The sequence below is a fragment of the Enterococcus sp. ZJ1622 genome (assembly GCF_011038845.1).
GTDB lineage: Bacteria > Bacillota > Bacilli > Lactobacillales > Enterococcaceae > Enterococcus_B.
Genome location: NZ_JAAKDW010000017.1, coordinates 1 through 52,581 on the forward strand (window position 1 = coordinate 1; position 52,581 = coordinate 52,581).

A 52,581-nucleotide genomic window follows, 5' to 3' on the forward strand; every position below is an offset into this window, starting at 1 on the left:
AAATACCTATGGAAAATACCTATGGAAAATACCTATGGAAAATACCTATGGAAAATACCTATGGAAAATACCTATGGAAAATACCTATGGAAAATACCTATGGAAAATACCTATGGAAAATACCTATGGAAAAATTATTCTTGTTAAAACTTGAATATATTGATTAAAATAATATTACGGGGAAAGGAAAATAAATGATGAATCACTTTGAAGCTATTCAACAAAAAGTTGTTACGAAAAAGCAAGAAACAGCCAAAAACATTGTTCAACCGTCTAATGTTATAAAAAAAATGGCGAACCAAGAAAAAGAACGAAAAGAAGATTTTATGTTTTCTTTGTATCCTTCTGATCGTGAGAAATTAAATGAACTAGCAATACAAGCTGGTTACGTCACTCAACAAGGTCGTCCAAACGCTTCCGCATTTTTAACAGCGTTGATTCGGCAGTTATGACAGATAAGAGAAGTTTTTTGTATCTGTGTATGGAACAGATGGTAGTATACCAAAGAATCGAGGTAGAAAGTAAACAAGCGTGTGACAAATGAAATATTTTTAAAACATATCAACGAAGTTTTGACACAGTCTGAGTTGTCTCAAATCGAGCGCAAACAATTAGAATACCTATTGAAAACACTACTTATGAACCATACACCAGAAGAACTCGCGCAATTATTACTTAGAATCATTGAAACAATGCACAAAAAATAATGCCAGATTTATTTTACCTGGCACGTACATAATCAACGAAAATAGAAAGGATAAGAACGACAACATGTTTGCTGCTTTTTTGCCAGACTTACAAAATATATTTTTTTCAGAAACAGATTTTATTGTAAAGGAGAAGCAATTATTGCAACTTAGTTCAAGGTTAATGAATTATCTATTTAATCGATATATCAAAATGTATGAATCTGAACTGCTTCGAAAATATCAAGCAAAAGGATATGAACTTGGAAAATGTTCTGAACGCAGTGTTTACTTTTTATTTGGGGAACTTACTTACACACGTACACCAGTTGAGAGAAATGGCCATATTGTTTATCCTATCGACGAGTTATTAGGGATTGAACGCTATACAAGATACTCAGTGGGAACAAAATATTCACTTATAGAGTTAAGTATGGCAACTTCTTACCGAAAATCTTCAGAATTGATTGAAACTTTAACGAATATAACTGCCTCAAAAGATACTGTAATGAAAGTAGTTCATGAATACGGGAAGAAATACAAAGAGCATGAAAGATATCTTGAAGAATATGGGACAGAAGGTACTCATAAAGTTGACTACCTCTATATTGAAGGAGATGGTGTATTTGTTGGTGGCAAAGATGGAAAAAACAAAGAACTGGCGCATTTCATTGTTCATGAAGGAATAGAAACTAATGGACAACGAAAAAAGACCAGGAATTTGAAACAATTTGTTGGCTTAGGACATAAGAAAACAATGGATAATTTAGAAAACTATTTGTATCGTACTTATAATTTGAAAAACACCGTCATTGTAACTAATTCAGATGGCGGAAAAGGTTATAGCCAAAAGACGTTTAAAAGTCTTTTGCCTGTGGTGAAAAGGCATGAACACTTTTTGGATCGTTACCATATTTCGTTAAAGCTGGAACAACGTGTCTTTGTTCCAGAACTAATTCCTGTATTTCAAAAAGCAATTAATAATTATTCTACTAAAGATTTGCAATGTGCATTAGATACATTAGAATCACATGCAGAGACAGAAGAACAAGAAACTCATGTCAAAAAGTTAAGAGCGTATTTACGAAGGAATTGGAAAATTATTAAGCCATATCATATTCGAGAGCTATCTGGAGAAAAACAAGGAATTGGAATTATGGAGAGTCTTCATCGGATCTTAACTTTCCGGATGAAACGAAATAGTAAATACTGGGGAAGAGGGCTAGAAGCAATGGCATGGTTATTGACCACGAAGCGAAATGGAACATTGAAAGAAATCTTTTTGGAAAAGTGGAAAGAAGCATTTGCCTTAGATGATCAATTAGTAGCAGAGCTAGGAAATCGTCCTAATCACTTTTTTGATGATGAAGGGGAAAAAGTAGACAGTGTAAAAAACTATACAATTAATTATTCAAAACCTTCCAATCTCACTAAACAGCGATTGGACTGGTGTAAAGGCAAATAAAAAAAGCCTCTTTGTAAAGAACACAAAGAGCTAGATAGACTAATTGTGTACTGTGATTAGTCTAAAACTTATTTTAATTTTATCAAAATAAGTTTACCCTGTTTTTTTATTTTTTACAAGAATTAATGGAGAGTATTTTCATATTAAAATAAACAATTTACGAAAAATTTTTTGTAACTTAATTCTTGAAAAAATAGCTAGATGTGTTAAAGTAAGGGGGAAGAAAACAACAAAAACGATACAAAAAATAAATAAAATAACATTTAACACAAAGCGCATGCGCGGAGGTGTTTTAATCTTATTTTAATTTTATCAAGAGAAAAGAGCTTCTGGGAAAATTACAGACACATACAAATAAAATTATGATTGACGAATCAGCGAAATTCTATTACACTAAACGTAATTATTAAGGAAAGGGTGATCCACAATGAACTTATCGACATTCTCAGCAGGAAGTAAAAAAAATTGGCGCAGCTGGCGTAGATAAGTTGTATTGATGGCGAACTTTCCCCATAGATACAACTTTTTAGAGTACAAATCTAAAATTTGTATCTATGCTAGACAAGGACATTTGACTACCGCATAGATCAACTCTATGCGGTTTTTTGTGTGTAAAAGACAATTGCCGCGTGCAATTGTCTTTTTTTCTTGAGTTCGTTCTGATAGATAGCCGAAAACTGAACAGCTGACCATGAATTTACTAATCTACCAACCTACTAGGAGGAAAATATGAAAAATAAACGATTGATCACCGTAGTTGCCTTGTTATTTATTTATCTGGCAGGTACATTCATCTATGAAAAAACAACCGAAAAATCTGCGGATCCAAACGAGAAAGGAGCAAGCCAGACGACAGTCATCGGTGTCTTGCAATACGTCAGTCATCCTGCGTTAGATGAAATCTATCGAGGGATCAAAGCCGGACTGAAAGAAGAAGGGCTGGAAGAAGGGAAAAATCTGGAAATCAAATTCCAAAATGGGCAAGCAGACCAAAGCAAGCTAGCAACCATGAGCCAGCAGCTCGTCCAAGCTAATCCCGATGCTCTGATAGGGATCGCTACACCTGCTGCACAATCTCTTGCGAATTCGACAACATCGATTCCTATCGTACTAGGCGCCGTGACTGATCCAGTCGGTGCGGGCTTAGTTGCTTCTCTAGATAAACCAGGCGGGAATATTACTGGTGTTTCAGATCAACCGCCAGTGGCTGCACAGATCCATTTAGCTACCCAACTGCTGCCAAATGCGAAAAAAGCAGGGATCTTATATGCTTCATCGGAAGATAATTCCAAATATCAAGTCAGTCAGGCAGAAGAAGCAGCGAAAAAAGAAGGACTTTCTTCAGCGAAATATGCAGTCCCTTCAACGAATGAGATCGCACAGACTGTACAAGTGATGAGCCAAGATGTCGATTTTATTTATATCCCTCTAGACAACACGATCGCCAATGCCATGCAGACAGTAGTGAAAGAAGCGAATAAAGCAGGGATTCCCGTTATTCCTTCGGTCGATACGATGGTCGAACAGGGTGGATTGGCAACGATCGGGATCAATCAATACCAACTAGGTGTGCAAAGCGGGAAAATGGCTGCCTCCATTGCATCGGGAAAAGAGAAACCAGAAACGACACCTGTATTTACTTTTGATCAGGGTGACACGATCATCAATCAGAAGCAGGCGGATCTTCTGGGGATCACTGTTCCTGAAACACTCAAGGATAAAGCAAAGATCCTTACAGATGAAACAACGAAAGAATCGACAAAGGAGGAAAGCAAATGATTGTATCAGCGATTTCACAAGGGATGCTTTGGGCCATTCTGGGTCTAGGGATCTTTATGACTTATCGAATCCTGGATTTCCCTGACATGACCACAGAAGGCTCCTTTCCATTAGGAGCTGCGGTATGCGTAACCGCAATTACACACGGGATCGCACCGATCCTTGCCACGATATTAGGGGTTTTAGCTGGGATGGTCGCGGGTTTGGTGACTGGTCTTCTTTATACGAAAGGAAAGATCCCAGTGATCCTTGCCGGTATTCTCGTCATGTCTGGATTGAACTCAGTGATCCTTTTTGTTATGAAAACGCCAAATCTGTCGTTATTGAATGCACCGATTCTGCAAGATAGCTTCAGTAAACTTGGACTGCCTGATTATTTTGATACCGTGCTTTTGGGATTGATCGCGTTAGGGATTCTGATTGCCGTCTTACTGTTTTTCTTCAATACAGAATTAGGGCAAGGCTATATCGCGACAGGCGACAATGAAACGATGGCACGTTCATTAGGAATCAAGACTGACCGAATGAAAATACTAGGGCTGACTTTATCAAATGGCGTCATTGCTTTATCGGGTGCGCTGATTGCTCAAAACGATGGTTACGCTGACGTCAATAAAGGGATAGGTGTGATCGTCATCGGGTTAGCTTCGATCATTATCGGAGAAGTTATTTTCCAAGAATTGACTTTACCAGAGCGTCTTATCGCGATCGTTGTCGGCAGCATCATTTATCAGCTGCTGATTCTAGTTGTCATCAAATTAGGATTTGACACCACTTACCTGAAGCTTTTCTCAGCCATCATTCTTGCGATCTGTCTGATGATCCCTCAGGTAAAACAAGCATTGAAATTAAAAACCGGATTTGAAAAGGAGGCGTGACAAATGACCACAATAATCACGATCAAAAACGGCAGAAAAGTCGTGAATAACGGAATGAATGAAGAAAAGGTCTTGCTAGATCAAATCAATCTCACGATCAATCAAGGAGACTTCATTACCGTTCTTGGGGGGAATGGTGCTGGGAAAAGCACGCTATTCAATACTATCGCAGGGACACTTCAGCTCACATCAGGCTCCGTATATTTTAAAGATCAGCCGATCACAAAAGATTCAGAAGAAAAGAGAGCGGCTTTTCTTTCCCGGGTCTTCCAAGATCCTAAAATGGGGACGGCACCAAGAATGACTGTTGCTGAAAATCTGCTGCTCGCACAAAAGCGAGGACAAAAACGCCCTCTTCGCTTACGCAATCTGAAAAAGCAGCGAGAACAGTTCTATCACTTATGTAAAGAAGTCGGGAATGGTCTGGAACAGCACTTGGATACTCCTGCTGGCGAATTGTCAGGTGGTCAGCGACAAGCACTTAGCTTATTGATGGCAACGATCAAAGCGCCGGAACTGCTTTTATTGGATGAACATACTGCGGCATTAGACCCTAAAACGGCTAAATCACTGATGCAGTTGACGAACCAGCGTATCACTGAACAAAACCTGACTTGTCTGATGATCACCCACCGAATGGAAGATGCATTGAATTACGGAAATCGGCTGATCGTTTTACAAAAGGGGAAGATTGTCCAGGATTTGTCGAACGAAGAAAAACATCGACTTTCTATGACAGATCTTCTGCAGTTTTTTGAAGAAATCGTTGACTGATCCAAAAGTTTGCTACAAAGTACACATTGTTTCCAAAAATAAATTGACAACTTCCTTTGATTCGTCCTATACTTAGGTCAATCTAAAATAGTTTGGGCGTTTTTTCAAATGATAAAGTCAGTTATTTCACAATCGAATCTAAATTCTTTCGCTCTTTGGCTGCCCGTGCAGTTTATGAGAAGTGGCGGAAGGATGGATTATTTTGCCACGTAGATGTTTCATACTTTTTTGTATGTTGACACTAAGTGGTTTTTTCTGTTTATGAAGGAGGCTCCACAATGATTACTGGAAAAACAAGATTAGCAGGATTATTCGCATCGCCTGCTAGACATAGCTTATCACCGCTTATGCACAACACCGCATTTGATGCATGTGGCATCGACGCCGCCTACTTAGCTTTTGAAGTGGATCAGACGAATTTGAAGCAAGCGATCGAAAGCATTCGTTTGTTAGAGATGATCGGTGTCAATCTTTCGATGCCGAACAAGACCGCTGTTTTACCTTATCTTGATGCAGTCAGCCGAGAAGCTGAGCTGATCGGTGCAGTGAATACAGTCGTGAACAAAGAGAACAAACTAATTGGTTACAATACAGATGGCATGGGCTTTATGCGCTTTTTGAAGGAAAAAGGCTTTACAATCGAACGGCAGAAAGTAGTTCTGTTAGGAGCTGGAGGCGCGGCAAAAGCAATAGCGGTCCAAGCAGCTTTGGATGGTGCAGCAAAAATCACTGTCTATAAGCGAAAGAACGAAACTTTTGCAGCTGCCAAAGCTTTTTTTGCCTCTATTCAAAGACAGACGAAATGTGAAATTGTTGTCTATGATTATGCAGATGAGGACAAAATGGCAGCATCTATCGACGAAAGTGATCTACTAGTGAACGCCACAGATATCGGGATGGGGAAGAAGACGGGGCAATCACCACTGCCGGCTTCCGTGCCCTTAAACGAAAACTTGGTAGTCGTAGATCTCATCTATTCACCAAGAGAAACACGATTGCTGGCTGAAGCAAAGCAAGCAGGAGCAGTCGCTTATAATGGCCTCGGCATGCTTGTTTATCAAGGAGCGATCGCTTTTGAATTGTGGACGCAAGAAGAAATGCCGATTGCGCTCATCCAAAGATTATTCGAATAAAAGGGGAAAAACAATGATTATTATAATGGAACAACAAGCAACACCGGAGCAAATCGCACAAGTCGTCACCCGTGCAGAAGAAGAAGGGCTTGCGGTACAGATGAACAAAGGCGGAAACAACCAGCCAATCGTCGGTCTAGTCGGAGACACACATAAAATCCAGGATGTCGCTTTCCAGCGGTATGCAGGAGTAGAAGAAGTGGTGCGCATCACGAATACCTATAAATTAACGTCTCGCGAGTTTCACCCACAAGATACAATAGTCGATGTCAACGGCGTCAAGATCGGCGATGGGAATTTCGTCACTATGGCAGGTCCCTGTTCGATCGAAGGACTAGATCAGATCCGCGAGACAGCACGTATAGCAAAAGCTGGAGGGGCAAAAATCTTGCGTGGTGGGGCCTTCAAACCAAGAACATCACCCTATGCCTTTCAAGGTTTGGAAGAAGAAGGGTTGAAATATATCCGGCAAGCAGCGGATGAACTGGATATGCAAGTGATTACAGAAGTGATGGACGAAGCACATATCGACATGGTGGCGCATTATAGTGATATTTTACAAATCGGTGCGCGGAATATGCAGAATTTCCGTTTGTTAGAAGCAGTCGGAAAAACAGGGATGCCAATTGGATTGAAGAGAGGGATCGCAGGGACGATCAATGAATGGCTGAATGCTGCCGAATACATCGCCGTGCAAAACAACGATAAAATCATTTTCATCGAACGTGGTATCCGCACATATGAGACAGCGACTCGAAATACATTCGATCTGAGTGCAGTGCCGATCATCAAGAAGTTAAGCCATTTTCCAATTATTGTAGACCCTAGCCATGGTACAGGTGTCTGGGATCTTGTGCCGCCTATGGCACGAGCAGGCGTTGCAGCAGGAGCGGACGGCATGATCGTTGAGATTCACCCTGACCCGGTCAACGCATGGTCGGACGGACCACAGTCATTAAACGAGAAAACATACATGAAGATGATGGAAGAAGTTCATCTTTTAGAAAAAACAATGAAAGAAATCCGTCAGTTGAATCACTGATCCTGTGGCAGATGAAGCGAAATAGAAAGGAGGAAGTAAAATGAGTATATATGTGGAATTGCCTCATCATTCGTACGAAATCATCGTGAAGAAAGGGGCCTTGGCAACGGTTGGACAATGGGTTGCCGGCTTATGGACGCCACAGCAGGTTTGTGTAGTGACAGATGACACAGTCGATGGATTGTATGGAAACATGGTCGTGGATCAGTTGGAAGCACAGGGGTTTATTGTGATAAAAGCAGTCATTGAGGCCGGAGAAGCCAGTAAATCTTTAGAAAACGCAGAAAAAATCTATCAATTGCTTACCGCAAATCAATTTACCCGAAGTGACGGTATACTTGCTCTTGGAGGAGGTGTTGTTGGGGATCTGGCTGGTTTTGTCGCTGCAACTTTCATGCGAGGCATCCATTTTCTGCAGATTCCGACGACACTCCTTGCCCAAGTAGACAGTAGTATAGGCGGGAAAACAGCAGTGAACACGAATTATGCTAAAAATATCATTGGAGCTTTTTGGCAACCGGATGGGGTCTTGATCGATCCTGATACGCTAGGGACTTTGGAGGACCGACGTGTGAGCGAAGGAATCGCAGAAGTAATCAAATATGCAGCCATCGCGGACAAACAGCTCTGGGATCTTTTGACCACACTACCGAACAAAGAAGCGGTGAGAAAAGAAGCAGAAAAGGTCATCCATGCTTGTTTGGCTATCAAGAAGGCAGTGGTCGAAGCAGATGAATTCGATCATGGCCAACGTCTGATCTTGAATTTTGGTCATACGATTGGTCATGCGGTAGAAAAAACAGCTGGCTATGGAGTAGTGACCCATGGTGAAGCAGTTTCGATCGGGATGATCCAAATCAGCAGGATCGCTGAAAATAAAGGATTGTCACCAAAAGGGATCACACAAGCGTTAGATGAAATGGTCAGAAAATTCGACTTGCCTGTCGAGACGACATATTGGCCGGAAGATGTGCTTTTCGAAGCGATCACGCACGATAAAAAAGCACGGGGAAAGAAAATCAACCTTGTTTTATTGAAACAAATCGGAGAAGCTTTTCTTTCTCCTACACCAGTCACGAAACTGCATGACTATCTTAAGAAGGAGGAAAAATGAGATGCGATTTTTAACAGCAGGCGAATCACATGGTCCTGAATTAACGGCGATCATCGAGGGACTGCCAGCAGGACTTTCTTTATCCGCTGAAGAGATCAATCTGGAGCTAGCTAAACGTCAAATCGGTTATGGCCGTGGCGGCCGAATGAAAATCGAGAAGGACCAAATCAGAATCACTTCTGGTGTGCGTCACGGGTATACGTTAGGTTCTCCTGTGACACTGATCATCGAAAACCGTGATTGGAAAAACTGGCAGACTGTGATGTCTCCTCAAAGAACTGACAAGAAAAACGAAACATTGCGTCAAGTGACTCGTCCGAGACCGGGACATGCAGATTTAGTCGGCGGAATGAAATATGGACATGATGATCTTCGAAATGTCTTGGAACGCTCTTCTGCTAGAGAGACAGCGATACGCGTAGCAATCGGAGCGATTTCGAAAAAAATACTGAAAGAACTTGATGTAACGATCGTGGGCCATGTCTTAGGGTTAGGTGGAGTGAACTGCCAGTTACCTGAGGAGATGCCGATCCGAAAAATCCAAGAAGCGGCAGACGCGTCTGATTTGCGTGTAGCAGACCGGGAAATAGACCGGGAAATGAAGACTCGGATCGACGAAGCAAAAGCCGCTGGAGATACGCTAGGCGGAATCGTAGAGGTCTTAGTCGCAAATGTTCCGGCAGGGTTAGGGAGTTACGTCCAATGGGATCGAAAGCTTGATGGAAATATCGCACAGGCAGTGATGAGCATCAATGCGTTCAAAGGTGTACAGTTCGGTCTCGGATTTGAGATGGCGAATCTTCCTGGCTCCAAAGTGATGGATGAGATCCTATGGGAGAAGAATAAAGGTTATACAAGACGCTCGGATAACTTGGGCGGTTTTGAAGGTGGGATGACTAACGGCGAGACACTGATCATCCAAGGTGTCATGAAGCCGATACCTACGCTATACAAACCACTGCAAAGTGTCGACATCCGGACAAAAGAAGTCTATCGTGCAAGCGTCGAACGTTCCGACACTACCGCAGTTCCAGCTGCAAGCGTGATCTGTGAAAGTGTGGTTGCTACAGAGTTGGCAAAAGCTTTTCTAGATCAATTCTACAGCGATACGATGGACGGCTTAAAAGAAGCTGTAGCCGCCTATCGAAAACGATTGATCAGTTATTGATGGATGAACAGGCTTGTTTTTAATAGAAAATGGAGGAGACAAATGCAATTAAAGACAAATCAACAGGCGCTTTATGGCGTTCTACAGGTTCCGTCAGACAAATCGATCTCTCATAGAAGTCTGATGTTCGGAGCAATCAGTCATGGGACGACGACCATTCGACATTTCCTCCGCGCTCAGGACTGTCTGTCTACCTTACAGCTATTTCGTCAGCTAGGTGTAGCGATCGAAGAGAAAACAGAAGATGCACTCATCGTACATGGCAAAGGAATCGAAGGTCTACACGTGTCAGATCGACCTTTAGACGCGGAAAATTCGGGAACGACTGTGCGCTTGATTTCTGGGATATTAGCAGGCGCTTCATTTGAGACAACGTTGATCGGCGACCGTTCATTGAGTCGCAGACCGATGGATAGGATCATCACTCCTTTACGAAAGATGAACGCGGATATCTCTGGAAAAGGCAGTCAAGGCCTACTTCCTCTTGTGATCAAACCGGTCAAAGCGCTGAAAGCGATCGACTACGAGATGCCTGTTGCTAGTGCACAAGTAAAGTCGGCTATTCTATTTGCCGCACTCCAAGCAAAGGGAACGACAACGATCATCGAAAAAACTCCTTCGAGGAATCACACGGAGCAGATGATCCGACAATTTGGCGGACAAATCGAGCAAGCAGGAAAGAGAATCTCCTTATCAGGTGGACAACGACTAAAAGGAAGCGAAGTCAATGTCCCTGGAGATATTTCTTCTGCTGCATTCTTCATCGCCGCGGCGCTCTTATGCGAAAAAAGTGAGATCATCTTGTCGAACGTGGGGATCAATCCCACTCGTACTGGACTGCTAGATGTGGTCCATCAGATGAATGGACGAATCAGTCAGCTGGATGTAGATGAAGAGAACCAGTCTGCGACCTTGCAGATAAAAGCCTCTGAGTTAGTCGGTACAGAGATTGGCGGAGTGATTATCCCTCGTTTGATAGACGAATTGCCAATCATCGCTCTGCTAGCTACGCAAGCAGAAGGGACGACTCGAATTTTCGATGCGGAAGAATTGAAGGTGAAGGAAACAAATCGGATCGATGCAGTAGCAGAAGAATTAAGTAAGCTAGGTGCGGATATCCAGCCTACTGCTGATGGTCTGATCATCCACGGCCCTACTCCGCTTAGAGCTGATACCCCAACACAAGTCTCTAGCCACGGTGACCACCGTATCGGAATGATGCTGGCGATTGCTGCTTTGCTTGTGAAAGACGGGACAGTGATTCTTGATGAGGCAGACGCGATTGCGATTTCTTATCCTAACTTCTTCAAGGATCTGGCAAAGCTGACAGGAGAGAATGGAAATGAGTGAGATAAAAATAGATCAGTCGATCGTGCTGATCGGTTTTATGGGAACAGGGAAAACAACTGTCGGAAATCTATTAGCAAAAAAGACAGGTATGCAGGCAATTGATTTAGATCATCATTTTGAAGAGCAGTACCAAACGACTGTAGGGAACTACTTCAATGATTATGGTGAAGAATGCTTCCGAGAAAAAGAGACAGAATTATTAGCCCAAGTACTAACTGATCCCTCTCCAAAAATCATCGCGACAGGCGGAGGGATCATCACACGGAAGGAAAATCGAAGAATACTGGCCGAGGAGAAACAGGTCGTGTTTTTAGAAACCGCGATGGAAGAAACTTATCGTCGATTGCTTGCTGATCAAAAAACAGTTCGACCTCTTGCTACCGAACAAACTATCGATTCACTTGCTTCGTTGTACCAGAGACGTTATCCACTTTATCAGGAAGTAGCTTCTTATAGGCTAGTGACGGATGGGAAAACGCCTGAAAAGATCACGGAAGAAATCATTCGGCTCCTCACGTCGCCTCTGATCGGTAAATAGGGATATATTTCGTTATTTTTTATTAAATTATGGATAATTTCGATGTATTTGGCAAAGAGTTATCGTATCCTTTACTTATCAGTATAAATGGAGGAGGAACCAAGATGAGTCGGATGGATCGTTATAAGGACATCCATAAAAAGGCGAAGCCTCTAAAACGCGCTCCTAGCAGTTTCTTCGCAAGGCGGGAACGCCAAGAACGCAAGGAAGAGCAGTTGCGACGAGAAGACGCCACGCGGATTTATCAAAATCATCAGCAAACTTCAGATGATTTCCATGATGAAGGACAATGGTCAGATGATCAGCAAAGAGCCTATGCGAATAGACCACTAGAAGATATACAAACAAGAAAAAAGGGATTTTTCAGGAAAAGAGCACCAAAGATCAAGCAACCAAGAAAGAGGCGTTCTTGGAAGAGGATCATTTTCGGCATCTTGTTCTTCCTGATAGCCTATTCAGCGATTTCTTTTTTCGTCGGGAAATTTGTGGCAGAGCATGATTCGAGTTTGACACCGGCAACAGTTGAAACATTCAATGGTGTCAAAGCATCAAATGGTGCGCACAATGTATTGATTTTAGGGAGTGATACCCGAGGAGAAGATGCAGGACGTGCAGATACGATCATGGTCTTGCAGCTGGACGGTCCCTCGCACAAGCCTAAGCTGATCTCTTTCATGAGAGATAGTTTTGTGACGATTCCTGGTGTCGGTCAAAACAAGATCAATTCTGCTTATGCTTATGGAGGAGCCGATCTGGTACGGCAAACATTATCGGAAAACTTCGGAATCGACTGTCAGTATTATGCGAAAGTAGATTTCCATTCTTTTGAAAAAGTGATCGATGCCTTGTTTATGAACGGAGTGAAGATCGATGCAGAGAAAGATCTGAACCTCGATGGTGTCGATATCAAGAAAGGCACGCAAAGAATGGACGGACATGTTCTTTTGCAATATGCACGTTTTCGAATGGACGAAGAAGGTGACTTTGGTCGTGTCAGACGGCAGCAGCAAGTGATGAACGCGATTTTCAGCCAGCTCAAGAATCCGCTGAACTTGATCCGCGCACCGTATGCTGCAGGGAAAGCCCTTGGGTATACGTCAACTGACGTCACTTCGCTTTTCCTAGCTAAAAATCTTTTCTCTATTGCCAGAGGCGCAGCAGGTATCGATCGATTGAGCGTGCCGGTAGAAGGATCGTGGAACTACGGACAAAGCGATTATGCTGGAAGCATACTTTCGATCGACAATCAGATGAACCAATCGGCGATCGATGAATTTTTGAATAAGTAAGCAAAAGCCAAGAGACGATCTGTCTGGTCCTATCTCTTGGCTTTTTTGTGTAATGAAAGAATTCTTGTGCTTTCAAATCGATATAATAGTAAATAGCGCTTTCTTATGGTAGCTTGTATACAAGAAAGGAGCTGTTTCGGTTGGATATTTATTTGAATTTCAAATCTGAGGCACGGTCAGCTATCGCTTTTTATGAAGAAGTTTTCGAAACAAAGGCAACGGAGATCTCTACCTATGGCGAAATGCCGGGTATGGAAGAAATGAACTTGACGGATGAGGTAAGACAGATGATCATCAATGCACGGATGACGATTTACGGAACGCGTGTCATGTTTGCGGATAATCCTGAAGGTGTCGCTCCTGAATTGATCGTTGGGAATAACGTCTCTCTAGTGATACAGACAGATACAGAAGAAACGACGCGACTATTTAAGAAACTCTCTGAGAATGGGACGATCAACATGGATCTAGATGCTGTTCCGTGGGCCAAACTTTATGGAATGGTGACAGACCAATTTGGTGTGAACTGGCAACTTAACTGCGCGTGAAGACGAAATGAACGAATGTATGAAAAAAACATCAAGTCATGAATGGGAAACCAGATGGATGGCTCGATGTTTTTTTGTATTTTGCTGAGAATAGCTGCTATCATAGAGATCATTTTCGACCGGCCCTTCTCGAGCGATTTTTTATTGCCAGATGCGAAAATATGTTCCATAATAGAGAAGTCTGCAAAAAACGTTCACGGAGGAAAAGAAATGAAGACAGTCATCTTAGCTGAAAAACCTTCTCAGGCAAAAGCCTATGCTGAGACATTCCAGCATCGAAAACGCCATGAAGGCTATTATGAAATCAGCGATCCGTTATTCACAGGTGAAGTAACGATCACTTACGGATTTGGCCATTTAGTGGATATGGTTCCTCCAGGGGTCTATGACGAACGTTGGGGCAAATGGTCTTTAGAAAATTTGCCGATTTTCCCGGAGACGTTCCGCTATGAGGTGCCAGCAGAAAAACGTGCGCAGTTTTCGATCGTCAAAAGAGAGTTGCAGTCAGCAAACACGATCATCATTGCAACGGATGGCGACAGAGAAGGAGAGGCGATCGCTTGGTCGATCATCAAACAAGCGAAAGCTTTCTCGAAAAACAAGAACTATCAGCGGTTATGGATCAATTCTTTAGAAAAAGAAGCAATCTATCAAGGATTCAAAAATCTTCGGCCGGGCGAAAGCTATTTTCCAAAGTACAAAGAAGCGCAAGCCAGACAAAACGCAGATTGGTTGATCGGAATGAATGGCAGTCCACTGTACAGTTTATTGCTGCAGAAAAAAGGCATTGATGGCAGTTTTTCTCTTGGACGTGTCCAAACGCCGACATTATATATGATCTATCGGCTCCAAGAAGAGATTCGAAATTTCAAAAAAGAACCTTATTTCGATGGAGAAGGGTTGATCATTAGTGAGAAGGGACAGTTCACAGGTAAGCTAGATCCGAAAAGATCATTTAAAACAGCCGAAGAACTGACGACAGAAATCGAAAAGCTTGGGGCGCATTTAGGAAAACAAGAAGGACGTATCCTTGAAGTGTCAAAAAAAGAGAAGCAGTTACGCAGTCCGCGTTTATTTTCGCTATCAGGTTTGCAGTCAAAAATGAACCAGCTGATGAAAGCAAGTGCGAAAGCGACTCTAGATGCAGTACAAGGATTATATGAAAGCAAATTCTTGAGTTACCCGCGTACTGACACGACATATATCACGGAAAACGAGCACCAGTATCTAGTGAAAAACCTGCAGAAATATAAAAATTTTTTAGGCATTGATACAGTCGAAACACCAGAGACATATGCTAAGAAACGCTATGTAGATGCGTCTAAAGTACAAGAACATCATGCGATCATTCCAACTAAAACGATTCCGACTAAAGAGCGATTCGCAAAGCTTTCAAGACTGCAGCAGGCCATTTACCTGCAAGTAGTACGGACGACGATCGCTATGTTTGCTTCGAATTACGTATACGAAGAAACTACTGTCCTCACAGGCGTCGAACAACTGCGCCTGAAAAGCATCGGGAAGATCCCTGTCAAACAAGGCTGGCAGGCAATACTAGTCACAAAAAACAAGAAAAAAGAAAGCCAAGAACTTCCAGAAATCAATGCGAACGAGCCGGTTGAAGTCGATTTGAAATGCGTAGCGAAGGAAACACAGCCGCCTAAACCCTATAATGAAGGGACATTGATCACTGCGATGAAAACAGCAGGAAAAACACTGGATGATGATGAAGCACAAGAGATCCTGAAAGAAGTGGAAGGGATCGGCACGGAAGCGACACGGGCGAATATCATCGAGAATCTCAAACAAAAGCATTATATCGAAGTAAAGAAAAATGAGATCGCAGTGACGCCTAAAGGAATCACGCTATGTAAAGCTGTCGCTGGAGAACCTTTATTGACGAGTGCGGAAATGACAGCACGTTGGGAAGGGTACTTGAAGAAAATCGGAAACCAAGAGGGGACACCGGAAGTTTTCTTAGAGAACATCAAGAAGTTCATACGGCACTTACTTGATTCCGTACCAGAACAAATCGCGAAAGCTGATCTATCAGCAGAAATCAGCGGTACACGGCAGATAAAGGCGATGGAAAAGAAAAACGATCAGCTCGGGCAGTGTCCTAAATGCAAGAAGGGGATAGTCATGCTATATCCTAAAGTGGCAACTTGCACGAACCCTGCGTGTGATTTTAAACTTTGGCCGACTGTGGCAAAGAAAAAGCTGACAAAAACCAATCTCAGAGAGCTGTTGTCCAAAGGAAAAACAAGCAAAGTGGTGAAAGGATTCACCGGGAAAAAGGGCAAGTTCGATGCTGTGCTTGTTTTGAAAGAAGATTTAACGATCGGATTTTATTTTCCGTGGATGGATAAACCAGCAGCTGAGAAAGCTGAGAACAAACCAGAAACACCGGAGAATGAAAATCGAGAAAAATAAATAGAATATCAGATTATTTATTCCGAAAAGTTAAAATAATAATCACAAAAAAACAATAAACTAGTCTTTAAAAGAGGTAGCAAGCCGTATACTTTTTCCAGCTAATAAGCTGGACATTTTGACAAGCAGCAAGGAGTTTTATAGTTGAAGAAAGTTCATTCATTTTTAAATTATCTCATGGGCGCGATCACGATCGTTGCACTGTATCAGGCGTTTTTAAAATATCCAGATTATGGAACAAAACTGTTGTCTCTGACGCATGATCCGACAGCATATTCGCCTACGCTAGTTTTATCTACATTGACAGCTGGCGCCAAAAGCGCGACTTATTTTTTCCATAAGACAACTAGTATCTTGAAACGAAAAAAACAACGAAAACAACTGATTATGGTCATCGCTGCTATGGTCATCATTTACTTTTTACCAGTGATCACCCAAACATTCCACCAATACTTTGGTTAAATATAGATAACATGTTTAAAAAGCGGGATTTGCTTCCCGCTTTTTATTATGGTCAAGCGATCTATCCGACCGATTCCCATAGCAATCCTCAGATTTCTTCAGCAATTTGTCTTCACAGAATGCATTTCGGACAAATCAATCACAAAATCGATCTGGATAGCCGCTACAATATGACAAACGGATCAATCGCTGCAAATAATCAATGCTTAAGCATAAACAAATGACTAAAAGTACGCAAAGTATCAAAAATGTTGCAAAATCTATTTTGATACCGTTTAAAAGAGGTGGAATAGGGCTATGGATCATTTATTTGATCATCGGTTTATTTTTTATATAGTTTAGTTTACATAATATATATTATACAAAGTAGATTCAAAGAGAACCAGAATACTATCAAACCACAATCAAACTGAATTTCACTCCAATTTTTGCTTTTTTCGACTCGTGCAAAATTTTAAAATTATTTTGCAGGTTTCTCTGCAATTTTTGACGTAGATTTCACTTCGTGTTGTAAAATTTATGCTTATTTGCCAGATTTCTTTTTATAAGGACTCTGTGGGATTTCTTGAAAAATGATGTAAATCGTATCCTAGAATGAATTTTTAGTCTATAGTCCATATTTAGATTGCTATATTGATCGCTATCGAATTTCATACAAAAACAGCTCAAAACGTGCCTAAAAACGTTTTGAGCTGTTGCTGACTTGCTTCCATTTATAATGGTTTATAATACAGTATTTAAAACATTTCTCAATTCACTTACTGAACGTTCGAACATTTCTTTTTCTGGTTCGTTGATAGATAATTCAACAACTTCGCGTACGCCATTTTCGTCAACGATTGACGGTACACCAGTAAATATATCCTCTTCACCGTATTCACCCGTTAAGTAAGCGGAAACAGGCAATACGGCTTGTTCGTTGTTCAAGATTGCTTTTACGATACGAGCTGTACTCATACCGATACCATAATAAGTCGCTTTTTTGCGATCGATGATTTCATATGCAGCATTACGTACTTTATCTGCAATGACATCTAATTCGTCTTGTGCGATTCGGTGATCTTTTTCTACGATCTCAAGGATTGGTTTTCCGCCGACTGTTGTGTGTGACCATGCAGCGACTTCTGAATCCCCATGTTCTCCTAGAATATACCCGTGGACGCTTCGTGGATCGACTTTCAGTTTCAAAGCGATTTCTTTACGGAATCTTGTTGTATCTAATGTTGTTCCAGTTCCGATCACGCGAGAAGTTGGTAATCCAGATTCATTCCAAGCGATATACGTTAAAATATCTACAGGGTTTGATGCTACGACTATAACTCCGTCAAAACCGGAACCCATGATTTCTTTGACGATTTGGCGCATGATTGACGCATTTGTTTTAACGAGATCCAAGCGAGATTGTCCTGGTTTCTGGTTGATCCCAGCAGTAATCACTACTAGATCTGCATCTTTACATTCTTCATAACCACCAGACCAGACAGCGACATTCTCATCGCCCCAAGCCATACCATCTAGAAGGTCTAATGCTTCTCCTTCTGCTTTTTCCTGATTCACATCGATCAAAACTAATTCATTAGAAATCCCTTGGTTGATCATTGCGTACGCGATACTTGTTCCGACGAAGCCAGTTCCGACGATGACAACTTTACGACTTGTTTTTTTCATGAATAAACAGCTCCTTTTCATCGTTTATTGTTATTTTCATGAAAATTATATCGCCCTACTTGTCATTCATCAATATAATAATAGTTATAGTTACTATTATATTTTTTTATAGATAATTTTCTTTCTTAAAAGCGCAAGACAGCTATGTTATAAATGATCAATCCCATGTAAGCAGCTAAAATCAGAAGGAAAATCAATGCTAAAACCAGTGGCCAAATACTTGCTGTCTTCTTTTTATCGAAACTATATACAGGTTTCGGTCGCTTGATCAATGAGTATAAAATTAAACAAAAGATCAGTATCCATAATAAGAAACCGATTGCCCCCAACCCTAAGATATCTTCATTTACGATGGCGATTCCCATGCGACAACGATCACCCTTTCTCCTTGTGTACTGCACAAAAATCTTGAGACAGGATCATAGAGCATCTTGCCATCTTTATGGACGAAATAAAGAAAAAGTGCTTCATCGAACAAGTCAAAAAAGCAGAGATTGACAGAAAATAATTCTTCTATACTGTGGAACGGGATCAATGCTATGCACCTCGCAGCAATTTTTATTTCGTTTTAGTGTAGACATTTTTCTTTAATTCATCTGTATCCGTAATCCCTTTTTCATAATTCTCTCTGATTGTCTCCTGCTGTTTTTTATACGAGGCAGATAATTGCTTTTTGAATCTTCGTCTATTGCGTCGGTGACCGCCTCCCGATAAGTACTCGATCAAGCGTTTCACGATAACAACGAACAAATAGATAGCAAAAAAGATTGAAAGCCCATAACGAAGCAAGTACATAATAATAAAATGAAAGAAATATAAATTGGCATCGATTTGGGCAACTAAACGACTGTTCAAAAAGGCAGAAACAATTTCTACATACATTCATTTACACCTCATATTGAATTTGATAAAACGTCTCGTGATACTCTTCATACGAATTATTTATAGCGTTTATATTGACTTTGTTTACTTTGATTCTTGGACACAGGTCTCTTTGCGCTTGGATTTGTCGTCATTTTTTTCCCTAGCATCAAGGCAAGTATGACAATAATGAATATCCCTGCTAAAATGACGATCATATGTTTCGATAAGTATTCAGAGAACAATGCAAGAAGATCTGTTTGTCCGACTACACGATCAGTTAGAAGTCTTACCCAAATTTGTCCCACCGTCTTCCCCTCCTCTCTTTCTAGTTGGGAAGTGAATATTATGAAGAATAAGTCCAGTGGTTCATCTTGGATAAACTATGTCTTTTTGACTGTACTCTATTTTTTTCTGCCACGTGTCCAATTGACAATGGATTCCCACCTATGGACGCTAATCTTCCAAATTAGAAAGATCAGCGTATCTATCATCACTGTATGCTTACTAGTGAGTATTTATCAAATGAAGAGAAGTCACAAATGGAAACGGCCATTACTAAAACATCTATTTATAGCAACTTATCTCCTATATTGTGCCATGAACTTTTTTCTTCTTCTCTTGATTGAGTTTAGTTAAAAGGCAAGATCGTGATTACTTCCGATCGATCAGGTGGAACAGTGATGATGAACGGCAGAATCTACCCTCTTCTAGAAAAACAAGCGCTTATCTTAGAAAGCAAATCAAAAACAAACGTATAGATATAGAAGAAAAACTGCTTGTGGCATTAGGTTGTGAAAATTCCGATTAGTTTCGAGTATTAAGAAAAAACTTGTGAAAATTTCTTCTTATTTATTGAAACTGACCACTTCTGTCACAACCTTATTGTCCAAGCAGTTTTTTATCTTAAAGCTCGCTTAATTCTGTTCTTTAGGAACTACGTTTGTGCTTTTATCGGTAAAAAAGAAGCTAGATAACACAACAAGCAAAAAGAATCCGATGATCCCGACTACAAGTGCTAGCTGTCCGTATTCCCCTAATTTTCCTAATAGCAGACCAGGGACCAGATAATCTGTATCTGCAAAGGTAGAAGAAGCAATCTGCAAATCACCGAGCACTGGTAAAATGAATAACGGTAGCCAGCTGATCAGCAAGCCATTGAATGCTGAACCTAAGATCGCCCCTCTTCGTCCGCCAGTCGAATTGCCGAAAACCCCGGAGGCCGCTCCGCAAAAGAAATGTCCGACTACACCTGGAATGATCACTGTCGTTTTCAATCCGATCATCGCAAGCATCGATAGCGTCCCTACTAGAAAGCTGACAAAAAAGCCGATCAATACAGCATTTGGCGCATATGGAAAGACGATCGGAACGTCTAACGCTGGTTTTGAATTTGGCACTAGCTTCTTCGCGATCCCTTGGAAGGCAGGGACAATCTCGGCTAATACCATTCGTACGCCTTGAAGGACGATGACGAATCCAGCGGTAAATGTTCCAGCCTGGATCAAAGCAAAAATCACTGCGTTATCGCCATTGCTCAATTCACTTTCAACAAATCCAGGTCCTGCTAGCAAGGCTAAGGCGACATAGACGATCGACATCAATAGCATGATGGAAACTGTTGAATCTCGCAAAAAACTAAAGCTTTTCGGGATACGGATCGTTTCTGTCGAATGCTCTTTATTGCCGAAAAACTTTCCGATCCATCCGCTTGAAGCATACCCGATATTTCCTGTATGCCCTAGCGCGACTTGGTCATTCCCAGTGATATTTTTCATAAATGGCTGACAAAGTGCTGGAGTGATGGTCAGCAATGTTCCTTCGAAGATCCCGCCTAACAAAATCATCCAAAGATCAGGCTCAAATCCGGCACTTACAAGGATCACAGCTGTTAGACATGAGACGTAAAGCATTGCCTGCCCTGTTAAAAAAATGAATTTATAGCGGGTAAAACGAGCAAGCAAGATGTTCACGATCATCCCAACTAGCATGATCAGCGCAGTGGGCGTACCGAATTTTTGCAAAGCGATCGCGACCACTGCTTCATTGCTCGGTACGACTCCTTGTGTATGGAGCGCCGTTTGGAACATAGATGCAAAAGGGGTCAGTGAGTTGCTGATCAATACTGCCCCGCCGATCAGTACGAGGAAACCGACAAATGTCTTGATTGTTCCTTGGATGACTTCAGAAAGCTTTTTCTTTTGCAAAACCAACCCTAATAGCGCAATCAGCGAAACGAGAATGGAGGGCTGGCTGACGATCGAAACAAATAAATTGAGTAACTTATCCATTGAGATTCCTCCTTGAGTGATTAGTTTTCAGCAATGATCTGTTCTACTTTCTCTTTGACTTCTTCACTATCGATGATCGACTGAAGCAAAATGAGTTTTTCTTCAGGTATCGCAGTCAACGTGTCTTTTAAGGAATGTTCGATGAAAAAGTAATCGGCCATGTCACTTGAGACACTTCCTACATCCGTATGGCTGACTTCGAATCGTTCTAGATCTGCTCCTGTATCGGCTAATGCCTGTTTGATATTCATTTCCACCATAAAACTTGTTCCTAGTCCACTTTGACATACTGCTAAGATTTTCATGTTATTCGTCTCCTTTTTTGATGATTTCTAGAATCTCCTGTTTGTTCTGTGCAGCTAATAAAGCTTGAAGGTTTTCTTTACGAGAAAGCAATCTGGTCAGATTGGCTAAGGCACGCAAATGCGCTTCATTATCGATAGCCGCCAAACAAATGAACAAGCTGATCGGGTGTTTTGGATCATCGGCTAGATCGACGGGCTCATTCAATTTCAATAATGACATCCCGACTTCCTTTACGCCATCTTCCGGCCGAGCATGAGGCAAGGCGATATGGTCGCCAATATGGATAAAAGCACCATACTGTTTGACTCGTTCGATCATTGCTTGGACATAGGATTCTTCGATTTTATAGGTAAGAAGCAATGGCTGTGCCGCTTTTGTAATGGCTTCTTCCCAGTTAGGCAGATGATCGGTCAGTTGGATCATTTCTTCAGATAATAATTCAGATAACATAGGGCGACAGTCCTCCTTTTTTTCGAGTAATTTGTTCATTTTGCGATTCAATACTTGGTAGAGCTTTTGTTCATCGACGCCTTCTTTGAATTCGATATATGGCAGTAAAGCCTTTACTAATTCATTGGCTGGAGGGAGTGAGAATCCGGGGATCAGCCAATCTCTCTGGACTTGATTGATCAATCGGTTCTTTTCCAAGTCACTCATGATCGGTCGCAAAAGATAAAGAGACTTTCTTTGATCGCTAAGGGTGATCGGAACGGTCGAGAAGATGATATCATAGCTGGTTTCTTCGATTTCATGCAGTCGGTCCACAGAGTTGGTTTCTGTAAAGAGGATCGTCGGGAACAACTGCTGCAGTTCATTTTTTAAAATCACTGAAGAACTGACCCCACTTGGACAGACGATGATGGCTTTGACCTTTTTTTGCGTGGTCTGACTTTGGGCTTTACGGATTTCTCCGCCAAATAAAATCGTGAAATAACCGACTTCTTCTTCTGGGATACTCTTTCCTATACATTCTTCTAGAGGAAGCAACGCTTTTTTAGTCAATTCAAAGATCGAAGCATACTGCTGTTTGATCTGTGTGATCATCACATTAGGTAAATCAAATGAATAAGAGATCCTGAAATACGCGGGAACTAGATGATAAAAGAAATTTGTCAATAATTCTCGAAAAGATTCGAATTCCACTGCCATCAGCGATTCCATTCGATGGATCACTTCTGAAGAACGATCAAGTAAAAAGTCCAGAGAACTGTCCCGTATATCCCCTTGGACCACCGTCGCTAGACATAGAGCGAAAAAGAGGATCTCTGTCTCAGATAGTTTTTCTTCCATCAGAGGAGTTAAAACAGATCTGCTGAGCGCTGAGACATTCAATGAAGCGAGCAATGCCGGATTTTCTATTTCTTCCAAGGGAATCGTTGCGATCCGCTTCTTGGTCATTGCCAGGAAATAAGCCAGTTCATCTACTCGGTTTGGTGCAAATTGCAGATCGGAACCATCAAGTGCCAAGCCGAGAATCTCTCTTGTTTCTGCGTAGCAATCCAGAGCGATCGTCGCTGTCCAAAATGCTAATCCGAATCTTCCATTACGTGTCTGCATCAGATGAGCCACTAGATTTTTTGCTTTTCTCCGTAGGGCAAACTCTGAGCCTTTCAGTACGAACCCGGATCTTCTCGTGTAATCCAGGTGAAGCTCTTCTGAAGCGATCTCTTGTCTGATTTTTTTGATATCCGTTAGAATTGTGCCTTTTGATACTTTCAGAAAGTCTTGGAAATGAAAAACAGAAAGTGTTTCAGCTTTGGAATAAACCAACAAATATATGAGTGCTCTTCGTTCTTTTTCTGTATAGACGATTTCAGCATGTGAAATACCTGAAACCTGTTCTGCCCATTCAAACGGACGGACATTTCTCACATAGATTTTTTCTTGATCCATATATTCAGTAAAAGGTCGTACTTGCTCCATCGCCTCCTTTTTTGGCAGTCCTATGATTCGTGCAGCTGTAGTTATCGCTACTTCTTTGTCGGCAAAAGCTTTCAGGAGATAACTGATTCTTTCATTCACTTGCTGTCCACCTCCTAGTTGTATTCTAATATGATAACGCTTTAAAAACGAGGGTCGTTGGGTACAAATCCCTGTTATGTTTTTCTTTTGATTGTACCGAAGCTGTTTGTTTGGCACTTTACGCACGGAATGCTTTTTGCTGAAGGATTGCCCGTTAAATAAAAAAGCGGGAGACTTGATGTCCCCCGCTCCTCATAGTAAATAGATAAGATTAGTGCTTATGCTTGTTTTTCGATGTCACATCTTCAACTTTTTCTTTGACATCTTCTACGAGTTTTTCGATTTCTTTTTCGAAGCGACTCGCTTCTTTAGGTTCTTCTTCTTCCACAGAATTCGAACCGGACAAAGCAGGCTCTTTGTGAGTTGTTTCATCGGAGTTCGTGCCTGCCAAGGATTCCTCTTTATGCTCTGTTTCACCTGAATTCGTCCCTGCTAACGCTACGTCCTCATCCGTTTTAGGTGCCATTGAGCCTCGCAGACGTTTGTGTTTTTCACCGTCATAATTTGTCATAAAAGTTCCTCCTCATGTTCCTCTTCTTTTCTATAGTACAATAAGAAGAAATGAGCGTCAAAACACAAGGCCGTTTCCATTACATTTTCTTTTCTTCTTCTTGAAGAGGTCTGATCCCTTCTTCCAAGATCTGCATCTGCAAGATCGTTTCTTCGTCTTTTACGATTTTTTCTGCGCCATTGATCAGCGTTTCATAGATGCCTTCATAGACTCGGCTATAATCCCCCACTTCAGAGACTACTTTTTCTTCGTGATAGTTTCCTTGATCATCGATATACGTCAATACACCATAATGTTCCGGACGATCGATCCCGAAGTCTTCATGATCAGGCATATAAAACATTTTCAGATGTTCTTCTTGGCGATCTTTCGTTTGTTTGACAAACATCCCCTTTTTTCCATAAACGACAAAACTTGGACGTTCCTTGATTCGGAAATAACTGGATTTGACTGAGATTTTCATGTTGCCATAAAAGAAATCCAGATCAAAATAATCATTCATACGGCCTTTTCCTAGTAGTTGGCGTACATCATATTGGATATCATCCGGTTCACCAAAATAAGAAAGCACTTGATCGACCGTATGGCACGCATGACCGTATAAGTAACTGTTCGCTGTTGAGAATTCATGAGTGTTTTCTGGTACTTCCGGTCTGAAGTAATCATAGTGCATCTCAACTTCTAAGATATCTCCTAATTTTCCGCTTTCGATTACTTTTTGAACTGTAAGGAAATCAGAATCGAAGCGTCGATTTTGGTAACATTGGATGAACAGTCCTTTTTCTTTCGCTAATGCGAACAATTCTTGTGCTTCTTCAGATGTTTCGGCAAATGGTTTTTCGACTAAGACATTTTTCCCATGTTCCAATGCCATCTTTCCATATTCATAATGGAATTGGCTAGGTGTCGTGATAACCACTAACTGGATCTCCGGGTCGTCCCACAGATCAGTCAGCTGGTCTGTATATTCGATTTCATCAAAGGTTTCCCATACAGGTTTTGAGGGAGAAAAGATTTTTTTTATGTTGATTTTGTCAGATAATTTTCTGGAAAATGGCAAATGATAACGATTCGTACTCTTTCCATTTCCAAGATAAGCGATAGTAAGCATCGTTGTTCCTCCTTTTATTTGTTATACTCAGTATAGCAAACCAAGAAAAAAATCTCTGGATATCACCAGATTTTGGCAAGAATGTTCAAAAAATGGCTGATTCTCATCTAGAAACTGAAAAATATGTTCAAACCCCATTGATTATCAGACTCGATCAACGGGGGATGTTCGTGGAGGTTGGAGTACATGCTTATCGAAGAAAAATTAGCCCAGCAAGAATCAATGACAACAACAGAAAAGCGGATCGCTGATTACCTGCGAAGAAACCTTGAAACAGCCGTCTACATGACGATCGAGGAACTAGCAAAAGCTACATATACGTCGCATTCGGCGATCATCCGTTTATGCAAAAAAATAGGCTTTACCGGTTTCAAGGAATTTCGTTTTGAACTAGGAAGAGAAGTCCACCAGCTGATTGCGCAATTCAATCAAACCATCGATCCGAATTTCCCATTCACTAGTGAAGATCATCTGCAAACCATCGCCAAAAAAATGGCAGACCTGACTATCCAGTCGATCAAAAAAGCGCAGCTTCAGATCGAAAATCAAGAATTGGGTCAATTAGCGGAAGTATTGAATCAAGCAGAGCGGATTTTTCTCTTTGCTAAGGGAGATTCACAAGTGACAGCCCGAAAATTCCAGAACAAACTAGTCAAACTGAACAAATTCTTGATCTTAGCAGAGGAATACAGCGACTCCTCTTGGAACGCTGCTAATCTGACTGCAAAAGACTGTGCTGTTTTTATCAGCTACAGCGGGCGGATCCACCATTATGAACGCATCATGATGTACTTGTCACATGTAGGAACTAAGACACTGCTCATCACTGGAAATGAACGTTCTGAAATGGCAAAGCAAGCTACTTTTTGTCTCACTGTCGCACAAGATGAATATGATTTTGCCAAAGTAGCCACGTTTTCTTCTCAAGTTGCTTTTGATTATGTGTTGAACACCTTATTCTCAGTCATGTATGCACAAAATTTCGAGGAAAACATCCGGAACCTGCACAGTAAGCAATCCTTACTGCAAACTGGATTACTGAAGGAATATCGAAAAGATCAGAACGATTAGCTGAATCGACTGTACGTCAAAAAAGACTAGGATGTCGTTTGCTCCTAGTCTTTTTTGACGTGTTTTGGCTGTCAGTTATGTCTTCGGTATTTATAAAAAAGAAAAACAAGAATCGCCAGAATGGCAAGGCCTGCTGTGAGCAGACTTATCAATAGGAACTGTTTCTTTTTCGTTACCTGCTGGATTTTTTTCTCTGCTTCTTTCGGTGCATAAGGGATACGGTGTCCACGGACAAGTAATCGGTGACTGTTGACCATATAAGGCGTGCAAGTCAGCAATGTGACAAGGTCTTGTCCTTTTTCGATATGGAGATCGTCCGTGTTTGTCGGCTCGACTGTTTTTATCTGATCCACTTCATACGCAAGTGTTTGACCGTTGCTCTCGATGTAAAAAGGATCCCCCTTCTTCAGCTTTGGTAAATCCGTGAACAACTTTGCTTGAGGAAGTCCCCGATGGCTAGAAAGAACGGCGTGCGTGCTTTCACCCCCAGTCGGGTAAGAAGTGCCTTCTAGCAAAGAAGCGCCTTTTTCTAGTAATACAGGGTTCGTTTCGTCGAAAATCGGTAATCGGACACTGATTTTCGGGATCGTTATGACTCCGATCGTGTGCTCTTTCAGATAAGTAGGTTTGGCTGATTTCGGGATTTTCGTTTCCTGATCAAAAGAGACTGTTCCTGGATGGCCTCCCTCTTTTTCTAGTGTTTTGTTCTTTTTGACCATCTGTTCTTGTATCTCGGTCATTGCTTTTTCATTTTCCTTTGCTGCTTTCTGTTGGTAATGAGCAATCAACTGCTGATCTAGATAGTCATTCAAGGCATCACTGACAAATGGATAGGATAACACACCGATCCCTATAATCAGCAGGATGAGCATCAAACAATCGATCAAACGTCTTTTTCCTTGGTTCATGTTCTTCCTCCAGTTTTATCATTAAAAAAGAAGCTGGAATGTCTGTCGAATCGACGACACCCAGCTTCTGAGTTGATGAAGATCACATACTGCTTCTACGTTTTGTAAAGTAAAGGCCGGCAATCACAAGAAGCAGTACCCCTACTCCGAGATAAAGATAGATCCCTTTTCCCCCAGTTGAAGGGAGTGTGCCTTTATGTTTGTTTGGCACTTTTTCAGGTGCGATCAATTGTCCGGCATTTTGGTAGGACTGTTCATCTACTGTAAAGGCGATGCGATTTGCTAATGGCACATAATTTTCTGGTGCTTTTGTTTCTTCCAGATAATACGTACCGTATTCCAAGCCACTTACATCAATCAATCCATCACTTGTGGTCGTGAACACAGTACCATCTTCTTTTGCAGTGGACCAGCTAACGGCTTTTGTCGCAGGATCGATCGTTAGATACTTTCCTGAATCACTGTCTTGATCGCGAACGACAAATTCTGCTCCAGCAAGTGTTTGATCTGAGGAAACGTCCCCGTCTACTTTCACGAACCGTTTTCCTCCAGTCACTACTTCGATGATCGGTGGCGTCTGATCGTTGGTGTGACCATTGTCTACATTTGCTTCGTTTTTGAAACCTTTCGTAGGATCTGCTTGTTCATTCAAATGCATATAGTAAACGAACTTCAAGGTTCCCCCTGGTGTTAGAGAAGGGATATGGGCTGGATCGACAGAAACGGTGAAGCCGTTTGTCTGTTCAGTGACAGAGTAATTCGCAGGATCGATCGGCTTGTCCCCGTCATAAAGTGCATAGGCATAAGTTCCTGAAGAAAGATTGTCAAAAGTCAATGCAGCATCATGTGTATCGATCAGTTTGAATGTCGTGTACTTATTAGCTGATCCTTCTTTGTCTGCGATCCCCATTGGTATATTGACAGAGATCTCATATTGGATTTTTTCACCGATTGCTACATCTTTGCCATTCAACTGAGGCGTCGTTTTTTCGACCTTTGAAGTATCGTTTTTCACGTTTTTTTCAACAGGTGTCTGGTCATTTGCAGTGATCTCAAAAGGTGTTTTTGTCTGATCTTGGATCAATTCGGCATTTTCAGGTGCTTTTACTTCTTCTAAGATATAAGAGCCCGCTTCTAGACTTTCGATGATCAATTGTCCTTTAGCAGTATCTGCTTCAGTAAAATCGTTATTTCCGATATCGTAGGATTTGCCAGTGATAAAATGTTTGGCTTGGTCTTTTTCCGTTGTCCATGTGTAAAGTCCGTCTTTCACACCTTGGATATATTTGGTGACACTTGGCGTACCTTCTTCTTTTGAGACGATGAATTCTGCGCCGTTGAGTGCTTCGTTTTCGGCTGTTCCAATTTTATTGACTTTCAACGAGCCGTCATTTCCTACGATGTTTTTGGGATATAAATGGACAGTATCCAATTCTTCTGTACCGTATCGATAAGTCCCATCTGATTGTTTGATCATTTCATACACTGGAAAAGCGATGACCATATTCGCAGCGGCAGTCACGCCCTCTTTTTTCTCTTCTTTGATCGTATATACAGCATCTTTTCCTGCTTGTTTTTTCGGTAAAGAAAGCGTCAGATCACCAGAAGCATCTGTTCTTCCTGAAGCAATTGGCGTACCTGGAGTCAATGACTGGACGATTTGTTTGGCTGCATCGACTGATGCCCCTTTTGCCCGTTCAGCATAAAATTCTTTTGTGACATCATAAACGGAAAAAGTGACATCTGCTAGTCCTTGATAACGATCGAATTCACTCATTTCTTTCCCGCTGTTTTGGATCAGCGGATCAGGGAAATCAGTCATTTTCTTTTTATGGATGATCACTTGAGCAGCTGTATCATCCGCAAATACTGTTTGTATACTGAAACAGTTTGTCAATAATGGCAGAATAAGAAAAAATGTGCTTAGAATGACCTTGATTCTTTTATTGTTTTTCATTTGTTTACTCCTCTTTTTTTGATATAAATCCACCATACGCTACCCACAATGAATAAGCCTGCAAGGATCAATAGAAGACTGTTCGTGTCGTTTGTTTTCGGTAAAAACGAAGTATCTTCTTTTTTATTGATCACTTTTAACGCTTCTGCTGCTTCTCGTTTTTGAGAAAATGTCGCTGAAATCGTAAATGGTATTTCTTTTTGACTTAGGATATATCCAGCGGGTGCTTTGATTTCTTCTAATTGATAATGACCAGTTTTCAAGCCGCTGACGGAAAATTCCCCATTTTTTCCGGAAATCCATTCATGTGCATGCGTCTTGTTTTTCGTCCACTGATAGCCATCTGTTGATTGTTGCAAATAATCACCTGCATCGTTTTTGATCAGGAATATTGCACCGGGCAAATGTTTGTTTGGCTCCTTGCTATCGACTTTGACGAATTGCTTGTGCCCAGTGAGTACAGGGATTTTTTTCGTCTGCAGTTCGGAACCAAAATCAAAGATTCCCTCATTAATGATTTCTGTATTCGGCTTCGCCGCTTGATTCAGTCTCATTTGATAGGAGATCTTTAGCTCTTTCCCGGCAAATGGCTCTAATGAGGAGGGTGCGAAATGAACCGAAAATCCATGTGCCTTGTTATAGATCTCGATTCCTTCAGATAACGTTTGTCCATCTACTGAGATTTTTAGACTCTCAGGTAGAAAATCCAATGCTTCATCTGCTTGGTCGGACAGGTTGAAACGTTGATAATCCAAAATATTCACCGGGATCCTCGTGTGTAAAGAGTAATCGATGGTCTCGCCGATGCTGAAATCATTTCTCGGTTCGTCCAATTTTTTTTCAAACGAAGGCTCAGGGTAATCATTTTCTTCGTTCTTAGGATATAGATGGATCGAGGTTAGCTGCTGCTGATTCTGTCCATATACAGGCAGTGCGACTACCATGTTATCCGCTTTTTCTTTCACGATTTCTGGCGTCTTCGTTTCGATGAAAAGATAAGCTTTGTCACGAGCCATGTCATCTTTTTCAGTAAGCTGGAAAGAAACGATTCCGTCTTCTCCATTGACTGTTCCAGTCGTTTTTTCTGTTATGAGAGTTCCAGCCTTGCTTCCTGTTTGTGCGATTTCTTTTTGGACCTCTTCGACCGGCTTTCCTTTTTCGCGCAGCCGATAGAACGAATCAGTGACATCATAGACTTGGAATGTCACGCCATTCAATCCGCGATAGGTTTGGAGCATATCTTTTTCCTGTCCGTTATTGGCTTGGCTGTTCGGCAACTCACCGTTTGGGAAAAGCAGTTTGTGTAAAGTGATTTGAACGGTCTTTCCTTCTGGGGCTTCTGCTGCCTGCCCTGTAATCGGCTTGATGAATAACAGAAGGAAGACAAGGAGCAACCAGTTGAATTTTTTCATGTTATCTCCTCCCTCCTTCTTTTCTGGAAAAAAGATACCCAGCAGAAATCATCGTTCCGATACTGCCAGTCAAGTAAATCCAGAGGCGTCCTGTTCCGCCAGTCTCTGGCAAGGGCACTTTTGCCTGATTCGTGACATCTAATGAAATCTGATTGTGTTTGTCTTTTTCAGAAAGAACCGCTTCATGTGCTTCATCATTCACACGGATCGTTCCGTCTTCATTGATGACGATGGTCACGGGCTCTTTCAGACCTTGGTATCCTTCCGGCGTGAAAGTCTCAGTCAGTGTATACGTACCAGGTGTCAGATTTTCAAATACAAAGGTATCTGTCTTTTGATCATCTTTTGGCAGTTGCTGATCGATCCCTGGCCCTTGTAATCTGAATTTTGCCCCTTTTAATGCTTGTCCGTTCTCTTCTTTTTTATTTACTGTCAAATCAAATGGTTTTAATTGATTCTGGTGCGTAAGTGTCCATATCCCATTCGTTTTTTCGGTGTTTGTCCCTCCATAACTGATTTTCCCGTATTTATCGATCTGGAATTCATAGTTCCCTGCTCTTGTGTCATATCCTGTAGGGCCTGAAGTTTCAGAGATTCGATACGCTCCTGGCTGGAGACTTTCAAAGAGAGCAAGCCCTTTTTCATTGGTCGTCTGCTCTTCGATGGACTGGTAATCACCGTTTGCCTCTTTTTTCTGAAGGGAAAAAACAGCTCCTTTCAGGTTTACTTGTTTCGTTGATCCTTGGATAGTATATTTACGTATGCCTACTGGAACAGCTATAAATGGATTCTCGATGGTCAATTCGACCGTGTGATTCATGGTGTCTACTTTTTTTCCATCGATCGTGACCGTACCGTCTGAGGCAACGCTGATTGTCCAAGTCGTTTTATCACTCAGCTCGTGACCTTCTGGTGCTTTCATTTCTGTCAACGTATAGGTCTTTCCTTTTTGCAGCTTGATATTTTGCAAAAGCGAGTATGTGCCGTCTCCATTATCGGTCAGCTCTGTATCGATTGCTTCGCCTGTCAGCTTGAAAACAGCTCCGATCAGATTGGTTTCTCCTGTGGAAGAATTCTTCGTGATCGTTAAATCTAGCGGTGTGAATTGTTTGGTGTTTTTCCAAGTCATCGTATCGATTTTTTCTGCATCATATCCAGGAACAGTGAGTTCGTTGTTTGCTTCATAAATGAAATCTTGCCCTTGATTGTTATATTTCGGTAATGCTAAGCTTTCTTGATAATTTTCTGCGCTTTTAGAAAGATGATCAATATTCTTTCTTTCCCAGCTGTCTGTCGTATCGTTATCAGGTTTGTGAATCTGGATATACCCGTACTTCCAGCTTGATTGATCTGTCGTTTGTTGTCTCTGGATCTCATAGGTCACTTGTTCTGGCCGATCATTCGGGTCGTGATCGAATTCTTCCCATAATTTCTTGACAGCAAGCTGGACACCTGGTGCTTTCGCAGAAGGAATCCCAAAATCGGCTCGTTCATTTGTTGTTGCGTTGGGCTGGAAAGTCGTCCTTCCATTCATCTGATACCAGAAATCTGGTTTGAATCCTTCGCTTTCCGTCTGTATCCGAACTTGGTAGTGGATCTGGATTTCTTGGTCTTTTCCTAAATAGATCTCATTGCTTTTGACTGTCGTCTTGTCCATGGTGATTGATGGCATGACAGTGACAGGATTAGAACCAACGCTTTTGATTTCTAATGTCTGCGGCTGATAAATAAAAGGCGCAGCAATTGGATCTGAGACAGTCCCGCCTATGACTGTCCCTGTGATCTGCACAGCTTTCTTCGCTAAATACTCAGAGATATCCGGCGCATGATCGGCTGATTCATAGTAAAGCTCACCGTTCTCATCAGAAGAGACCATCTGACGCATCTTGTTCTCTACTTCTGCTTTTGATAATCCGGCTGCTTGGTCGCTTTGCAGCTGGATGCCTAATCCATGGATCTCGATCCCGCGCTGTTTCAAAGCCATTGCTTCTCCGATCGTCGCGGTGAAAGTACTATTGATCAGCTTAGACTGTCCGTTCTGATCCGGCGCATGGTAGCTTCTTGGGATACGTGAAGTGTTTCCCGGCTGGTCTTGTGTAGATGAAAACTGGGTTCCGTAGTAAGAGCCATCTGGTTGTGTGTGCACATTCTGCACTTTATAAGAATAAGTCGGTACGCCGTCTGTCAGTAAAACGACTACCTTTTTATGCCCATTTGGAGTAGATAACATGTTCCCTGCATCTCTCAATGCTTTTTGGGTAAACGTCCCGCCGCTTGTACTTGTCGGCGTGATATTTTTTATCTGATTCTTTACAGAATCGAAGGAACCCATAGGCACAGAGGCATTGCTGTAATTATTGCTGGAATAGCCAATATAGCCCATACTGATCTTATCTGTGATCCCGCTTTCTGCTAGAGTGTCAACAAAACGATTGACCCCTGTTCGAACTTCTCCGATCCGATTGTTTTCGTTCATACTTCCCGACCAGTCCACGACAAGGACAAGATCAAGCGGTGTGATTTCTTTTTGGACATTCCCTCTGATATTCAAAAAAACATCGAATAGGCCAGGTGTACTGGTTTCCTCCGCAAATTTACGAATGGCATAATCTGCTTGGTTCCCTGTCCCTCCATACTCGATATACGAATTTGTCTGATTCGCGGGATCACCATTCCACGTGGTGATGCCATCCCATTGATTCGTTCCATTCTTATTCCCTTGATGATTGATGACGTCGGTATTGTTTGCCGGCTTCCAGCTTGCCGTTGGATATGTCCCATGTTCATCTGTCGTATAGGCAGTAGGAATCAATTGATTGGTTCTTTTTTCAGTGCTGATTGCTGACATAAAAGGCAATGCAAACGGACTTTCTGTCACCGTATCTGCAGATGATGGTGTAGTCGTTTCTTCTGCTTCCTCTGCTTTCACGTCTGATATTTCTGGATTTTCTGTTTTTTCTGCGGATGCTTGTTCAGAAGATGAAGAATCTGTTTCTTCTTGTTTCTCAGCCGACTCGTCAACGATCGTAAATTCCTTTCCGGCGATAATTAATTTGTTTGTATGGTTTTGCGTACGTGCCGGATCGATCGCTAATGATAAACGGATTTTTTTGTTTACATTTGGCGAGAGTGCGATGTTGATCTGTCCATCTTTCACCTGATAAGTATATCCGTCTTTTTGCTGCAGCTCTGTATCAAGCAAGTCATTCTCAGCGATGTTGATGGTCCGCTGCTGCACCGTGTTGCTGGTATTAGCGGCTGACAGCTCGATGTCTAACTGTTTTCCAGAATGGTTGGTCGTTATTCTGGCGGAAGTGAGTTCAAAGGTATCTGCAGTGTCTGCTATGGCAGTTATCGGTAGAACATAAGATAATATGAGTAATAATATGATGCAGATGACCTCCAGCTTCCTTCTTTTGATTGTCATTTTTCCCCTCCTTATCCCATCATGCTTCATTTTTGACGTAAAAAAATCTGCTAATTAAAATAAATGAATCTGCTGGATTTTATTTATTTTAATCTGATAGTAATTATACGAAGGACATAGAGGAGAATCACACCAGTTTTCATACTAGCTAGTTTCATTTATGAAGTTGATTCCTCTGATTGATGGGCGTTTTATTAAAGTAAAGTGTTGAGGGAGAAAAGAGTATGATTAGGTTGTTGGAAGGAAACTATAGAAAAATGGAAAAAATCATTCGAATCCTGTCCATTTCTGATAGATGGATGACAAAAAAAGAACTTGCCAAACAGATTGGCAGTTCAGAATCGACATTCATCAGATATATGGAGGAAATCAAAATTCGCTGGGGAGCGGATATCACGTTGAAAACGTCGCAGAAACTAGGCTATCGTATTGAAAATTTGAGTGTGCCAGCCTATTTGAATATCATGATGGAGATGACACGTGGTTCCACCAATAGTCAATTGTTGAATGAGATCATCATCAATCCAGGGCAAACGATCGAATACTACTGTGAGAGTATTTCGATCAGCCGCTCTTCTTTTACTCGAAAATTGAAACAATGCAATAAAATCTTAGAATCCTATTTGCTGAAAGTGATTGTCGACCAAGGGTTCAAACTGATCAGTGCCAAAAGTGAACTGCAATTGAGGATATTCGTAACATTCTTCTTTTTGAATTTTTACGGTCGCCGGACCCTCCCCTTTCAAATGGAGAAACAGCAAATAAAAGAATTGATGAGGAAAAATCATTGTCAGCTGAATTTATTCCATGAAGGGAGCACCTATGAGCAATCGTTTTTCATTATGTATTTCGTTGTTCACCTCATGCGGGAAAACCAAGGAGCAACTTTAAAAAAAGGAACGATCAGCGAAGGCAGTCTGCTGAGGAATGTTGATAAGACTGATTATCTGTTCTTGAAAAAATATCTTAGGAGACTGAAATACAGCGGATATATCCGTGTAGTTGACTACTTCGTAAAATCAATGTTCTATGAGTTTTCTGCTGAAGAAAAAGCAGAAATGAGCAAACGAATCAGGCGAAACCTCAAATTCTGCTCATTTTTCCAGCCAGAGTGCAAAAAGAAGAATGAGGATTTCTTCGTCCGCTTATTGATGCAGGTTTACTTTTTTTCGCTGATTTTCCCTTTCGATACAACGAGTCTGACGATCCGAGCTACTTATTTAGCAGAACAAATGAGAGATAAGCATATCCGTTTATATGCTCATTTTCGTGCAGAAATTCAGTTTTTTTCTACCTTATTGAATGCGAACTTGACCCATCACTTTTCTAGTTATATTTTTTGGGTGATGATAGGAAACCCGGAAATCAACTATTCGATCTCTGACAAGAAGATCCTGATCGTCAGTGATCTCGGAACCCACCATAGTCAATACATCCAGGCATATATCAAGGACGTCTTATCCGTCCACAGAGTCCAGTCTGTAACAACTGCGATTACGGAAGAGCAGCTGCCAGACTTCAATCTGAAAGAATATGATTTGATCGTTACGAATCAGCTGATCCATGAACCAGATGTCCCGTATTTGCTGATCGATGACAGTGTTTCATTGACGAATGAAGATGAACTCCTTCAATTGTTGGATTTATAATTGCCTGGCTAGTTGAACGACAAACACAGAGTAAACTACATTTAGCTGCGTAATTTACTCTGTGCTTTTTTGTCAAAATAGTTCCTTCGATTTTTTCAAGCCTGCTTTATCCCGTGCAACAGCCATCGTGTCCGGTAACGAAAATCTCTGATTAATTCCTCTTTCGTCCAGTCGTTTGCCATAGAATCGGTCAATGCGGTCATCACTAGCGACATTATAAAATACAAAAAACTGATAGCTTCATCTACTGAATCGATCAAGAAAGTGTTGATCTCTAACAGTCGGAGCCACTGCGCGGTCATGGGCGAATCAGTCGGAAAACTTCGTCTTTTATAAGCTTGGCGATCGCTACTATGAGTCAATAATTTCAGAGCGCGCCAGTACGTGCTTTCACGATCAGACTCGCAGCACCAAGCTAAATATTTTTCGATCCCCAAAAAGAAATCTTGTTCATTTTGCTGGATAAAAGTAAGTATATCTTGATGCACCACTTGAGAAAAATGACGAACGGTGTACGTATAAGCATCCTCTAAATCTTGGAAGTATTTGTAAAATGCGCCGCGGGACATGTTCATCGCCTCCACGATTTCTGAAACCTTTACTTGGCTGACCGGACGATCATAGAATTTTTCCAGTAGCAGTTCGAGCAAGTGCTGTTTCTTTTCTTCAGGCAAATTCAGGAAAGTTTCTTTTGGCATTCTCGGCCCCCTCTCTTTTCTATGATTATACGTGGCTTTTATTACTTTGTCATGGCTGTGTGTTCACTGTCCGTTGAGTGTTTCTTCAATTAAGTAGCCATCAGACATCCGGTAAACACGATCGCTCCATTTGATCATACGTGCATCATGCGTGACCATAACAGTGGCTTTTTGTTTGTCATGTGCTTCCTTCACCAAAAGCTTGACGACTTCATATGCATGTTCGGTGTCTAAACTTGCTGTCGGTTCATCAGCGAGTATCAAACTTGGATTATTGTACAACGCACGAGCAATCGCAACACGTTGTCTTTCCCCACCAGACAAGTCACTTGGATATTGGTCCTTTAACTGTTTTATGTCTAGGGATTGAAGCAGCTGGTCGATTCGATTTTCTGCTTCTTTTTTCTTTGAAACTCGATCGACCAGTTCGAATTGTTCATGTACTTTTAAGAAAGGAATCAAGTTTGAACTCTGTAGAATAAATCCGATTTCTTTGAAGCGAAGATCTGCTCGCTGTTTTTCTGGTAGAGTTGAAAATGTTTGACCATTGATTTGGATTTCGCCTGAAGTTGGTGTCTGCAAGCCACCGGAAATAGTCAAAAATGTACTTTTTCCTGAGCCGGATGGTCCGATAATGCTGACGAATTCTCCTTCTTTTACGGTGAAATCAATTCCTTTCAATGCCGTGACTTCAGTGTGTCCAGTGCCGAATTTTTTTACGATCTTTTTCATCGTCAATATCTCTTTCATCTTTCATCCTCCTATGGCTGTAATTGGGTCTACTTTCGCTATCGTTCGAATGGAGAATACACCGCCAATCATGGCTATGATGATCAATCCTCCGCTATATATTACCCACTGTGGCCAATTAACAGCAAATGGCATAGCAGCCGGCAATATCCAGCTTGTCAAATAAGCCATACAAACTGCAAGGACAACACCAGCAAAACCTACGAGAAAGGATTGCCCGATGAGTGATTTTGCAAGAAAAGAATTACGGACACCTTGGGCTTTCATTACCCCGAAAATCGCTGTTTTCTGTAACGTAATGACATACATGAAAATGCCAACGACAGCCGCTGCAACTAAGAACAAGAAGTAAATCATCGCATTAAGTGTCATATTTTGAGCCGAATAGCCTGGTATGCTTTCAATGAAATCTGTTATTGTCAATTTTTGTAAAGTATCAGAAACATCATCCTTTGTGAAGCGGGCTGGCTTTTTCGTCACGATTGCATTGATTGGCTCATCTTTTTCAGAAGAAAATGGTTGATCGCCGAATTTCAAGTGTCTCCATGTATCTAGATTCGTATAGATTACTGGAGTTACTGTATAAAATGTTTCAGGAAAGATCCCGACGATCGACAATGGTTCGCTATAACTACCTATTTTGATCTTATCCCCGATGTTATATCCTGTGTCTGCCAGATTTTGTGAAATAATGAGTTCGTTTTTCTGATGAAACATACGTCCTTTTGTTAGCTCAGGTAATAAAAATGCCTTGTCTGGTGTACCGAAAACAGTGACATTTTCTTTGTTTTTACCTTTGACTGCTCCACTGTAGAGCCCAACAGGCACTTTTTCTTTGTTGCTGATTTGATCAAGGTTCTCCATTTTTAATTGTGACGCTGCAAATACTTGGTTTGCGTCTTCGGATAAAACGATATCTTGTGCTCCCCAGTCATCTATGGCTTTTTTGAATTCTTCTGAAAGACCATTGGCAAGTCCAGACAACATGAAGACCACATAAGCAATCAAGAACATGATTCCGATGATCAGACCATAACGTAATTTTGAATAGCGTATTTCCTTTATAGCTAGGAACATGTTATTCCCTCCTTCGATCTATTAGAGTGACAATTTGTCACTCGAAAAACAGTTTACCCCTTTAGTGACGTTTTGTCACTATATATCTCTTGGATGATCTGCATTTACCAGTTCTATTGACTTTCTTATTCAAATCCTTCTCACCCATCCAATCATTCTTTGAAGATTTAAGTCTTTTTTATGGTAATCATGGTACACTTGAACAGAAAAATAAAAGAGGTGGGAACATGATCAAATTATTGATAATAGAAGATGACGAGGTCTTATCGAACAATATCAAAGAAATCCTGCATGAATTGGGTGAAATCACGCAGGTATTTGATGGCGGCGAAGGCCTTTTTGAATTAGAAAGCGGGATTTATGATCTAGCTGTTTTAGATTTGATGTTGCCAGAGATGAATGGTTATGAAGTCTTGGCCCAAGCAAGAAAGGCAAAAATCCAAACACCGGTGCTGATCCTTACTGCTAAAGATGGATTGGAAGATAAAATCGAAGGTTTTGAACGTGGCGCAGATGATTATTTGACGAAGCCGTTTTATCGTGAAGAACTAATCATGCGAGTAAAAGCGTTGCTGAAACGTTCGTTGGGGATTTTTGGTGAAGATACTTTGGAATACAACGGACTGATCTGCGATTTGAAAAAAAATGAAGCATCTTATAGAGGAACATCATTACCGATCCAAGGAAAAGAATTCGAATTACTGGTGTATTTTTTGCAGAACAAAGGGATTATTTTGACGAAAGAACAAATTTTTGACCGGATATGGGGATTTGATTCAGACACGACTCTCACAGTGGTTGAAGTATATATGAGCAATTTGCGCAAACATCTGAGAGAAACTGGTCTGGACAAGGAAATAAATACCCTTCGTAATGTGGGTTATATGATGCAGGGAGAGTGACGAATGACGAACGAAATATCACGGAAACAACGGGGGCGTTTTTTTGCGGCAAATGTGACGGCGTTTGCCTTGATTTTTTTCCTTCTCGGCTTTATTACACTTCAGCTACTCAATCAGTCAGCTTATCGTGAAACTGATCTTTCTTTAAAAAAAATCGAGGCTGACTCTCGAATCGTCCAATTAGAGATTGCTCGCTATACACAAGGTGACCCGTTTTTGAATCCGCAGCAAAATCTTTCTCAGCGTGGACAGAGGCTTGAAAACGAAGGCGAATTATTGAATAGTCCAGAAACTGATCATTTCAATACGCAAGTTGTCTTGTGGTCTTCTACTGGTGAGATATTGAATAAAGCAGCGATTGGCGGCCGTTTCAACCAGATCCAGGAATTGAAGCTGAACAAAAAGAATCTGGATACGATCCAAAATATCGAACTGAGCGAAGATAATGGCGCCTCCTCTCTTTCCTTTCGCTCTATTACGAGAAAAGCCACTGCCAATCAAACAGGTATCGCTTATATCCAAGTATTGGCAAACACGAATCAAATCAGGAACTCTTTAGCAACTTTTCGGACCATCATGATCCTTTGCATGGTCGTTTTCTGGCTGATTTCGATAGGGATCAGTTATTACTTATCCAGTTTAAGCATGCGTCCGATCATCGCTTCGTGGAGAAGGCAAAAAGAATTTGTTGAAAATGCTTCTCACGAATTGCGTACACCATTGACGATCATTCAAAACAGCTTGGAACATTTGTTTACCAAACCGAATCATACAGTGATCGAGGAATCGGAAAGTATTGCTCAGGCATTGGCAGAAACGAGGCGGCTGACTGGGCTGACTGCAGATTTACTGACGATTGCGCGCAACGATTCTGATCAGCAGAATCTGTCAAAAAATTTAGTAGAGACACAACCTTTTCTTTCAGAATTGATCAGACCCTTTCAGGAAATAGCGAAAATCGATAAAAAAGAATTTATCGTTCATAATGAAAGCAACCTGAACGTCATGATCGATGAGAAGCGGATCCACCAAATTTTAGTCATTCTATTAGACAACGCATTAAAATATACAAATCCTCAAGACAAGATTATCCTTGAATCTTATGCCAGTCATAAGTCATGGATCATTCATGTCAAGAACACTGGTCCATCGATTCGTGCAGAAGATAAATCAAAGATCTTCAATAGATTCTATCGTGAAGACCAATCCCGCTCAAAAGAAACGGGTGGATACGGCTTAGGGTTAGCGATCGCTAAACAAATTGTCGAACAGCACAAAGGACAAATCACTGTGTCAGATTATCTTCCGCAAGGGGTCGATTTCAGAGTACAATTGCCGTTGAACTAAATAGCGATCCGAAGACACAACAAAAACAACGCATCAAAAGTGATTTTGATGCGTTGTTTAATCATGCTTTATAAAAGAGCGTTGCTTGACCCAACTATCAGATTTTACGATCGTTTGGATTGTTTTTATCTTCTACGTGAACATCGCCACTTGTGTCGATGTCCAGTTCCTCACGACTCACATCTTCTGTGACTTGTTTCGTATCTTCATGTTCTTCTTTTCGGATATCTACTTCTTCACGTACTACTGTGTGTTTGTTCACATCGATTTGTTCTTCTTTGATAGGGATAGTGATTGTTTCATCTTCTAATGATTCAGTCGTCTCTCCTCCATTGGCAGAAGGATTCACTGGTTTTCGTTCGATCACGATTTCTTCACGCTTCACGGGTACTTCAACAGTCTCTGTATCGTTTACCACATGCTTATGGATGTCCACCTCACCCGTCGTCACGTCATGCGTGTTGACATCTAACTGTTCTTCTTTCAATTGGATGGTTTCATCATTTGTTCCAGCTTGTGTATTGCTTGTTGGTTCAGGGGTTGTATCCATCGGCTCCATCGTCCCTGTCGCTTCTTCTGGATTTTGCGTATTCAAAATACCAGTTGTACGCGTATCAGCGGTTTCTGTTTGACGATAATCTTTGACTGTGATTACGATATTACCCGCTGCAATGTCATCGCGATATTGATACAATGGATCATTGTCAGCAGAATAGGCTTCGTCTTTATTCGACATATCATAATCATAAGTATCGAATGAGAAGGCATCTTTGATTCTGTCCCATAAAGAGCGTTCTTCCTTTGGTTCGCCAGTTGGATTCGCTTCAGTTTCGACATCGATCCCCGATAAGCCTCTGAATCCAAGATTGTTTGCTGTGTCTTCAGTTGCGTAAATGACGATATCATCTCGATTGTATCCTTCGTCCCGCAACTGTTCTATTACTGTTAAAGCTTCTTCCCTCGTGCTGTAACTACCAATAACCGTTAGATTTCTTTCATTCATGTGATCTCCTCCTGTCAAGTAATTGTTGCATTTAGTAATTTCGCTTACAATTTTATTCTATCGGATAATTTTTATTCGGACAAATATATGGCTTGGAGATTCTGTCAAGATAGCAATGAAACGACGAGGAAAGGCTGTCCCATGTCGTTTCATCCGTGGGAGAGAGATTTGAAATCCGTCAAAAAAACTTTATAGGTTCGAGAAATTTTCAGGAAACTTTTAAAAAACTTTTTAAGATGCTTGATTCTCCCTTTTTTCGTTCTGTTCGCCTACCACATCAAGGAAGAATGCGGTAAAATAAAGAAAATAATAGCATAAAATGGAGGCTCTGAAAATGGATAGTAAAACACGGAAACAGATACAAGAAAAATTGAAACAACGTGTACAGCAACTTCCTCCAGTTTTTAAAAAGTTTTTAGAAGAAAACCATCCGAACCTTTCTTTGGGTAGTCGATATGAATATGCAAAAGATTTTCATTTGTTCACGGATTATTTGCGGACGGTTTTTAGTGAGGAAGTGGACGATACGCTGATTTTCCGCTTAGAAAAACAGGATTATTTGAATTTCCTAGATAAGATCTATCGACATACACGTTCGTTTCAAACAGCAGCCGATCAGGAAACGCAGCAGCTGTTTGAGAACAATTATTACGGGATCTCCAGAAAACAATATTCCTTGAACCATTTTTTGCGTTTTTTGTATCAGAAAGGCTTTATCAAGGAAGAGATCTCACTTTTAGGAAACAGCCTTCCGGAAACAACGAAGCCAGCGCCACGTTATATGGATGCGGCACTATTCAAGCATTTCGATCAATTGTTCATCCCGGAAGAAGGTTTTGCTACGAGCAGAGAAGCAAGTTTCGAAGCAAAAAACCGTCCTAGGAATATGGCGATTGTCGCTATCTTGCTGTACTGCGGATTGAAGATCCATGAAGTCGTTGAATTGAAGAGGAAGGATGTCGATCTTACCGAACAGCTTCTCCAGCTTCACCGAAAAGAGAATCGTCTCAGTAAGGTCCCTATTCCAAAAGAAGCGCTCCCTATCTTATCCAATTATCTGCAACATACGGCTAAAGTAGCAACAGATGATTCTTTTGTTTTCCAGTCTTCCCATGATCAGCAGATTTCACCACGTACGATTCGACAAATCTTAAGTAAAATCACTGTTTATAAACAGGTTTCTCCCGAATTGTGCCGGAAAACTTACCGTTATTACGTCAATCTGTATCTTGATGATGCAGATGCGGTCAATTATTTATGTGGAAACCGTTATCTCAATCATCATTCTTTTCAAGAGATTCGGGAACGGATGTCGGACTTTTCTTACATCGACTTGTCAGAATTCGTGCAAGTGACTGAGATCCCGACAACATAGAGAAAAATATCACAATGTGTTCTGTTATTACACGGCTGATTGTGCTACGATTGTTCATGTGTATGTATGTTCATGAACAAAACGAAAAGGAGTGTGTATAATGGACACATTGATGTATTCACCGTTAAACTTGTTCACAAATTTCCGAGAAGCTGCTGCAGCTTATTCTGACGTTCCGATCATTTTCGACCAGACGCTCCCCTCTTTACCAGGGCTTGGATTGGAGACAACCTATAAGAAGTGCTACGATCTTCTGCTGATTCGGGCTTATCAACTGGCAAATCTTGGTGTAAGTGCGCAAGATAAGGTGATTATTTATAAAAGCTCTTCCTTTGACACATACTTGCTTGCTATTGCCTGCTCCTATCTTGGCGCAATTCCTGTGATGACTTCTTATCATTTGCCGACTGAGACGATCGAAGTTTTTGTTGACCGTTTGGGCGATCCTTTTATATTGTTTGATGAAGAAACCAGAAAACGTGTCAACCAGATGAAAAATGGTTCGTTGAAAAAACAGATCGAAGTTTCCTCCCTACTCGCACAACCCGCTTCTCCTGTATCTCAAGTAGAGTTGGATAACGATGCGATTTCTTATATGACGCATACATCAGGTACGACGGGGATTCCTAAGCTGATCTGTCATTCAGCAAATTCTATGGGTTGGCGTACGAAATGGCAGAAAACAGTTTTTTCAAAAATGGAAAAAAAGGAGCTAGTCGCTTTTCACATCTCTCCTGTCCATTCACGATACAATATCGGCATCTCTTCTTTGATGACGATGGGATTTCCTATGATGCCTTTAGCAGAAGCAAGAAGCGAACATGTGCTGGCTATGCTACGTAAATATCCTCCGATCGCTCTAGAGACCCACCCAAACAATTTTGTCCAGTGGAGCTTTGCAGCAAAAGAAGAGCCCGAAGCTTTTGCTGGCATCCGTTATTATCATTCGACGTTCGATGCAATCAATAACCAGACAATGGAGACGTTTTTAGCTACATCTTCTTCACGGGATACTATCTTTTTGCAAGTGTATGGTCAAAGCGAGTGCGGGCCTATGATCCTCAAAGCTCATACATTGACTAGTTTGAAAACAAGTAATGCTAGAGACATGGGTATTGGCCTTGGTGACTTGACGAAAGCTCGTATTACAGATGACAAAGGAAATGTGCTTCCTGTGAATACAGATGGTCATATCCAATTGTTATCCAAAGGACGAGCATTGACGTATTTTCAAGAAGATGCCCGTTTCCAGGAAAATGTCTATGGCGACTGGTGGGACAGCGGTGATTACGGAAGTATCGATGAAACAGGCCATTTGTTCTTAAAAGATCGACAGGTCGACTTGATCGAGACGATCGATAGTACATTAGCGATAGAAGATTACTTGCTTGATTCGCTCGATTTTCTTTCTGAAGTCGTGATCGTACGCGATAAGCAGAATTCTCCCCAACCAATCATTGCGTTAGCGCCAAATAAAGAAATGGACTGGGATCAATGGTGGAAACAAGTGCACGAGCTTCCTCGTCTGAATACCCCCATCATAAGAAATTATGAAGATATCCCCCGTACAGCAACGATGAAGGTCCAGCGTTTACAAATCGAGAAAGAACTGAAAAGCAGCTGATACACTTCGCTGATCAGAAAAATCATGGAGAAAGTCTTTTATTCAAAGGACTTTTTCTTTTTTTAGACGTTTATCAGGAGATGCATGTTTTGCGCTTGGTCAAGCGCTTTTTTTAATTGGCTGAGTTGAAAATATGCCAATTGGCTGTTTTTATTTTTTTGAACCTTTTGTATACTTTCATTTACGGAGAAATGATGGAGGTATAACAGATGAAAAGAGTATTAACGATTGGTGGCTCCGATCCTTTGGCAGGAGGAGGAATCCAGTCTGATTTAAAAACCTTCGAAAATTTCAAGATTTTTGGCTTGAGTGCGTTGACTTGCATCGGTGCTTTCGATAGTAAAGGTGAATTCGTTTTGGATGCTGTCTCTCCAGAATTGCTTGAAAGACAATTGGCCACGATTGACCGCATGACCTCTCTTGACGGAATCAAGATCGGGTTACTGCATACAGAAGAAGCCATCTTGATCGTGCGTGATTTCTTGAAGAACAAACCGAAGATCCCAGTCGTTCTCGATCCGGTATTCGCCTTTAAGGAAACAGGAGCTGTCGCGAATCAGACATACATGGACCATCTGGTTTTTGAGTTGTTCCCTTTAGCTGAGGTAGTCACACCGAATTTGAGAGAAGCTTCCCTTCTTACAGGAACTTCCTCTCTTTCCACATTAGCTGATATGCTGGACACTGCACATAAAATCAAAGATTCTGGTGCAAAAAATGTCGTGATCAAAGGCGGCACAGGAATACAAGGAACATCAGCTATCGATCTATTGCTTACGGATCAAAGCTATGAGACCTTTCAGCGTGAAAAGCTGGATACGATGACAGTCAATGGTGCTGGCTGTACGTTTTCTTCAGCGATCACAGCTCAGCTTGTTTTAGGAAACGATTTGTTTGACGCAGTATCAAACAGCAAAAGTTATGTTTATCATTGTATTTTTAATGGTGTATCGATGAAAGATCAGACTGGCAGTGTCTGGTCTGGTGGCTACTGGAAAGGAGAAGAGACAAAATGAAAACGAAACAACTGACAATCTATGGGATGCTAGTGGCGCTAACCGTGGCTCTTTCGCTTACGATCCTGATTCCTGTTCCAGCGACAAATGGGTTCATCACACTTTGTGAGGCGGGGATCTATACAGCAGCAGTCTTATTCGGACCAATCGGCGGGCTGGCTGTAGGAGCATCTAGCGGATTATTGATCGATCTGCTGTCCGGTTATCCGCAATGGGCGATTTTTTCTCTGCTTATCCATGGCCTTCAAGGATACATTGCAGGTTCATGCAGCATATCTACTCCCAAAAGACAGTTTATCGGGCTATTCTTAGGAAGCACGGTCATGGTCATAGGCTATCTATTAGCAGGCTGGCTTCTCTACGACTGGCCTGCTGGAGTTGCTTCGGTTCCAGGGAATATCATCCAAAATATTGTCGGGATCGGTCTTGCCTATCCTATAACAGCAAGTATGAGACGTATCCAAATCAAACACCAGCAGTAACAATCAGTCGATCGAAAGGATGGAAAAAATGGAAATAACAGAAGAAATGCTAAGAGAACAAGTAACAGAAATGATGCAGGATATCCTGCATGAAGCCAATCTGAAAGCAGGTGACTTATTTGTCTTAGGTTGCAGTACCAGTGAGATCGCAGGAGGTCATATTGGCAAAAACTCTAGTGCCAAGATCGGTCAATGGATGATCCGAGTATTAAAAGACATATTGGACCCGCAACATATCCATTTAGCTGTCCAAGGCTGCGAACATCTGAATCGAGCATTGGTAGTTGAGCGAACAGTTGCTGAACACAGGGATTTTGAGATCGTTTCTGTAAGACCTGCACTACATGCTGGAGGGGCTTGTTCGGTTGCTGCTTTTGATCAATTCGAAGATCCCGTCGAAGTGGAACATGTCGTTGCACAAGCAGGTATCGATATCGGCGATACAGCGATCGGGATGCATGTCAAACATGTCCAGGTACCTGTAAGACCTCGTTCGAATACACTGGGAGGTGCACACGTCACTGCTTTGCGTTCGCGCCCTAAATATATCGGCGGTCCGCGTGCAGAATATGAAGTGATGTAGAAAGAAAAAATAAATCAAATGATCCGAATGATATAGATGAGGTACGCTGTATGTGCAGAGATGTAAGCGAGTAAGCACAGCAGACAAAGTCGACCTCTCTATATGTTCGGCTTTTTTTGAATGAGCATCTTAATAACTAAACTTGCCTTGCATTCTGGTATAAACGGGCTTCATAAGGTGCTAGTGCCCCCTCTTTTTCAAAGGAAGTGTTGTGCTGGTTCGCAAGCATCAGCTGCCATGGCTGATTGGCTTCTTCTGGCAAAGAATATTCGGCAGGATACTTGGTTAAGTTTACCATAATAAGATACTGTTCACTTCCTAAAGAACGGGTATAGCTATAAATTTGCGGATGGTTGTTGGACATTGATCGTTTCTTTATTGGGATTCACGATCATCCAAGGTTCATGTTCCGAAAATCCAGCATATTTGTCACTCGTCCATTGCATCGGTGTTCGACTGTTATCTCGTGTGCTCTCAGAGACGATGCGTAGTGCTTCTTTTGGCGTTTTTCCTTTTTCAAGTAATTCTTGATAACGTTTTTTTGTATCCACTGCGTTGATCTGGTCGATCGATTCAAAAGGCATATTCGTCATCCCAATCTCCTGCCCTTGATAGATAAAAGGCGTTCCCTGCAGGAAAAAGTACATCAACGCGATCGCTTTAGCTGATTGTGCCCATAATTCAGGGCTTGTATCACCAAAGGTCGAAACCACTCTGGGATTATCATGATTTTCCATATACAAAGCATTCCAACCAATCCCGTCTAGAGAAACCTGCCAATTGCTCAGGGCTCTTTTTAGTTTGGGTATCCCTTCTTTCTCCTGCTTCCAGGTAGAAATATGATCAAACTCGAAGATCATCTCAAAGTAACCATCTTTTCCTACCCATTCCGATCCTTCTTCAGCTGTGACACCACTTGCTTCACCGACTGTCAAAATATCGTATTCATCAAAAACTTCTTTCAGGTCGTTTAGATGATTCTCGATTCCAGAGACATTTTGAAAAGGCGAAAATGGATTTTCTGTGGCATTGACTGAATATTCATCCTTTTTCACATGAGAGATCGCATCTAGTCGAAAGCCGTCGATTCCTTTATCCAGCCACCAGCGGATCATCGCGAACAATTCTTCTTTTAATTTTTCGCTTTCCCAATTCAGATCAGGCTGTTCTTTGGCAAAGATATGCAGGTAGTATTGTCCAGTCTCTGCACTGTATTCCCAAGCAGAACCGCCAAAAATGGACTGCCATTCATTAGGTGCTTGTTCGGGCGTCCCATCGATCCAGATATAATAATCACGATACGGATTATCTTTGGATTTCTTTGATTCGATAAACCAGTTGTGTTGATCAGAGCTATGGTTGATGACTAGATCCATGATGATCTTGATGCCTAATCGGTGGGCCTCTTCCAATAACTGGTCGAATTCTTCCATCGTCCCGAACATTTCTGAAATCGCTTGGTAATCACTGATATCGTAACCGTTATCAATGAAAGGCGAACGATAGATCGGATTGATCCAGATAAATCCGATACCTAATTCTTTCAGGTATCCTAGCTTTTCCCGGATCCCATTGATATCGCCAATCCCATCTTGATTACTGTCTTTAAAACTGGCAGGATAGATTTGATAACCGACTGCTTCTTTCCACCACTTTTTTTCTTGCTCCATTCGAATACCTCCGTGCCTATCTGTTTATCTATAGTATAACTTATTTTTTGTGCTTGCTAATTTTGTTACCGATAACTGTTTATAAAAAACTCAACGAGTCTTAAAACGATTCGCTGAGTTTTAAATTGATTTTTACTTATATTACAAATAACGAGAAATCAGCTGGATCATTTGCTTTGGAAATTCATTCAGATCCGTGATATCGATAAAGCGGCTCTCACCGTAGATATCTTTGATTTCCTGCTTGTCCTGTCCGATTGCTGCAGAAATAAAGAGAATCCCTTGCCGTTCGTATTCTTTCATCACGTCTTGGATATCTTCTTTTGCTTTTTTGCCAGTATAATCTGGCAAAGCTTTTGGCTGCCCATCACTGATATTCAGCAATAATTTCGTCGAGGCATTCTGCTGATTCAGTTTATCGGCAACGATCCGCAATGCAGCACCGTCTCGATTGTTTTGTCGTGGTTTCATCGTCACTAATTTATCATCGATCCAGTGGAAAGTATCGTCAAATTCTTTGTAAGAAAATAAGGACGTCTTTTCTCTTTCTGAACGGTCTGCTGTATCACCGTAGATCATTAACGGGATATCGACACGTTGGGCGAATTCAGAGATCGCAAGGGCGGCTTTTTTTGCCGCTTCGATCCGTCCATCACGAATCATTGAGCCTGATTCATCGATCCGAAGTGCTACAGCTAAAGACGGCTGTTCATGAGGCGGATTTTTTTTATCGAAATTTCGCAAGTCGCCATATGCGATCCGACTTGCGTTGAATCGCTGTCCTTCGTATTTTCCTTTTTGATATTCTGACGTTTCTTCATGTTCTAATAGATCCATGATCTGACGGCTTAAAGAATCAACGATCGGCAAAACTTGTTGTCGTAATTCCTGGGCTTCTTTGCTATTCGCCTTGAATTTCGGGCGATGAACGATTAATCCTTCTTTTTCATGGATCGTGTGTTTCATCGTTTGACGGGCTTGTTTATTTAATTCGCGTTTGATTTTTTTATCGTAGGCTTCCATGTCTGAGGCAGACATTTCTTCTGATTCGTCTTTTGCTTGCTGATCTTTTTGTGAATGGCCTTCTACTTCGCTGCTTCTTTCCTGCTGTATAGGAGCAGTTTCTTCCGCTTGTGTTTCTTTAGTTGCTTGTTCATGTGTTTTTTCTTCAGTTGCTTCTATCTCTGGGGACAGATGGTTTTCTTCTAAACGGAATGTCTCATCAGCGAGAGTATCGATATTTCTTTCTTCAGCTTCTTCTGCGCTTAATTTCCTGCCCTGTGCCTTTTGTACGGGTTCGCCTGGTGTCCCCCATTTCTGGTCGCGAAGGATCGCTTGCAATTCTTGTAAAAGACCGCTTTCTGCTAAAGCCTCTTCGAGTAACTGCAATTCATCAGGATCGGTCGTTAATTTATAAAGGACTTTCGGATAGATCGATTTCAGCAAGTCCTGGTTTTGTTTGAACGTATTGACCCAGTAAAAATAGGAGCGCATGCCAGCGACGCCTTTGATTGCGTTCGCTTTAGCTGTTACATCTAATAAACGGATGATTTCTGCCATTTTCGATAGGAGTTCTGACTGTTGGACCCCTGTTTTCCCGACAGCGCGTTCTACCATCACCTGAAGGTCCGGCAGATCCATTTTTTCGGCATGCTGCATGCGATCTCGCAACGATTCATTCAGTGGACGATTCCCCTGATAATTCCGATTAGTTGTGATCACGATTACGCAGTCAGGATGTCGGCGGACGATCCCAGTAGGCAGATTCAGCATCCCATTTGGTTCTAAAGCAGAATTGAGCGCCACTAATACAGAAGCATCGCGTATCACTGTCGGTTCCTGGATTTCTAACAAGTAGCCTCTTTCGATCGCACGAACAATTTCTGAAGGATAATAATTGTACTGGATCGTTTCGGAATCCCTTTCTTCGATTCGCTGAACCAAGTCAGCTAACTTTTCTCTCGCTTTTTCTTTATTGACACTGTAATGCGTTTGGATGAGTTGCAATACAGCATCTAATGTGTCTGTCTGATAGATTGCTTCTAGAAGTTCCTGATCTTGCTCCGCGTTTGCATCGACTACAGGAAGCAGGGCACCGAATACATCTGATTTATCCATGTCAGCAAAACAAGTGACCTTCGTATAAGGCAATTGCAAATCTGCGGATAATGCTTTTGCCAATTGTGTTTTTCCTGATCCAGCATCTCCTTCCAGCAGCACATTGCTGATCTTCATCTCCGGGTCAAGCCAGTTCGTTTTGATTTCTGAAGCAATACGTAGTTCTTCAGCACTTGTTCGATGGCTGTCCGGTTTCTTCCAGATCATCTGCTTCTCAAGTCTGGAGAAAGGCCGATTTTCTGTGAGTGAGAAATTTTCCATAATATCCTTCTCCTTTGGTCCGTGTTGGCTTAATATCCTAATTCATCCAATAGGCGTTTCAGGATACGAAAACGTTCGCCGATTAATTCTCCGTCTTTTTGCAACGTATCGTAATAAAGAATGATATCTTCGTCTATTTTCGGATTTTTTGTGTCCACTTCGACCGTCATTCGGTTTCCTTGTAAGCCAATAATATCGACCACTGGATTTTCAGGATCATAAAATTTTTCATAACGATAAGCATCCTGGAAATACAAGCTTCCTTGTGCGGCAAGGATAGCTAGATCAAGAATGCGTGTGATTGGCAGTTCTTCTGATTGACGAGACCATTTTTCTCCGGTGTGACGCCATACTTTACCAGATATATCGACTTTTCCGCGATCATTCCATTGTGCAAGACCTAGCGAGAGTCCTTTAGCATCTGTATGCAAGGCGTTGCGTCCATCTACTTTATCATAATCTTCTACTACGATGACTGGTTTATGTTTTAAGTTTGTTGGGATTTCCATTATCATATCTCCTTTAAATCGATGTTTATTTAGTAAATTACTAAACGAGTAGATTACTGATTTACTAAAATATATGTGCTATTATAAAAGATTTATTTCTCGAATGCAAAAAAAAGAATCATAATTAAGAACTAGCTGTCATCTTCCTACGAATAGACAAAAAAACGCCTTAAAGATTTCTTAAAATCTCCATTTGGATGGGTTTTAAGAAATATTCAAGGCATTTTAGAGAATGATGTTTGATGGAATAAAAAAATTATTGCGCTGAAATAGCGATACCGATCGCTTTTTCCCCTAAATGACTACCGATCACTGGACCAAAATGGCCGATTTCGATCTCTGCATGAGGATACTTTTCTTGGAGTTTTGCTTTTTCTTCTATAGCTACTTCTAAATTATTGGCATGGATCACATAAAGCTTCACCGGTGACTGGATCTCGTCGTTACGCTGACCGATGATTTGTTCTGCACGTGCAAAAGCTTTTTTACTTGAACGGATCTTTTCGAACAAAATGATCTTTCCTTCTGAGAAAGTCAAGATCGGCTTGATTTTCAACAGTCCACCGATCAAAGCGGCACCGTTTGTCAGTCGGCCGCCACGGACTAAGTTGTTCAAATCGTCTACGATCAGATAGGCGTAAGTATTGTCACGAATACGATCGACATGCGTAATGATTTCTTCGATCGATTGACCTTTGTCATTCAAGTCCAATGCTGCTTCTACCATATGGCCCATAGGCATGCTAGTGATTTTTGAGTCATAAGGGATGATATTCACGCCTTCGACATCATCTTTCATTGCGAAAAGTGTGTTGACGAATCCTGAAATACCAGAAGAAAGATGGATGCTCAATATCGTATCATACCCTTTTCCTTTCAGTTCTTCATATAGTGCCAAAACCTCTCCTACGACTGGTTGAGAAGTAGTTGGAAAGTCTTTACTGTTTTTTAAAAGGCCATAATACTCATCTGCTTCGATGTCGATGCCTTCATTGTAGATTTGTCCATCTAAAATCACTGGGATCGGGATGACAGATAGATCGGGGTGATTTTTGATACGTTCCGGCAAGAAAGCCGTACTATCGGTAACTACTGCAAGTTTCATTTATTTAATTTCCTCGTTTCAAATAATTTTACCAGGCTCTATTACTATATCATAAGTAAGATTAGATTTGAACCTCTCATAAATCATAACCACCCTTCAAAAGGGTGGTTTGCACCAGGGCTATAAGCCCTTAACACCGGCCAGCGCCTAAAGACGCTGGCTCTCTCATTTCATGTTCAAGCCATATTGCCTTTGCCACTTTTGCCCA

44 protein-coding genes and 1 pseudogene are annotated in these 52,581 nt (G+C 41.4%); 24 read left to right on the forward strand and 21 right to left on the reverse strand.

From position 1 onward, the window contains the following. Window positions 1-197: 197 nt before the first annotated feature. From G7Y42_RS13090 to G7Y42_RS13160, 15 genes are all read left to right on the forward strand, one after another. Window positions 198-452, forward strand: coding sequence for a hypothetical protein (locus G7Y42_RS13090; RefSeq protein WP_165007652.1), 255 nt, complete (start codon window positions 198-200; stop codon window positions 450-452). 319 nt (window positions 453-771) lie between these two features. Next, window positions 772-2,151 carry an ISLre2 family transposase gene (locus G7Y42_RS13095; protein ID WP_165038297.1) on the forward strand — a complete coding sequence of 460 codons (1,380 nt, stop codon included), beginning with the start codon at window positions 772-774 and terminating at the stop codon, window positions 2,149-2,151. 729 nt (window positions 2,152-2,880) lie between these two features. After that, window positions 2,881-3,930 carry a tryptophan ABC transporter substrate-binding protein gene (gene trpX / locus G7Y42_RS13100; protein WP_165006856.1) on the forward strand — a complete coding sequence of 350 codons (1,050 nt, stop codon included), beginning with the start codon at window positions 2,881-2,883 and terminating at the stop codon, window positions 3,928-3,930. Beyond that, window positions 3,927-4,808: an ABC transporter permease gene (locus tag G7Y42_RS13105; protein ID WP_165006859.1), complete on the forward strand. Its 882-nt coding sequence runs from the start codon at window positions 3,927-3,929 to the stop codon at window positions 4,806-4,808. The genes trpX and G7Y42_RS13105 overlap by 4 nt, the downstream gene beginning before the upstream one ends. 3 nt (window positions 4,809-4,811) lie before the next feature. Beyond that, on the forward strand, window positions 4,812-5,582 hold the full coding sequence (locus G7Y42_RS13110; RefSeq protein WP_165006862.1) for an ATP-binding cassette domain-containing protein: 771 nt from the start codon (window positions 4,812-4,814) through the stop codon (window positions 5,580-5,582). A 278-nt stretch (window positions 5,583-5,860) separates the two neighbouring features. Then, window positions 5,861-6,715: a shikimate dehydrogenase gene (locus G7Y42_RS13115; protein WP_165006865.1), complete on the forward strand. Its 855-nt coding sequence runs from the start codon at window positions 5,861-5,863 to the stop codon at window positions 6,713-6,715. A gap of 13 nt (window positions 6,716-6,728) precedes the next feature. Next, window positions 6,729-7,757, forward strand: a complete 1,029-nt coding sequence (gene aroF / locus G7Y42_RS13120; RefSeq protein WP_165006868.1) for a 3-deoxy-7-phosphoheptulonate synthase — start codon at window positions 6,729-6,731, stop codon at window positions 7,755-7,757. Window positions 7,758-7,797: 40 nt separating this feature from the next. After that, window positions 7,798-8,871, forward strand: coding sequence for a 3-dehydroquinate synthase (gene aroB / locus G7Y42_RS13125; RefSeq protein WP_165006871.1), 1,074 nt, complete (start codon window positions 7,798-7,800; stop codon window positions 8,869-8,871). A 1-nt stretch (window position 8,872) separates the two neighbouring features. Then, entirely contained in the window at window positions 8,873-10,039 is a 1,167-nt protein-coding gene (gene aroC, locus G7Y42_RS13130) for a chorismate synthase (RefSeq protein ID WP_165006874.1), read from the forward strand. 42 nt (window positions 10,040-10,081) lie between these two features. Continuing rightward, the gene (gene aroA, locus G7Y42_RS13135; protein ID WP_165006878.1) at window positions 10,082-11,389 is read left to right on the forward strand and encodes a 3-phosphoshikimate 1-carboxyvinyltransferase; all 1,308 of its coding nucleotides are present in this window, start codon (window positions 10,082-10,084) and stop codon (window positions 11,387-11,389) included. Further along, window positions 11,382-11,927, forward strand: a complete 546-nt coding sequence (locus G7Y42_RS13140; RefSeq protein WP_165006881.1) for a shikimate kinase — start codon at window positions 11,382-11,384, stop codon at window positions 11,925-11,927. The genes aroA and G7Y42_RS13140 overlap by 8 nt, the downstream gene beginning before the upstream one ends. 104 nt (window positions 11,928-12,031) lie before the next feature. Then, window positions 12,032-13,216 carry an LCP family protein gene (locus tag G7Y42_RS13145; protein WP_165006884.1) on the forward strand — a complete coding sequence of 395 codons (1,185 nt, stop codon included), beginning with the start codon at window positions 12,032-12,034 and terminating at the stop codon, window positions 13,214-13,216. A 140-nt stretch (window positions 13,217-13,356) separates the two neighbouring features. Next, window positions 13,357-13,764, forward strand: a complete 408-nt coding sequence (locus G7Y42_RS13150) for a VOC family protein (RefSeq protein ID WP_165006888.1) — start codon at window positions 13,357-13,359, stop codon at window positions 13,762-13,764. Between the two features lie 210 nt (window positions 13,765-13,974). Continuing rightward, window positions 13,975-16,197 carry a type IA DNA topoisomerase gene (gene topB / locus G7Y42_RS13155; RefSeq protein WP_165006891.1) on the forward strand — a complete coding sequence of 741 codons (2,223 nt, stop codon included), beginning with the start codon at window positions 13,975-13,977 and terminating at the stop codon, window positions 16,195-16,197. A gap of 177 nt (window positions 16,198-16,374) precedes the next feature. Further along, window positions 16,375-16,659: a hypothetical protein gene (locus G7Y42_RS13160; RefSeq protein WP_206215465.1), complete on the forward strand. Its 285-nt coding sequence runs from the start codon at window positions 16,375-16,377 to the stop codon at window positions 16,657-16,659. A gap of 723 nt (window positions 16,660-17,382) precedes the next feature. Here G7Y42_RS13160 and G7Y42_RS13165 read toward each other — a convergent pair. From G7Y42_RS13165 to G7Y42_RS13205, 9 genes are all read right to left on the reverse strand, one after another. Further along, entirely contained in the window at window positions 17,383-18,327 is a 945-nt protein-coding gene (locus tag G7Y42_RS13165) for an L-lactate dehydrogenase (RefSeq protein WP_165006897.1), read from the reverse strand. Window positions 18,328-18,452: 125 nt separating this feature from the next. Continuing rightward, the gene (locus G7Y42_RS13170; RefSeq protein WP_165006901.1) at window positions 18,453-18,692 is read right to left on the reverse strand and encodes a hypothetical protein; all 240 of its coding nucleotides are present in this window, start codon (window positions 18,690-18,692) and stop codon (window positions 18,453-18,455) included. A gap of 193 nt (window positions 18,693-18,885) precedes the next feature. After that, window positions 18,886-19,209: a hypothetical protein gene (locus G7Y42_RS13175; RefSeq protein WP_165006904.1), complete on the reverse strand. Its 324-nt coding sequence runs from the start codon at window positions 19,207-19,209 to the stop codon at window positions 18,886-18,888. A gap of 56 nt (window positions 19,210-19,265) precedes the next feature. Next, complete coding sequence (locus G7Y42_RS13180; RefSeq protein ID WP_165006907.1) at window positions 19,266-19,496, reverse strand: hypothetical protein; 231 nt, start codon at window positions 19,494-19,496, stop codon at window positions 19,266-19,268. A gap of 609 nt (window positions 19,497-20,105) precedes the next feature. Next, a complete protein-coding gene (locus G7Y42_RS13185; RefSeq protein ID WP_165006910.1) occupies window positions 20,106-21,479 on the reverse strand; it encodes a PTS ascorbate transporter subunit IIC in 1,374 nt (457 codons plus the stop codon). Between the two features lie 20 nt (window positions 21,480-21,499). After that, window positions 21,500-21,784: a PTS sugar transporter subunit IIB gene (locus G7Y42_RS13190; RefSeq protein WP_165006915.1), complete on the reverse strand. Its 285-nt coding sequence runs from the start codon at window positions 21,782-21,784 to the stop codon at window positions 21,500-21,502. Window position 21,785: 1 nt separating this feature from the next. Continuing rightward, on the reverse strand, window positions 21,786-23,807 hold the full coding sequence (locus G7Y42_RS13195) for a BglG family transcription antiterminator (RefSeq protein WP_165006918.1): 2,022 nt from the start codon (window positions 23,805-23,807) through the stop codon (window positions 21,786-21,788). A 211-nt stretch (window positions 23,808-24,018) separates the two neighbouring features. After that, complete coding sequence (locus G7Y42_RS13200) at window positions 24,019-24,318, reverse strand: rRNA processing protein (protein ID WP_165006921.1); 300 nt, start codon at window positions 24,316-24,318, stop codon at window positions 24,019-24,021. Between the two features lie 79 nt (window positions 24,319-24,397). Next, entirely contained in the window at window positions 24,398-25,429 is a 1,032-nt protein-coding gene (locus tag G7Y42_RS13205; protein WP_165006924.1) for a Gfo/Idh/MocA family oxidoreductase, read from the reverse strand. 186 nt (window positions 25,430-25,615) lie between these two features. Between G7Y42_RS13205 and G7Y42_RS13210 the strand changes: the two genes are divergently transcribed. Next, window positions 25,616-26,500, forward strand: coding sequence for a MurR/RpiR family transcriptional regulator (locus G7Y42_RS13210; protein WP_165006927.1), 885 nt, complete (start codon window positions 25,616-25,618; stop codon window positions 26,498-26,500). Window positions 26,501-26,571: 71 nt separating this feature from the next. On the opposite strand, the gene G7Y42_RS13215 is transcribed toward G7Y42_RS13210, so the two are convergent. From G7Y42_RS13215 to G7Y42_RS13230, 4 genes are all read right to left on the reverse strand, one after another. Then, entirely contained in the window at window positions 26,572-27,408 is an 837-nt protein-coding gene (locus G7Y42_RS13215) for a class C sortase (protein ID WP_165006930.1), read from the reverse strand. Between the two features lie 82 nt (window positions 27,409-27,490). Next, window positions 27,491-29,365 carry a SpaH/EbpB family LPXTG-anchored major pilin gene (locus tag G7Y42_RS13220; protein ID WP_165006933.1) on the reverse strand — a complete coding sequence of 625 codons (1,875 nt, stop codon included), beginning with the start codon at window positions 29,363-29,365 and terminating at the stop codon, window positions 27,491-27,493. After that, entirely contained in the window at window positions 29,362-30,777 is a 1,416-nt protein-coding gene (locus G7Y42_RS13225) for a SpaH/EbpB family LPXTG-anchored major pilin (RefSeq protein ID WP_165006936.1), read from the reverse strand. The genes G7Y42_RS13220 and G7Y42_RS13225 overlap by 4 nt, the downstream gene beginning before the upstream one ends. A 1-nt stretch (window position 30,778) precedes the next feature. Continuing rightward, window positions 30,779-34,204 carry a vWA domain-containing protein gene (locus tag G7Y42_RS13230; protein ID WP_165006940.1) on the reverse strand — a complete coding sequence of 1,142 codons (3,426 nt, stop codon included), beginning with the start codon at window positions 34,202-34,204 and terminating at the stop codon, window positions 30,779-30,781. A 257-nt stretch (window positions 34,205-34,461) separates the two neighbouring features. Here G7Y42_RS13230 and G7Y42_RS13235 point away from each other — a divergent pair, with 257 nt between their 5' ends. Next, window positions 34,462-35,853, forward strand: coding sequence for a helix-turn-helix domain-containing protein (locus G7Y42_RS13235; protein WP_165006984.1), 1,392 nt, complete (start codon window positions 34,462-34,464; stop codon window positions 35,851-35,853). A 95-nt stretch (window positions 35,854-35,948) separates the two neighbouring features. Here the strand turns inward: G7Y42_RS13235 and G7Y42_RS13240 are convergent, their stop codons facing one another. The 3 genes from G7Y42_RS13240 to G7Y42_RS13250 all read right to left on the reverse strand — a co-directional run bounded on the left by G7Y42_RS13240 (window position 35,949) and on the right by G7Y42_RS13250 (window position 38,378). Then, window positions 35,949-36,551 (reverse strand): TetR/AcrR family transcriptional regulator, encoded by a 603-nt coding sequence (locus G7Y42_RS13240; protein ID WP_165006943.1) that lies wholly within the window; start codon window positions 36,549-36,551, stop codon window positions 35,949-35,951. A gap of 63 nt (window positions 36,552-36,614) precedes the next feature. Next, the gene (locus tag G7Y42_RS13245; protein ID WP_165006946.1) at window positions 36,615-37,301 is read right to left on the reverse strand and encodes an ABC transporter ATP-binding protein; all 687 of its coding nucleotides are present in this window, start codon (window positions 37,299-37,301) and stop codon (window positions 36,615-36,617) included. Window positions 37,302-37,304: 3 nt separating this feature from the next. Continuing rightward, on the reverse strand, window positions 37,305-38,378 hold the full coding sequence (locus G7Y42_RS13250) for an ABC transporter permease (RefSeq protein WP_165006949.1): 1,074 nt from the start codon (window positions 38,376-38,378) through the stop codon (window positions 37,305-37,307). Window positions 38,379-38,605: 227 nt separating this feature from the next. On the opposite strand from G7Y42_RS13250, the gene G7Y42_RS13255 reads away from it, so the two are divergent. Together G7Y42_RS13255 and G7Y42_RS13260 are read left to right on the forward strand one after the other, a co-directional pair. Then, a complete protein-coding gene (locus G7Y42_RS13255; protein ID WP_165006952.1) occupies window positions 38,606-39,280 on the forward strand; it encodes a response regulator transcription factor in 675 nt (224 codons plus the stop codon). Window positions 39,281-39,283: 3 nt separating this feature from the next. Further along, window positions 39,284-40,627, forward strand: coding sequence for a HAMP domain-containing sensor histidine kinase (locus G7Y42_RS13260; protein ID WP_165006955.1), 1,344 nt, complete (start codon window positions 39,284-39,286; stop codon window positions 40,625-40,627). A 97-nt stretch (window positions 40,628-40,724) separates the two neighbouring features. Here the strand turns inward: G7Y42_RS13260 and G7Y42_RS13265 are convergent, their stop codons facing one another. Next, window positions 40,725-41,630 (reverse strand): DUF2382 domain-containing protein, encoded by a 906-nt coding sequence (locus G7Y42_RS13265; protein ID WP_165006958.1) that lies wholly within the window; start codon window positions 41,628-41,630, stop codon window positions 40,725-40,727. Window positions 41,631-41,964: 334 nt separating this feature from the next. Between G7Y42_RS13265 and G7Y42_RS13270 the strand changes: the two genes are divergently transcribed. The 5 genes from G7Y42_RS13270 (at window position 41,965) to G7Y42_RS13290 (ending at window position 46,710) form a co-directional block, all read left to right on the forward strand. Beyond that, on the forward strand, window positions 41,965-43,005 hold the full coding sequence (locus G7Y42_RS13270; protein ID WP_165006961.1) for a tyrosine-type recombinase/integrase: 1,041 nt from the start codon (window positions 41,965-41,967) through the stop codon (window positions 43,003-43,005). A gap of 97 nt (window positions 43,006-43,102) precedes the next feature. Then, window positions 43,103-44,629, forward strand: coding sequence for an acyl-CoA synthetase (locus G7Y42_RS13275; RefSeq protein WP_206215466.1), 1,527 nt, complete (start codon window positions 43,103-43,105; stop codon window positions 44,627-44,629). A gap of 209 nt (window positions 44,630-44,838) precedes the next feature. Next, window positions 44,839-45,645 carry a hydroxymethylpyrimidine/phosphomethylpyrimidine kinase gene (locus tag G7Y42_RS13280; RefSeq protein WP_165006967.1) on the forward strand — a complete coding sequence of 269 codons (807 nt, stop codon included), beginning with the start codon at window positions 44,839-44,841 and terminating at the stop codon, window positions 45,643-45,645. Then, the gene (locus G7Y42_RS13285) at window positions 45,642-46,127 is read left to right on the forward strand and encodes an ECF transporter S component (protein WP_165006969.1); all 486 of its coding nucleotides are present in this window, start codon (window positions 45,642-45,644) and stop codon (window positions 46,125-46,127) included. The genes G7Y42_RS13280 and G7Y42_RS13285 overlap by 4 nt, the downstream gene beginning before the upstream one ends. Before the next feature lie 28 nt (window positions 46,128-46,155). After that, the gene (locus tag G7Y42_RS13290) at window positions 46,156-46,710 is read left to right on the forward strand and encodes a TIGR01440 family protein (protein ID WP_165006972.1); all 555 of its coding nucleotides are present in this window, start codon (window positions 46,156-46,158) and stop codon (window positions 46,708-46,710) included. A gap of 136 nt (window positions 46,711-46,846) precedes the next feature. Here the strand turns inward: G7Y42_RS13290 and G7Y42_RS13295 are convergent. The 4 genes and pseudogenes from G7Y42_RS13295 to G7Y42_RS13310 form a co-directional block, all read right to left on the reverse strand. Next, a pseudogene (locus tag G7Y42_RS13295) lies at window positions 46,847-48,380 on the reverse strand (alpha-glucosidase). A gap of 141 nt (window positions 48,381-48,521) precedes the next feature. Continuing rightward, window positions 48,522-50,759, reverse strand: a complete 2,238-nt coding sequence (locus tag G7Y42_RS13300) for an AAA family ATPase (RefSeq protein ID WP_165006975.1) — start codon at window positions 50,757-50,759, stop codon at window positions 48,522-48,524. A 29-nt stretch (window positions 50,760-50,788) separates the two neighbouring features. Next, window positions 50,789-51,268: a DUF6530 family protein gene (locus G7Y42_RS13305; protein WP_165006978.1), complete on the reverse strand. Its 480-nt coding sequence runs from the start codon at window positions 51,266-51,268 to the stop codon at window positions 50,789-50,791. 256 nt (window positions 51,269-51,524) lie between these two features. Continuing rightward, window positions 51,525-52,373: a DegV family protein gene (locus tag G7Y42_RS13310; RefSeq protein WP_165006981.1), complete on the reverse strand. Its 849-nt coding sequence runs from the start codon at window positions 52,371-52,373 to the stop codon at window positions 51,525-51,527. Between the last annotated feature and the right edge of the window lie 208 nt (window positions 52,374-52,581).

Coding starts and splice junctions, on each gene's coding strand:
- G7Y42_RS13185 (WP_165006910.1), bottom strand. CDS start 21,479: ATGGATAAGTTACTCAATTTATTTGTTTCGATCGTCAGCCAGCCCTCC.
- G7Y42_RS13200 (WP_165006921.1), bottom strand. CDS start 24,318: ATGACAAATTATGACGGTGAAAAACACAAACGTCTGCGAGGCTCAATG.
- G7Y42_RS13115 (WP_165006865.1), top strand. CDS start 5,861: ATGATTACTGGAAAAACAAGATTAGCAGGATTATTCGCATCGCCTGCT.
- G7Y42_RS13300 (WP_165006975.1), bottom strand. CDS start 50,759: ATGGAAAATTTCTCACTCACAGAAAATCGGCCTTTCTCCAGACTTGAG.
- G7Y42_RS13210 (WP_165006927.1), top strand. CDS start 25,616: ATGCTTATCGAAGAAAAATTAGCCCAGCAAGAATCAATGACAACAACA.
- G7Y42_RS13240 (WP_165006943.1), bottom strand. CDS start 36,551: ATGCCAAAAGAAACTTTCCTGAATTTGCCTGAAGAAAAGAAACAGCAC.
- topB (WP_165006891.1), top strand. CDS start 13,975: ATGAAGACAGTCATCTTAGCTGAAAAACCTTCTCAGGCAAAAGCCTAT.
- G7Y42_RS13270 (WP_165006961.1), top strand. CDS start 41,965: ATGGATAGTAAAACACGGAAACAGATACAAGAAAAATTGAAACAACGT.
- G7Y42_RS13230 (WP_165006940.1), bottom strand. CDS start 34,204: ATGACAATCAAAAGAAGGAAGCTGGAGGTCATCTGCATCATATTATTA.
- G7Y42_RS13235 (WP_165006984.1), top strand. CDS start 34,462: ATGGAAAAAATCATTCGAATCCTGTCCATTTCTGATAGATGGATGACA.
- G7Y42_RS13310 (WP_165006981.1), bottom strand. CDS start 52,373: ATGAAACTTGCAGTAGTTACCGATAGTACGGCTTTCTTGCCGGAACGT.
- trpX (WP_165006856.1), top strand. CDS start 2,881: ATGAAAAATAAACGATTGATCACCGTAGTTGCCTTGTTATTTATTTAT.
- G7Y42_RS13260 (WP_165006955.1), top strand. CDS start 39,284: ATGACGAACGAAATATCACGGAAACAACGGGGGCGTTTTTTTGCGGCA.
- G7Y42_RS13265 (WP_165006958.1), bottom strand. CDS start 41,630: ATGAATGAAAGAAATCTAACGGTTATTGGTAGTTACAGCACGAGGGAA.
- G7Y42_RS13165 (WP_165006897.1), bottom strand. CDS start 18,327: ATGAAAAAAACAAGTCGTAAAGTTGTCATCGTCGGAACTGGCTTCGTC.
- G7Y42_RS13280 (WP_165006967.1), top strand. CDS start 44,839: ATGAAAAGAGTATTAACGATTGGTGGCTCCGATCCTTTGGCAGGAGGA.
- G7Y42_RS13250 (WP_165006949.1), bottom strand. CDS start 38,378: ATGTTCCTAGCTATAAAGGAAATACGCTATTCAAAATTACGTTATGGT.
- G7Y42_RS13220 (WP_165006933.1), bottom strand. CDS start 29,365: ATGAAAAACAATAAAAGAATCAAGGTCATTCTAAGCACATTTTTTCTT.
- G7Y42_RS13255 (WP_165006952.1), top strand. CDS start 38,606: ATGATCAAATTATTGATAATAGAAGATGACGAGGTCTTATCGAACAAT.
- G7Y42_RS13160 (WP_206215465.1), top strand. CDS start 16,375: ATGGGCGCGATCACGATCGTTGCACTGTATCAGGCGTTTTTAAAATAT.
- G7Y42_RS13225 (WP_165006936.1), bottom strand. CDS start 30,777: ATGAAAAAATTCAACTGGTTGCTCCTTGTCTTCCTTCTGTTATTCATC.
- G7Y42_RS13190 (WP_165006915.1), bottom strand. CDS start 21,784: ATGAAAATCTTAGCAGTATGTCAAAGTGGACTAGGAACAAGTTTTATG.
- G7Y42_RS13305 (WP_165006978.1), bottom strand. CDS start 51,268: ATGGAAATCCCAACAAACTTAAAACATAAACCAGTCATCGTAGTAGAA.
- G7Y42_RS13245 (WP_165006946.1), bottom strand. CDS start 37,301: ATGAAAGAGATATTGACGATGAAAAAGATCGTAAAAAAATTCGGCACT.
- G7Y42_RS13110 (WP_165006862.1), top strand. CDS start 4,812: ATGACCACAATAATCACGATCAAAAACGGCAGAAAAGTCGTGAATAAC.
- G7Y42_RS13285 (WP_165006969.1), top strand. CDS start 45,642: ATGAAAACGAAACAACTGACAATCTATGGGATGCTAGTGGCGCTAACC.
- aroF (WP_165006868.1), top strand. CDS start 6,729: ATGATTATTATAATGGAACAACAAGCAACACCGGAGCAAATCGCACAA.
- aroC (WP_165006874.1), top strand. CDS start 8,873: ATGCGATTTTTAACAGCAGGCGAATCACATGGTCCTGAATTAACGGCG.
- aroA (WP_165006878.1), top strand. CDS start 10,082: ATGCAATTAAAGACAAATCAACAGGCGCTTTATGGCGTTCTACAGGTT.
- G7Y42_RS13170 (WP_165006901.1), bottom strand. CDS start 18,692: ATGGGAATCGCCATCGTAAATGAAGATATCTTAGGGTTGGGGGCAATC.
- G7Y42_RS13145 (WP_165006884.1), top strand. CDS start 12,032: ATGAGTCGGATGGATCGTTATAAGGACATCCATAAAAAGGCGAAGCCT.
- G7Y42_RS13090 (WP_165007652.1), top strand. CDS start 198: ATGAATCACTTTGAAGCTATTCAACAAAAAGTTGTTACGAAAAAGCAA.
- G7Y42_RS13215 (WP_165006930.1), bottom strand. CDS start 27,408: ATGAACCAAGGAAAAAGACGTTTGATCGATTGTTTGATGCTCATCCTG.
- G7Y42_RS13205 (WP_165006924.1), bottom strand. CDS start 25,429: ATGCTTACTATCGCTTATCTTGGAAATGGAAAGAGTACGAATCGTTAT.
- G7Y42_RS13175 (WP_165006904.1), bottom strand. CDS start 19,209: ATGTATGTAGAAATTGTTTCTGCCTTTTTGAACAGTCGTTTAGTTGCC.
- G7Y42_RS13290 (WP_165006972.1), top strand. CDS start 46,156: ATGGAAATAACAGAAGAAATGCTAAGAGAACAAGTAACAGAAATGATG.
- G7Y42_RS13105 (WP_165006859.1), top strand. CDS start 3,927: ATGATTGTATCAGCGATTTCACAAGGGATGCTTTGGGCCATTCTGGGT.
- G7Y42_RS13140 (WP_165006881.1), top strand. CDS start 11,382: ATGAGTGAGATAAAAATAGATCAGTCGATCGTGCTGATCGGTTTTATG.
- G7Y42_RS13095 (WP_165038297.1), top strand. CDS start 772: ATGTTTGCTGCTTTTTTGCCAGACTTACAAAATATATTTTTTTCAGAA.
- aroB (WP_165006871.1), top strand. CDS start 7,798: ATGAGTATATATGTGGAATTGCCTCATCATTCGTACGAAATCATCGTG.